Below are 46,883 nucleotides of genomic sequence, written 5' to 3'. Positions count from 1 at the left end.
TTCCTTAGGCTTTGCTACTTCTTGTACTTTCGCTTCTTCCTTAGGCTTTGCTACTTCTTGTACTTTCGCTTCTTCCTTAGGCTTTGCTACTTCTTGTACTTTCGCTTCTTCCTTAGGCTTTGCTACTTCTTGTACTTTCGCTTCTTCTTTTGCTTTTGCTATCTTTTGTGCTTTAACTTCATCCTTAGCTTTAACCGTTTTTTGTACTTTCGCTACTTGCTTCGTTTTCTCTTCAGCTTTTTTTTCAACTGGTGCTGTACTTGATAGGAAAGAAACATTTACATAAGCTGTTTTTCCTTTATACTCAAATTGTAACCAATCGTCTTTTACTTGATGCTTTGATTCAATTACATCATCTGTTTTTAGTCTGCCAAGTATTTCTGATTCTGTACTTGCATCCGAACGGACATTTAATAAATTCGCGGTTACATAATACACATCTTTTGTAAACTCCGCACTTACAAATACTTCTTTACCATTTAAATCAATTTTGGACCATCCTTCTTCCGTATGTATAACCTTTAACTTTTCTCCTTCTTTTACTTTTTTGACAACTTTTGATTCCATAGTCGGTTTTTCACGTACGTTGAGTACATCTGCTGTTACGATTGTTTCTGCAGTAGCAACTGTGGTAAATGTCCCCATCCCAAAAACTGTTGCTGTAGCTGCGCCAAGTATTTTTTTCATAGTAGCCTCCATTACGTTTTTTGACTTCCATTATATCAAATGCTTCCATAAAATCAGGTATTTTCACAGAATATCAAAACTTTTGTAACAGTATATTAATACTACTTAATATATCATTGTTAAAAACATCCTTTTTCTTCAAGAATATCAAATTTATACATTTACGTTCTATACATAAAAAATCACCTCATCAACTATAAAATGAGGTGAGCGAAAGGATATTTGTTTAAGAATTGCTACAGTTATCTTTCTTGATTATCATAATATGTTTTATCTGCATATTTTTTATCATTACCCTTTAAATAAGCTAAGATTATTTTTGGATTTTTAACTAAAGTCCAATCTCCATATGTATCAAATCTTCTGCACGAAGTTATCATTCCATTTTTTATTGTACCGAACTTCTTATTTTGTTGTTTTCCCCATTCTTTTAACCGTTTTGCAAAATCTGCATCTTCTGCCATAAGCATATTTTCATTAAATCCATTAATCGCCATAAAATCTTTTCTATAGCACCAAAAAATCCCGACAGATATAGCCCCATACTTAAAAAATAATGGAATTATAATTAACAACACGGAAACAAATATTCCTAAAGATATTCTTTCAAACTTACCAGTTACCCCACCGCCAATATATTTACCTGAAACTAAATATTTGTCTACATTAAACAAAAAAGACTCTGTCATTTCGGTATCAGCATCTATAGTAATAATTATTTCTCCAGTAGCTATCGCGGCTCCTGCATTTCGGATTTTCGATAAATTTTTATCGTCATTTTCTAATGTAATACAGTTATACTCCTTTGCTATTTCTTCTGTTTTATCCGTACAACGATTTAAAACCACTATGACTTCAGTTTGATCTTTATATGCTTCCGCTGCCTTTGAAATGGAATCTAAACATTTTCCAATGTACTTTTCTTCATTGTGCGCAGGAATTATAATTGAAAACTTTATATCTTTCTTTAAATCGTTTCCTAAAGAGTCATTCGTTTCTTTCATAACACACCCCTTTTTATAAAATAAATTCCCACTCTATAAAACATATATTAATATTTATGAGGCTGTATTATAAAAACTAAAAATATACTAATACTAGTTCGATTAAAGTCACCTAGAATTCTTCTATCAAAACAAAATGAAACAATAGTTTTTATGCTACATAGTTATCGCGATTCCTGCCAAAAACAAACTTACGATTGCTAAAAATTTTGTGCCGACTATAGCCCCTCTTAAATGAAACTTATAATCTTTGTATCCCTTCATTCCGTCTGTACTAGGAATAACAACAAATCTTGGGGTAATCCAGCAAAAGATTAGCCAATCCAATATAAACAAATCTACTACATTAAAAATCATTAAAATACCAAAAGTATGCACATAGGCATCAATATATAATAATTTTTCATGCTTATGTAGTATATATGTAGAAACGAAAGGAGTACCGAAAAGAATAGCATTATATACGACATTAAAGTAAATCGTTTGCTTTTTTTCATGGATCGATTTTGGAAAAACTACCTTTTGAATATCTTTTGGATATTCAGTTAACGAAAGACGAGGATTATAATATAAAGATCCCAAAATCATTACGGATAGTACAATAGACATAATGACACCAACATATATCATTTGCTCAAATGAACTCATACGCACCATTCACCCTTTTCTGTAATCGCTCCATCGTACACGTACTTAATTACTTATTGTATGTACAGCATCAATCAAAAATTAATAATTCAATTTATCAATGAATTTATAATTGAAATTAATGTGTCATTTATCTTTTCTGAAGAACAATTGAAAATTAGTTTGGAGAAATAGATTTTAATTTATATTTCCAACTCGTATCAAATAAAAAAGTAATGGCGCAAATTACCGAATGCGCTATTCCGTTAGATACAGCACAAAATGACCTTACAAGGCTGTTAAATCGCAATGAAAACCATTAATTATTCGGCTCTTATAAAGTATATGATTCTATTACAAATGAGTATATTGATCTTGGACATGTTACGCTAAACAAGGATAATGTTAAAAAGGCTGAAATTGGTTATATGATTTTGCCAAAGCACTGGGGAAAAAGATATGGTAGTAAGATTGCAAAGGAATTAATGAATATAGCGAAGCAGACAGATATAAACGTACTAAAAGCAATTATCGATCCAAACAATATCCCTTCTCGCATACTTTTAATAAACGTCGGTTTCACCACTGAAAAAGTTTGCAAGATTGATGAATTGCCTAGGGCGATTTTAAGTACATATATTTAACTACAAAAAAGAAATGCTACTTTTGAACTAAAAGTAGCATTTCTTTACATATTACGCCCTATTCAACCATCGAAAATATTACTTTCTCAAGATCTTTTTTAGAAAGCATACTACCATTTATATAGATTTGATATGCATTTTTCCCTTCTTTTGCAGGAACCACTATTTTCATAGCCCGTACATTCGATTCTTTATACTCACCGAATGTTACGTCATAGCCATTTAATTTATATTTTTTTATATCTCCAGTAAAATTATGTCCTCTTTTAGAGGGTTTATCAAATGGTCTATCAAGAAAGAAATCTTTATATTCTCCCTCAACAATTTCTAATTGATGGATTGTAAAACCTAATTCTACATCTGAAGTATGTGGCTCTTTTTTTACATTACGCTTTTCATATCTCATCGTAATCAACGGCATAGGCTTGTCTAATGTCGCTTCAGCTTTGACTTCTTCAAATACTAATTGATGTCCAACCGGAATATATGATGGATGCTTGATTGGAAAACCAGTTATTTTTTCAGCTTGTTCAAATGTATAGGTAAATTGTTGATCTATTCTTTCTTCATATGTATTTAATTGTTCCATTCCCTCTCTATCTCTCATTTCTTCATCAGCATTTAGGCGATTTGTAGCAGTATATTGTCTCTCACCATTCTCTACAACACTTACTTTCTTATAGAAATGGTATGTTTCCTGCAATAAAGCTACATACTTTTCAAAGTCCTCTTCTGTAAATATACTTTTAGCAATTTCTATACGTTCCATTACTGAATTATAACCATCTTCAGTCATTCCGATATCTTGTCTTGCTTTTTCTGGTGTCCCTACAATTTTATCCATTAATGTTGTACCTGCAAAAGTACCCGTCGGTATTAAAATAACCGCGGCTACAAAGCCAAATAATAACTTTTTCTTCATAGAAGTTTTCTCTTTCTTTTTCATCTTTTCGTATTTATAAAAAGAAGCTTGTACTTTATCTTCCAGATTAGGAGAAGGCTCTATATTCGCTGCCTTTCTTTTCAATTCATTCGTTACATATTTTTCAAAATCCATTTACTTCTCCCTCTCTTATGTTTGGCTTATGCTCCATTTCAGCCCTTAATCGTTTTAGCGCAGTATGTAATCGGGATTTCACTGTACCAATAGGGATTTGAAGAAGTACAGCAATTTCCTCCATACTATACTCATGGAAGTAACGCATAATTATTACTTCACGATGTTTATAAGATAATTTTTGTACAATCTCCACTAACTCATTATGCGTTTCCTTATGTAAAATATCTTCATGCATTACGTAAGAACGATCTTGTTCATACATTTTTTTCTTTTCAAAAATCCGAAACCTTCGCCACGATTTACGACGCCAATCCTGTACTTGCTTCACAACTAGTCCATGTAACCAAAAACGAAATGAACGATTCATATCATAGTTTGTTACGGACTTCCATATTTGTATGTACACTTCATTCACTATATCGTCTACATCTTCGTTTTGACTTCCTACTAAAAATACTACTGTTTTATAAATATCTTTACATGTGTACTCATAAATAACTTGAAAGGCTCCTTGATCCCCAGAATCCATTTTATACAGCCATTCTTTTAATTGTACTTCATCCAACATTACGTTCCCCTCTCATGATCTTTCACACTATATTCGCTCGTTTCTCACAAAAGGTTCATTTTACATGGAAATTTATTTATTACAATAAAAATATAAGGTATATTTTTAAGAAAAGGAGGATTTCAAGAATGAATAAAGAGGATAAAATTCACGCTGAAAAAGTGTTAAAAAATCTATTCATCGGATCACAAGTTGATGGATTACAATTTGGTATTTCTCCAGGCGCTATAAAGATTCATTTCACAAACTTTCACGACTCAGTTGATTATGACGGACAATTATATATCAATATCGAATCAAAATGGTGTTTATTTAATAAACCTCAAAAAAGATACCCATTAAATGAAGATGAATTTGAAGATTATTCTGAGGAAGAAGAATATGAAAGAATATTTAAGATAAGAAGACAAAAAGTTACCGATATACAACTCGGCTTAGAAAGCCCTCATTTAATTATTACATTAGATAGTGGACAAATTATTTTTGTAAATGGTTTTCATGATTATTATGAATGTCGGCAAGCTGGTGTCCTATGTGAGCAATGGCTTGTAGTCGCTGCACCTGGGAATGAAATCGCCACTTGGGCTCCCGATGAGTTTATCAATAAATAAACTTTTTCACGAAGAAGAACCGAAGATATTTTATGAAGTATGATACTAATTAACTACATAACCATTTCTATTACACTTAAACGAATAATCATTTTATTTAAATAGAAATACTTTATTAAATTTGAGAGGATGATTATGATGGCATGTGTCCATGATTTTGGAATAATTGACGATTTTGATTCTCAAAAAAGTTACAATGATTATACACCAGAGAAATATCATTGTATTTCTGTTAATGATGATATTATCAATAGTTTAAGTCAAAATTTATCAATTATGAAAACCTACTTTCATACAGTCAAAAATCAGGAATATGGTTTAGCATATTGGGGTATTACAATTATCCCTCCTGAATCATTAGCAATATTCTATGAAACAGTTACATCTTCAAAATTCTTCAAAAAATCTGATGAGCTGAATGAATTAGCTTCAAAAATTGTACAAGCTTCAGTAGAAAAGAAGTACATGATTCATTATGGGATTTGAATGTAATTCAAAAAATGCTTAGGATTTCTCCGAAGCATTTTTTGTATATGAATAATAAATTTATTCCTTAGCCATTTAGTCAATACTTAACCCTATTTCCTCATCTTTTAAATGTGAGAGTGTCGCTATTACTCTAAATAAGCGTCTCATTTCCAAGATTCCAACTAAACCATCTCCCATGCCCTTCTGTTTCCCCAACCGTTTCACGATATTCGTTTCCGTTAATATAATAATCAATATGAAGGTCCCGGTCCCACATGTTGTTATACAGGTGGAATACATCACGTTTTGCACCGATTTCTTGCACTTGTTTTTCCAACTTACGTTTTACTTGTTCAGGTATTTGATTTGCGACGTGTGTATGGAAAATACAGATTACAACATCTTCACTTAATTGTTCAATAATAGATGGTAATAGCTCTACACCGTCTCCTTCTATTAATTGGACAGATTCATTTTTTACTAAAGATGCTGCTTGGTCAAACATTTCAAGTCTATCTTTATGTTCTGGCCAAATGAGTGCACGTAGCCATAAATAATCTTCATCACTATGTAAATCATTTACATGCAAGTCTATTCCGATTCTTTCTACGACAGTTGGACTTTCTTTTAGAAAATGAGGTACATTTTCCCCTCTTATTTCAGAAGTTACATGTACATTTGAATTTATATTTCCGTATGTTTCATCCGTTCCGTACGAATAGCTATATTGGTCCCAGAACAGTTGTAATCCAGAACTTGTACCAATTTCAATTAATGCTAACGTTTTTTTCACTTTATTAAATATGTAACAGAAACCTGGATATAAGTATGCACATCGTCTTACTTCATTCGTTTGAACGAGTTTCGTTTGTAACAAAGTAATGATTTCCTCTCGGTACGTTTTACAGAAATCTTTAAAATGATCAAAAGCTTGATCTAAATCTGTATTAGCCTTTTCAACTAAGCTACTATAATACGTTTTTACATGATGTTCTTTGCCTGCTAGTAATAAATAATGTACGGCGCCTAATAATAAGTTCGGGACTGGTTGGCCTACTTGAGCGTAGGAAGATAGTGTAAGTACTTCCTCATCTTCAGCAATTTGTATTGATAAGTATTCATATAAGTCACTTGACCCTTTACATTCCTTTATTGAGAAATTTCGAAATAAGTTTGCGATTTTTTCTTGTTTATGCATTGATATCCCTCCTTTAATTTCACAGAATAATCATACTATTACAAGGAAGCAAATTCCATAAAAAGGTATCCTCCCTACCAAATTATTAATGCGTAAGCTTTTTCGGGATAATTTCAAACTGTGATTTTTTTCTATTCATGAACTGAAAAGTGCTTGTTAAATAAGAATTTTGGCAAATAAAACGTTAAATAGTTTAAAATTATCAGATAACACTAGATATTTTAGTCTATTAATTATTATAATAGAGTATGAGATGGTTATATAATTGAGACAAAAAAGGTATACACCTAGGTGGGGCCTAGGCGGTGTTTTCAATTTACGGCTTAGATATAGTGAACACCTACTCTTTTTTGCCAATATAGGGGATGGAGAGATTATCATGAGCAACATGCAGCAAAAAACAGACGTTATCTTAATTGGTGCAGGAATTATGAGTGCAACGTTAGGCTCATTACTAAAAGAATTAGCACCTGAATGGGAAATTAAAGTTTTTGAAAAACTCGCAAGTGCCGGGGAAGAAAGCTCTAACGAATGGAATAATGCAGGTACAGGGCATTCTGCGCTATGCGAACTGAACTATACTTCCGAAAAATCTGACGGATCTATAGATATTAGTAAGGCTGTAAAAGTGAATGAGCAATTCCAGCTTTCAAGACAATTTTGGGCATATCTTGTAAAAAGCAAATTAATTCGTAATCCACAAGATTTTATTATGCCTCTACCTCATATGAGTTTAGTACAAGGAGAAAAAAATGTTGAGTTTCTAAAAAACCGTTTTGAAGCGCTTTCAAAAAATCCACTGTTTCAAGGAATGGAATTTTCCAATGCTCCTGAAACATTAAAAAAATGGCTTCCACTCATTATGGAAGGTCGTACATCTAATGAGCCTATGGCTGCAACGAAAATTGATTCTGGAACAGATGTTAACTTCGGTGCATTAACACGTATGTTGTTTGATTACTTACAAACGAGAAATGTCGAGCTAAACTACAAACATAGTGTCGAAAATATTAAACGCACGAAGAATGGTTTGTGGGAAGTGAAAGTACACGATATGAATAGTGGTAAGATTGAGCATCATACTGCAAAATTCGTCTTTATCGGCGGCGGTGGCGGTAGTCTACCTCTACTTCAAAAGACTGGTATCCCTGAATCAAAACATATCGGTGGATTCCCTGTAAGTGGACTATTTATGGTATGTAAAAACCAAAAAGTTGTAGAGCAACATCATGCAAAAGTATACGGTAAAGCTAAAGTCGGCGCTCCGCCAATGTCTGTACCTCATCTTGATACAAGATATATAGACAATAAAAAAGCTTTACTATTTGGACCGTTCGCAGGATTCTCTCCTAAGTTCTTAAAAACTGGCTCAAACCTTGACTTAATTGGTTCTGTAAAACCGAATAACGTCTTAACAATGTTAGCTGCTGGTGTAAAAGAAATGGGATTAACAAAATACTTAATTCAACAAGTTATGTTATCACATGAAAAACGTATGGAAGAATTACGCGAATTCATTCCGAACGCAAAAAGTGAAGATTGGGATATTGTAGTTGCTGGGCAACGTGTACAAGTAATTAAAGATACTGATGCCGGTGGTAAAGGTACACTTCAATTCGGTACAGAAGTTGTAAGTGCAGCTGACGGTTCAATCGCTGCATTACTAGGTGCATCACCGGGGGCTTCTACTGCTGTTCACGTCATGCTTGAAGTATTAGAAAAATGTTTCCCAAGCCGTATGGTAGAATGGGACGGAAAAATAAAAGAAATGATCCCTTCTTACGGCATTTCACTAACTGAAAATCCAAGATTGTTCCAAGACCTTCACACTTCGACTGGTCGTACACTTGGATTAAATGAAAAAGAAACAGTTCATAACTAATGAAGAAATTAAAAAACGTCCGATATATTCGGACGTTTTTTCGTTACTAGAAATTATATTTATCAATATTCTCTTTCGTAAATACAACCCGCTCTGGCAATACGATAATTCCGTTTCCTTCTGCCTCATAATCATAACCTTGGATAGCGTTTGGCTCTACTTTCACTTTTCCAATTCCTTTTACTTCAAAGCTATCCGCTACTTTTAACTTCTTCCCTTTTACAACAATTTCATTTGCTACATACGTTGCAAGTGCACCTTGTTGTTTTACATCCCATAAACCAAATTGTTGTACTGTTCCTCGTTTTACGTAATCACGCATAACGTTTGGTGTGGAGAACCCAGTTACAACAACTTTTTTATCCATTTTTAAGTTTTCAGCTGCTTGTGCCATCGCTGGTAGTGCCGTTGCATCCGGGCAAATGACTGCATTAATATCTGGGTACGTTTTTAATATGTTCTCCCCTACTGATAAAGACTTTTGCGCATTATTTTCACCGTATTGCGTCGTTACAATTTCCCAGTTCGGATATTTCTTTTTAATAATTTCTTTCGCTTTCGTTACCCATTGGTTTTGATCCGTTACTGTTGGACTAGAATAAAAGAAGGCTACTTTTCCTTTATCTCCAATTTATTTGTTCTACTTGTTTTGTAGCATTGTATATTCCTTTTTTCATATCTAGAACACTTTTTTCCACTTATTATTAATCGTTTCAACTGGAATAAACAAAATATACGGCACATATGTTTAAGCAGTGGTCAATTGTTGAAAGGGATGAAGAGTATGACACAGCTGAACTTTGAAGAAAATTTATTAACTAAAGTAGCTTGGTACTATTATAAAGACCAATTAACACAACAGGAGATCGCTTCACTTCTTCACATTTCAAGAAATAAAGTTGTTCGGTTATTAGAGAAGGCGCGCAGTGAAGGTATCGTTACATTTCACGTAAAAGGGACTGGTTTACACTGTTTAAGTATTGAGCGTGACCTAATGAAAAAATTCCACTTAAAAGATGCTTTCATAATCCCTACTCCAATAGACAATTATCACACTTCTCTCGGAAAAGCTGCTGCACAGTATTTAGAAACGCAGCTCCAACAAGGCGATTTACTCGGCATTGGGTGGGGTGAAACGATTAGCAAAATGCTAGAGAGCATTCATTTTGAAACTTCTATAAATCTTTCAATTGTAACGCTAACAGGCGGAGTAAATCACTATCTCCCGAGAAAACAAAACTATTTACACTACATGCAAGGCGACCTTCACATTATCCCTACACCATTTCTAGCATCTACAACCGAAATGGCACAAAGTATTCTATCAGAACCAAGTGTAAAAGATATGCTTCATGTCGCTTCACTTGCTCATACAGCTGTTGTTGGTATTGGCGGGCTATCACAAGATGCAACTATTGTAAAAGAAGAAAAATTAACACTACGTGAGATGACGTATATTCGTAGTCAAAACGGTGCTGGCGATATTTTAGGGCAGTTTTACAATACGGATGGTCATTTATTAAAGCTCCCGCATCATAATCGACTAATTGGCACGCCGCTCTCGATTCTGCGCAAAATGAAGCATGTCGTTGGTGTTGCTGGAGGTACAGAAAAGATAGATGCAATTTATGGTGCCCTAAAAGGAAAATTCATTCATACATTAATTACCGATGAGGAAACGGCCCTCTCCTTATTACGAAAGGATGGTGATTGTTAATGTCTCATTTATTAGCTTTTGATGCTGGTACAGGAAGCATTCGAGCTGTTCTTTTTGATTTATTAGGTAATCAAATTGCGGTCAGTCAAAAAGAATGGGTTCATAACACGGATCCTCGTTACCCAGGTTCTATGAATTTTGATGTAATAGAAAACTGGAAGCTAGTACAACAATGCACGAAAGAAGTTTTACAAAGAAGTAATGTCTCACCCTCTTCTATTCAAGCAATTAGCGCTACTAGTATGCGAGAAGGTTTTGTTTTATATGATAAAAATGGGCAAGAAATTTGGGCATGTGCAAATGTTGATGGGCGCGCGTCTGCTGAAGTTAGTGAACTAAAAGAAATCAGGTCACATCTTGAAGAAGATTTATATACAACATCTGGTCAAACTTTTTCATTAGGTGCTTTACCCCGCCTACTTTGGATTAAAAAACATGAACCAGACGTCTATAGCAATATTCATTCTTTTACGATGTTAAACGATTGGATTTTATATAAATTAAGCGGCGTACTGCAAATCGACCCCTCAAACGGATGTACATCCGGTATTTTCGACTTACAAAATAGAGAATGGGATAATGATGTCGCTAAGGAGTGCGGTCTAACTTTGCCATTTTCACCAACAGTAAATGAAGCTGGTACAGTAATTGGTAGCGTTACAAAAGAGTGTGCGGCATTAACTGGATTACGTGAAGGAATTCCTGTCGTTGCCGGGGGCGGAGATGCACAAATGGCATCACTTGGAACAGGAGTAGTTAGACCTAATCAAACATTAATATGCGGCGGTAGTTTTTGGCAGCAAGAAGTGAATGTTACTGAGCCAATAACGGATCCACATGCTTCCATTAGAGTAAATTGTCACGTCGTACCTAACCTATGGCAATATGAAACGATTGCCTTTTTCCCAGGCCTCGTTATGCGCTGGTTTCGAGATGCTTTTTGCCATGAGGAAAAGAAACTTGCTGACAAACTTGGTGTAGATGCTTATGCATTATTAGAAGAACAAGCAAAAGACGTACCTGTCGGCTCACATGGCATTATCCCTACTTTTTCAAACGTTATGAACTACATTTCTTGGCGGCATGCCGCACCTTCTTTTTTAAATTTAAGCTTAGATGCTGACAAATGCGGAAAAAAAGAACTATTCCGTGCTATTGAAGAAAATGCGGCCCTTGTTACACTTGGCAACTTAAAATTAATAGAAAATCTCACAGGGACATTCCCTTCTGAAGTCATTTTTGCTGGCGGTGCCGCTAAAGGAAAACTATGGCCACAAATTCTATCAGACGTACTCGGTATCCCTGTAAAAGTACCAGTTGTGAAAGAAGCAGCGGCTTTAGGAACTGCGATTGCTGCTGGAGTTGGCGCTGGCATATATTCAACTATGGAAGAAACTGCCGAACAGTTTGTACAGTGGGAGCACACATTCGAACCAGTTACTGAAAATCATGAACTATATAAAGAATTCTATGAAACATGGAAAACTGTGTATGACAGTCAACTCTCTTTAGCTGATAAAGGGCTCACCTCACATATGTGGATTGCGCCTGGTGCACTGTAACAGATTACATAAAGGAGTGAAATATATGTTAAAAGCGAATGAAAATGATTTCTCCTATCGCTTCGGTAATAACGGGCCGAAATATTTAATACAAGGTCCGAATATTGATCTTGGCCTTGTTGTCATTCAGCCTGGACAGGAGTTTCAAAATCACTATCATACGACGTGTGAGGAAGTCTTTTATGCATTAGAAGGTGAAATTGATTTCTATGTGAATAACGAAAGAGTTCCAATTAAACAAGGCGATGTGTTGCAAGTTCGTCCTCATGAATCTCACTATCTTATTAACCATTCTGACAAACCTTTTAAAGCAGTTTTTATTAAGTCACCACATTTACCAAATAAAGATACGGTACAAACGGAAAATCCAACATTAACGAAGGAGTGATTTCAAATGACTTGGGGATTTAAAAATAGATTAAATACAATTTTACCTGATGGCAGAGCGGTTATGTTAGCGATAGATCACGGCTACTTTTTAGGGCCTATTCACGGGCTAGAACAACCACTTGAAACAGTTAAAAACTTACTTCCTTATACGGATTCCCTCTTTTTAACGCGCGGTGTACTTAGTTCCTGTATTCCTGAAAACTGCAGCACACCAATGGTTATGCGTGTATCAGGCGGAGCTACTGTCGTCGGTAAAGACTTAGCGAATGAAACAATTGTTACACCTGTAAAAGAAGCAGTAAAACAAAACGCAATTGGTGTCGGTGTTTCTGTTTTCGTCGGATCCGATTATGAAACACAAACAGTTTCAAATCTCGCAAATGTAGTTTCAGAAGCTCACGATTACGGTCTACCAGTACTCGGCATTACTGCTGTTGCGAAAGAGTTACAAAAACGTGAAGCCCGCTTTCTAGCACTCGCTTCCCGCGTATGCGTTGAAATGGGGGCTGACATTATTAAAACGTATTACTGCGAAGGATTCGAAAAAATTACAAGTACTTGCCCTGCCCCAGTTGTAATCGCTGGTGGACCAAAATTAGATTCAATTGAAGACGCATTAAACATTACGTACAATGCACTGCAAGAAGGCGCAATCGGCGTAGACATGGGCCGAAACATATGGCAATCTGAACATCCTGCTGCGATGATTCAAGCGATACATGGTATTGTGAAGAATAGATTGAATGTGAAAGAGGCTCTCCAATTATACGAAGATGTAAAAAATTAAAATAAACGACAGACTATTACTCTAAAATATAAACAAAATCAATATTTACTATAAGGAAAAGCCTCTATGTTAGATTACTAAGTAACCTAATATAGAGGCTTTCTTTTACATTTTTTTGTTCTGAATTTGATCAAATTTCTACAGATCGCGTACGTTCCAAACAATCTCACCGCGTTCCCCCCACGTACTGTGATGCCGCTTAAATCCTATCTTTTCTAATACCCGGAAAGACGCCGTATTCCAAGCGCCTACAGTAGACCAGAGTCTTTGGCGACCTGTAGCAATCGCAGCCTCAAGCACAGCTGATGCTGCCTCCGTCGCATAACCCTTGCGATGAGCACTTTGGAACAATTCGTATGCAATTTCCGGCTCTTCAAGCGTGGAACGACCGATGATTAAGCCACAGTATCCGATGAAATCCCCTTCTTCTCGCCTACGAATAGTAAGAAGAGAAATTCCATTTTCAGCTGCTTTCTTGCGCATCTTAATAAGATCGCTACGAACAGATTCAACGGTTGGCATGTCCACACCACGTTCACCAATTAATTTTCTCAGCCAAACTGCATCAGATTCCTCCCACATATTCAGATCGAGTCGTTCCGTTTTTAACTGGAACGCCATATCTTTAAATACAACTGTCATAGCGGTAACCTCCTATTTATATCACTGTACTACTTATAATAGTTTCGTACTTTACCATATGGGAACCCTGCTTGATTCATACATTATTATTATTTTATGCATAAGCAATTCCTCCGCTAAATAGACTTTGTTCTCAAACTTCATTTTAAGTCTATAACATTTGATTTATGAATGATTTTAGATTTACACTTAATATTTACATTTAAAAATGTATCGCCCTTTATTTTTTGTTAAAATAAAGAAAAGGAGGAATGATTATGCAACGAATGAGTTTTGAACGCCCTACTGATTATTACGATGAAAGATTATATTCTATTGATGAAAAAATTTGTGCCCTATTAAAAGAACGGAAAGAACTTTCAGGTGGTGATCCAGGTTTTCCACATGATGAAGCGATTTATAAATGGGCAAAGCAATACGGATTTTATCCAGACTATCTAAATTCACTATTCTCTTCCATGATGGACGAAGGTGAATTTAAACCTCGTGTCGAACCTACTACATTCAAAAAACATATACCTGTTTTTAAAACGTATGAACATAAAGGTATTATGTATACCGTAACTTTTATTCGGCAATATGCAAATGCTAGTGTAGTTTATTTATATAGCGATTGGGATTCCACTGATGAAGTTTTCAATGAAAATAAGCCTCATAGTTTCTTCCAATTATCAATAGATGATACATATGACTGCTGGCCAGAAGGTGGTGGCGGCACTGATGGACATTTTAGTCATCATTTCGTTATATCTCCTGCCCTTCCTGATAATTTGTCTGGAATAAGCTTACGATTTAAAGAACACGATATGCCGTTTAAGAAAGATCAAGCTGTGCTTGAATTTGAAATTCAATTGGATTAAAAAGAGCGTAATCTAGCTGGAATTCAGACTAGATTACGCTCTTTTAGTTGCTAGTTATGCAGTATATGAAATTTATATCTACGTTTTTTTGGATATATCGATTTACCAACAAAATTAGACACTATCATTTATGTAACACCCACTCCATTAACACGATTGCCGATTCAATACGTTCTTTCGTATCCCCTAAAAATAGTTTATGAAGTAATGCCTCCAACTGGATTGGTTTATTAGGCAACGCTTGAATATACCTTAAAACAGATCCCGCTGGCGGTGTAGGTTTGTTATTAATAGCCCATATCCCTTCTAACAATGTCCAAGTTGACGTATGAATGATGTACGAAGCCTTAAACTCATCATGTGCTTTCAAAGCAGACTGAATTTTAATGAGCGAACTATGCAACCAATGAGAAATACCTTTCACTTTGTCGCTAGAAACACGATAGTTTTCAAATTCATAGGTAGCTATTTCCTTTAACCTTTTCAATTCGCCGCTTTTATCAAATAAAATTTCCCCTTCTAAAAATGAGTATAGTTCCATCGGATTGTTTTGAAAGTTTACTAGTATTTGATTAACATCTGCATACTTATATTCAACTAAAGTTTCTTCTCTCATTTCAGAATGAAACTTCTTCTTTTGTCCCCCTTCTAAAAGAATATATAAGTCTAAATCCGAATCAGGATATGCATCACCCCTTGCGACAGATCCGATAAGCATACATCCAGTTACCTTATCTATTGATAAGATTTCAGCTACTATTGTTTGTACTAATTTTTTATGTTGTTCATGTTTAATAGATGTTTGTGCTTCTAACATTTGTAACCTCCAAACATATTATTATGAAGTTATTCGTTACCTATATATAGGTTACTTCTCTCATGCCTTTAATCTTCTACATACTTATTCAACAATTGTCAGTTCATATACAATTGCGTCTTTACTGCTTTTTGTTTTATCTTGAATCGTAACAATATCTCCAGCTTTTATTTTCGAAGCATTCATTACTTTTACCATCTCTGGTGGAACATATCCTCCATTGTTTTCTTTATTTAGCGGAAACCACTTCACTGATTTATTAGTTGCTTCTAAAATTTTATATTTAATTGTACCATCATACTTTATTTCACCAACAAGATCTTTTACTAATGTAGGTGTATATTTACCCTCTTCTTTTTCTAAAGAAATATGATCACCTATATCTGGGATACCGTTTCTTACAGGGGCCTCCCATTTTGTTGGATTTAAATCATTTAAACTTACCTTCACACTATCTTCTTTATTTGAGTTAGCATCTTTTAGAAATATGTCATTATTCTTCTTATCAATAATGATATACTCCTTCCGCTCTACTATTTTTGCACTACTTTCACGTTTTACTTCCTCATTGTTAGATACTTCTTCTTCCACTTTATTATTACTACATGCTGATAATAATGTCGTCGCTAAAGCTGCCATTAGTAACATTTTTTTCACTTCATTTACCTCCATTTATAACTAAACAATTAAATATATATTACATCCATATTTTACTATAAATCAAAAAAGAGGATATTTGTTTATTAATAAACAAATATCCTCTAACTTTACATATATATTACGACTGTTGATAAGCCGCTTTCGATGATTTTACATAATAAACTGCGTGATCAACGTTAATGATATGATCTGGTTTTGGTTTACCACGGCTCGCTCTATGTCCTGCTAAATGTTCTTCACTTGTTTCCCAGTTTTTCCATGCTTCTTCAGATTCCCAGCGAATCATCACGACAACTTCTTCGTCTCCGCGTCTTACTTTTTTCACAAGAACACTTAAATCGATGAAGCCTTCAAATTTTTCAATAATGCCTTCTCCAGTGAAACGTTCTACAACTATATTTGATGTACCTTCTTTTACTGTAAATGTTTTCGTTTCGATAAACATATAATCCCACTCCCTCTTTGTAATACGAATACTAGTATTCTTCTATTATAGTTGATTATGATAATTATTTTCAATTAAAAAGTTATAATTATTTGAATTATGCTGTTTTCTCTTTAACCGCTTCATCTAAAAATTTGAAATACGGAAGTAATATTCCTATTAAAGAAGTGGTACATATAATCGTACCGATAATAAAGTATAGTGCTCTTATTCCCCACATTTCACTTAGTATACCTCCTAGTAACACACCTAACGGCATAGAAGACCGTATGAAAAATAAACGCACTGAAAATACTTGTCCTATCATATGATTTGGTACTGTTTGTTGGCATATTGTCGTGTTATGAACATTGAAAAATGAAATACAAATGCCTGCAACAACTTCAATGAACACCGCAATTACTATACTATGATTGAATCCTAGAGAAATGTATGTAAGTCCTCCTATAAACAATCCACCAAGCATAAGTATACGCCGGCTTTTATATGTTACTTTTCCGACTAGTGTAGATCCAACTACATAGCCAAACGGGAAACCAGCCATAAAATAACCAAACTCCGCATATCCCGCTGACAGCTCATCTTTTATATAAGGAAGATTTGTAACCAACGTTATCCCAACCCCAAATTGCACGAAAGTAAGAAAAATACCGAGCCACACGATGACTGGTTTTGTGAAAAAATATGTAAAACCGTGAAGAAACTGTTCTAGCCACGTTTTCCGAATGGGTTGTGTTGTTCTCTTTTCTTTTATATTAAGTAATAACGCACCACTAACAAATAGACAAATGCATACGAAAGATAATGTAAGTTCTGTTCCAATCAAATGAATGACTACTCCCCCTAATACGGGTCCAAGAAACATCATCAGACGAGCCATTCCATCAATATACGCATTCGCGTCTTGAAGCTGTTCTTTACTTACCATACTCGGTGTAATCGCTTGACTTGCAGGTGTATACAGCGGCGTTATAAGTCCGATTATTATTTGTACGACATATACGTGCCAAACTTCTATATTACTAGTAAGTATCATGACTAACGGCAATAAGAAAACCGAAGCTCGCACCCATTGCGAATAAATCATAATCCACTTCCGGCTCCATTTATCAATAAATGGGCCACTTATTAGTTGTAGTATAAGAGATGGGATAAAGTATAATAACCACATACTACTTAAAGCAGTTTTTGATCCTGTTAATTCATAAACAAGAATCGAATTACATAACGTTCCGAAAGCCCCGCCCAACTCTGAAATCGCACTACCAATCCACATGAAAAAGAACGAACGATTTTTTAATACATTTTTCAATTTCATACACCAACTTTTCTTTTATATTCCTCCCTCTATGTACATTCTCGGTGTTAATTATCTATTCAAAAACATATCTAATTCTTTCGCTAGCGACTGTACTGCTTTCTTTCTCAATACATATTTCCCGTCATGTATATCAACTAACTTCGCTGCACGTAACAATTTCAAATGATGGTGTACTGTCGACTTACCGAGTTGCAGTCTCTCTGTAATTTCCTGCAATGTTCGTTCTTTTTCAAACAACATTTTTACAATGCGTAACCTTGCTTCATCCCCAAGCGCTTTATGCTTTTGAACTAAAAAATAATTCGGTTCATACAGATCTTCAGGATGAATACTTTCGTTTGCGACTGGATAATGAAATACTTTCGTATCTTCAATATCCGCCTCAATATTCCACGGCCTGTACGTCATTTGCGGGATAAGAAGTACGTTATGAACACTTGGTTCTGGCATATAGTTCACACCGCCAGTCGCCCACTCGACAAACTCTTCTGATTTCATCTTTTTATTCATTTCATTTTTCGCTTCATAATCTCGTTTTAATATAGATAGTATTTGCTCTTCCTCTTTCTGAATAACACTCTCATACCAACCTGTCATAACAGCGATTAAATGAGATTTCAGCACTTGTACATCAACTTCACATATAAAAGGAATATACGTAGAGAAAAACGGATGATCTTGTGTCAGTTCTTTTAGTTCATGTATTGCAGTTACGTCTCCACTTGCTGCTAAATGTCTTTGCCCTTCATACTCCTCACCTAAAAACGGTAAACATATATACTTCAAACCTACTTCTGAAAGCGAATCGATTTTAGCATGAAACTGTGATAAGTCCTGAAACTCTTCCTTATACAACAACTGAAGCAACGCTTTCCACGTATTATGTTCTTCTACACACTGTAAGTGCTCTCTCATTTCTTCTGTTAATGATTCCTTCATTTCTTCCCATTCACTTTGAGACTTTTCAAGAGTATCAATTAACCTTTTATGAGTAATTGCTGCAATGCCAAGTGCACATTCGAAAAGTATCGAATATTTCACTTGAACGTTATAAGTTTCCCTCTTTCTACTCGTTATGTGATAAACCTCCATTTATATCCCCTCCTTGTTTGCTATATATTAAATTCTATTTTTATCGAATTTTACCTTCTATATTTTTAGAATTAACAAAATTTTAGTCGAAACACATTCATTCTAAATTAAGAAGAATAGGAGCTTTTTTATATACAAATAATAAGCCTCAAGGAGTTGTTGATATGCATTTTATATTAAATATGTTAGGAATTTTCGTTGTCATATTAATCGTTTTCCTATGTTCGCCTAATAAAAAACAAATAAAATGGAGACCAATCGTTATTCTAATCATATTGGAGCTCTTTATTACATGGTTTATGTTAGGTACGAAGCTCGGCAGTATTATCATTAATAAAATTGCATCATTTTTCAGTTGGCTACTAGCATGCGCGAATGAAGGTATTCGGTTTGCCTTTCCTTCCGCTATGGAAAATCAAACCGTTGATTTCTTCTTTAGCGCATTACTTCCTATCATTTTCGTTATCACGTTCTTTGATATTCTTTCTTACTTTGGAATCTTAACTTGGATTATTGATAAAGTAGGTGCAGTTATTTCAAAGATTTCTCGTTTACCAAAATTAGAAAGCTTCTTTTCGATTCAAATGATGTTTTTAGGAAACACTGAAGCACTTGCGGTTGTTCGTGATCAATTATCTGTTTTAAAAGAAAATCGTTTATTAACTTTTGGAATTATGAGTATGAGTAGCGTTAGCGGATCCATTCTTGGCGCTTATTTATCGATGGTTCCAGCTACATATATTTTCAGCGCAATCCCTTTAAACTGTATTAACGCATTAATTTTAGCCAATGTCTTAAACCCTGTTGAAGTCCCGAAAGAAGAAGATGTTGTTTATTCTCCTTCAAAACATGAAAAAAAGGATTTCTTTTCTACTATTTCAAACAGTATGTTAGTCGGTATGAATATGGTTATCGTTATTTTAGCTATGGTAATTGGTTATGTAGCATTAACTGCATGTTTAAACGGGATTTTAAGCTTTTTCGTAACAGGTTTAACAATCGAAAAAATCTTCTCCATTATCTTTAGTCCCTTTGCTTTTTTACTTGGTTTATCGGGCAGTGATGCTATGTATGTAGCTGAATTAATGGGGATCAAAATAACGACGAATGAATTTGTTGCTATGATGGATTTAAAATCGAACTTAAAGTCGTTACAACCACATACAATTGCGGTTGCAACAACATTTCTAGCCTCTTTTGCTAACTTTAGTACAGTAGGTATGATTTATGGAACTTACAATTCATTATTTGGTGGAGAAAAATCAGCCATAATCGGTAAAAATGTTTGGAAACTCCTTGTGAGCGGAATGGCTGTTTCCTTATTAAGCGCTATGCTTGTTGGGCTATTTGTATGGTAAATACTCTTTAAAATAAAAGACACTCAAACGAATTGAGTGTCTTTTATTATTATTTTCGAATCTGTCCATTCCCACGAATCACATATTTTGTAGAAGTTAATGCAGGAAGCCCCATTGGTCCCCTTACATGTAGCTTTTGTGTACTGATGCCAATTTCTGCTCCGAATCCGAATTCAGATCCATCAGTAAAACGAGTTGATGCATTATGATACAGTGCAGCAGCATCTACAGATATGAAAAATTTGCTGACGTTTTCCTCGTCCTCTGTAATAATCGCTTCAGAATGCATAGATCCATACGTATTTATGTGATGAATCCCTTCTTCTATAGAAGAAACTACTTTCACTGCTAGCGTGAGTGATAAAAATTCTGTTTCCCAGTCTTCTTCTGAAGCAAGTACAATTGAAGAATCAAGTTCCAGTACTTTCTGATCACCACGTAACTCCACGCCTTTTTCCTTCAAAGACGAAAACAACTCGCTACCATATTTCTGCGCCCACTTCTCATGAAGTACAATCGTTTCAATTGCATTACATACAGATGGACGCTGCGTTTTTGCATTTATAATAATATCAATTGCCATTTGCGTATTCGCTGTTTCATCAATGAAAATATGACAATTTCCCGCACCTGTTTCAAGTACTGGAACAGACGCTTCTCGCACTACAGTATCAATTAATTGTTTGCCACCTCTTGGAATAAGAACGTCTAGGTAATCATTCATTGTAAACAACTGCTTTGCACTATCCCGTGTTGTGTCTTCTATAAGCTGTACACTTTCTTCTGGCAAACTTGTTTCTTTAAGTGCTCGGTGAATAACGGCAACGATGGCTTTGTTAGAATGAATAGCAGAAGAACTACCACGTAATATAACTGCATTTCCTGTTTTCAAACAAATTGTGGCAGCATCTACTGTTACATTTGGCCTTGCCTCATAAATCATCCCAACTACACCAAGTGGTACACGCATTTCCTGAATAGATAGTCCATTTGGTCGTTCCCATTCACTTACACATTCTCCAACAGGATCACTTAATTCGATTAATTGCTTAATCCCCTCTGTCATATCAACAATACGCTGTTCATTCAGCATAAGACGATCAAGGAGTGAATCAGAAAATCCTTTCGCCTTACCTTCTTCGATATCACGTTTGTTTTCCGCTAAAATATAAGCTGTTTCTACAATTAACTGCTCCGCAATAGCAACAAGTGCTTCGTTTTTTTGACTTGTAGATTTAAGCACAAGTTCTCTAGCAATTTCTTTCGCCTTTTTCCCCTTTGCCAACACTTCATTCATTTTTATTTCCTCCTTTTTAACATCACTATTCTTAAAGTGAAACCCAATAATCTCTATGAATGACTTCATAATTATGCCTTTCGCCTATTGCTTGAATATGTTGGCTTTGCATACCTTTTATTTCTCTTAATTCCTCTGCGCTATATGTGCATTGTCCTTTTCCAATTACGCGTCCTTGCTTTGTCATTACTTCTACGACATCGCCAACTTTGAAAAATCCTGAAACATTTGTAACGCCAGCAGGAAGAAGACTCTTACCATGCTGAATGATAGCTGTAGCTGCTCCGGCGTCTATTTCAATTTGTCCACTAACAAGTGAATGCAAGGCAATCCATTGCTTGTTCATCTTTATTTCTTTTTGAGGAGCATTTCCCACATATGTTCCATCACCTTTGCCCTTCAAAACATCTACAAATTTCTCTTGTCCACGTCCTGTTCCGATAAATACACTCACGCCAAGAGAAAGTGCTGTCTTCGCAGCATCAATTTTTGATTTCATACCGCCAGTCCCAAGTTTGGACCCAGCATCTCCTGCAAGAGAAGCAATTTCTTCTGTAACTTCAGGAAGAAAATAATACTTTTTCGCATCCGCATTTTTCTGAGGGTTTTTGTCATATAGACCGTTCACATCCGTAAAAATCATAAGCATATCCGCCGAAACAAGCCCGCTTACTAAAGCTGACAGCATATCATTGTCACCGAACGTTAGCTCCTCTAAAGAGATAGAATCATTTTCATTAATGATTGGTAGAGCAGAACGGTTTAGTAACTCTCCTAAAGTAGCGTAGGCGTTATTATATTGTTCTTTTCTAGAAAAATCACTTCTAGTCAGCAATAATTGCGCAGTAACGATACCATACTTACGGAATTCCTCCGTGTACGCCTGCATTAACAAACTTTGTCCGACAGCCGCAGCAGCCTGTTTTCCTTTAATTGTCACAGGCCTGCTAGGATACCCTAGAGCAGAAAAACCTGCAGCGACGGCCCCAGATGTAATTAACAAAACTTCATGCCCTTCCTCTTTCAATCGAGCCAATGCGGCAACGTGATCTGAAAGTTGTTCTTTAGAAATGCCTCCGTGACTATCTGCTAGAGAGCTGCTCCCAATCTTTACAACAATTCGGTGTTTTTTCACTTTTGTATCCCCCAAGTCTAAAATCAAAGTTTTTTATAAATTACACTTTTATTCATTCGGCTTACAGCGCCTTCTATTCTTATCAGTGCTGCACCTAGCCTATTAAAGAGCAAAATAAAAATGACCGCTTCGCCCTTAATAAAATAAAAAGGACGAAACGGTCATTGTTCCGCGGTACCACCTTAATTGATATACATAGATATCCACTTGGCGCCTATAACGCAGGCGAACGCCTAAACTTTCATTTAAGACTCAGGGATAGGTTCGATATATTCTATACGAGGAATCTTTCAGCCGGTGAATTCCACTCTCTTTCGCAAGAAGACATATGTACTATTTCCCTTCAACGATTTTCAGTTTAATTTTTTATATTATGCGATATAGTTCCATTTGGTGTCAAGAGGTATTTTTAAAAATAAATAGAGCGGCAAGTTACTTGTATGAGAATATTTCCCTAATGAATGAAAATACAAATCGATATAAATTCAACTCATATTCATCAACATAAAACCTTAAATTAAAGTGTATATATTTACATAATGTCGAATATAATTGATTTTTAACTTTTGGTGTTGCAAAAAGGAATATATTCTCTTAGAATGTTTCTTTATATTGCATGTTGATGTTATTGTTATTTTAAGATAACAATTTCGAAATGATATAATTTACTATAAAAGGAGCAAGATTGAGTAATTATGGACAAACAAATTGGATTCATCGGATGCGGAAATATGGGAATGGCTATCATTGGCGGGATGCTAAACAAAAAGGTAGTGTCTGCAAATCATGTTATTTGTTCGGATTTAAACACTACAAATTTAAAACATGCTAACGAAAAATATGGGCTAACTACAACTATTGACAACAATGAAGTAGCTAAAAATGCTGATATTTTAATTTTATCAATTAAACCAGACTTATACCCATCAGTAATTAACGAAATAAAAGAAGTGATCAAAAACGATGTTATCGTCGTTACGATTGCTGCTGGAAAAAGCATTAAAAGTACTGAAGAGGTCTTTGATAAGAAATTAAAAGTTGTACGAGTAATGCCTAATACCCCTGCTCTCGTTGGAGAAGGAATGTCTGCGTTATGCCCAAATGAAATGGTGACAGAACAAGATTTAGAAGATGTGCTAAACATTTTCAATAGCTTTGGTCAAACAGAGATTGTAAGTGAAAAATTAATGGATGTTGTTACATCAGTAAGTGGTTCTTCACCAGCATACGTATATATGATTATAGAAGCGATGGCAGACGCCGCTGTACTTGATGGTATGCCACGCAATCAAGCATATAAATTCGCTGCTCAAGCTGTGTTAGGCTCTGCCAAAATGGTACTGGAAACAGGAATACATCCAGGTGCATTGAAAGATATGGTTTGTTCTCCTGGTGGAACAACGATAGAAGCTGTAGCAACATTAGAGGAAAAAGGCTTACGAACTGCAATTATTTCCGCTATGCAGCGTTGTACGCAAAAGTCTATTGAACTATCTGGTCAAACTAAAAAGTAAAACTATAAAAGAGATCACGTTAGCTATGAATTTAATTAGAAAATGGTGGATTACATACTCGCTCGCTTTCACTAAATGATAAACGGACAAACTCATATATACTTGAGTTTGTCCGTTCTTTTGGTTATATTGAGATAATTTTATTTTTATCTTCTTTTGAGATTTTTGTTTTATCCCTTCCTTATCACCTACTATGATTGTGGAATTTTATTAGAAACTAATAATTTTTCAATGCATTTCGGCAACATATCTAATAGTGTTTCAAATGCGTAATTTACATCTAAACGTTCTGTCCATTGATGTGCATCTTTTCCTACCGGCCCCATATTTAATACTGGAACGTCAAACTCTTCTAATTCCTGAAGCGGAATCGAATAACCTTTATCCCATAATGGCATATTGTCTACAAGTGAACTCATTGAATCTAGTGGGTTTTGTAAGCCCACATAACTCAAATCTGAAATTCCTCCAAAATAGTTTTGGTTTTCAAATGTAATGTTATGATTGAAGTGTGCATACTTTTCCATTTCTGCAACTACTTCTTTAATTAACGGATTGTTGCGTGAACTTACAGCTGGATAATATGGTGGAGCAAAGAAAAGTACAATCATCGGCGCCTTTTCTTTACATAAGATGGCTAATTTATCAACTAAATCAATCGTTACCGCACGATCATCCTTATCTTCTCTATTTTTTATTATACTAGATTGAATATCATCTATTTTCTCTTGCCCATGTTGTTCAATTGCATAAGCAATAAGCTCTTCATACGTTAATACATTTACTTTCATATTAGGCGGTATAAACGGATTATATTTAGAAAAACGATATGCTTGCTTCTCATATGATTCTTCTATTTTCTCTGCTACTTTCGTTACTTTTTGACGTAACAATGAAACGACATCTGTCATTGATTTTTCTAGTAAAAACAAATTAAATAATGTAACGGCACGATGCGGAATTTGGACAGAATAATCCTCCTTTAAGTCCCTTTGAAGTAAGTTAGTTGGCGGAGGGCTCGCTTCTCCTTCTACAATATCACAAAGGTCTGTATTCAACTCTAATTCTGCTGTTATTAATGAAGCCATATAACTCCCATTTAAGCCCGCAAAAGGTTCACCTACATGTGTTTCTTTACCATAGCAAAGAAATCCAGGTAACACTTTACCAATAGAACCAGTGTAAATATACTTATTTTGGTCACCAGGGTGCCTCGAAAACATAGGTTCTGAATTTAGGACTGTTTTATAATTTAAATCGTGTTCTTTTGCTAACTCTAGTAATCTTGGAACAGCAGCCCTCATCCCTACAGAGTTTACTTCTTCATCTGGAACAGCTAATAAAAGTACATTTCCATCAAATCTTCCTTCACAGGCTTGCTCAATCATTGCCATTTGTAACGTGAGGCCGCATTTCATGTCCATTGTTCCTCTACCAAATAGCCAATTTCCCTCTTCTATATCTTCACGTACTTGATCTGGTAGTTCATCTTTATGTGAATAAAACATAGACGTTAACTTTTTAGGATTGAATGCTTCTTCTTTCCACACTCCGTAATCTTGTACATCTACAACATCAAAGTGACTAACTAGAATTACGGTGTTTTTTGTACTATCACTTTTCTTTACGAGAGCTGTGACAAAATATCGTCCATCCCCCGTCGGATTTTTTTGTAAATGATGCGGGTTTTCTTTGAAGTACTGTAAATCTGATAATTGTTCCACAACAAAGTCTGGCAATATCACTTCAGCTTCTGTACCTGTAATACTAGGAATTTCAACAAGACTGCTTAATAATTGAATTAATTGCTCTTTTGATTGCCACTTTGACATATAAATCCCCCTATTTTTCCGCATTATGAAAATCAATTCCAATATATGAATAAAAAATGACGACAGCTATCAAAATTATAGTTCTGATGTACTGCCGATTTTTATTGATATTTCATGAGCAGCTTGTTTTACCTTACTAATAAGAAAAGATAGTCGATCATCATTTATACGATGACTAATTAACCCAACACTTAATGCTCCTACTACTTTATGATTAAATCCGATAATAGGTGCAGCTACTGAAGCTGTCCCTTCTGTTTTTTCACCATAACTTACCGCATATCCTTCATTTCTTATTTGCTTTATTTGCTCTAAAAGAATGCGCTTTTGTTCTGGTAAAGAAGAAAGTAAATGTTCTACAATATGTTCCATTTCACTTGTTTTCATATTGGCAAGCATTGTTTTATTTGCAGCACCAATTGAAAGTGGAATCTGTTCACCTAGATTATCAATAACTCGAATTTTTAAAGGACTATCTATTCTTTCAATGATAATAGAATGTGTTCCATTTGGAATGTTCAAATAAACACTTTCTTCTACTTCAGAAGCTAACCGCTTCATCACTTCTCTTGCAACTGATCTGTAGTCTACTTTCTCCAATTGACGTAATCCTATTTCCATCCACATTGGCCCAATTTTGTACTGTTTCGTTTCTGAAATTTGCGTAACTAACCCATGCTCGATTAGAGAATTAAGTAATCTATGTACTGTACTAACTGGGAGATGTGTTCTGTCCGCAATATCAGAAATAGCCCAATACTCTTTTTCATTAGTAGAATTTAATAACTTTATAATACTTATCGCTCGATCAATGGACTGCACCATAATAACTCACCTCAGCTTGACTTGTAATATGCTAGTACGCTCAATTACCTATCAATTTAACAAAAATTCAAAATGAAATCAATCCATTTATTCAATTTTCTAAAAATAAAATAACCACGGACAATAATTTGAAAACGCAATCAAAAAAATATTGACTTTTCTTTTTAATTATCTGAAAATTATAACAAGATTTCACATCACGGAATACATTCCACAATACGGAAAAACATCGAACTTCATTCTATCAACTACGAAAGTGAGGAAAACAATGACGCAAGTAAGTAATACAAACAATGAATTAAAACGAACGATGAAAAGTAGACACTTATTCATGATTGCACTCGGTGGTGTGATTGGAACGGGGTTATTTAACGGATCTGGTTTTATTATAAGTCAAGCTGGACCTGGTGGATCCGTACTTGCCTTTATGGCTGGTGGATTATTAATGTATTTCGTTATGCTTTGTCTTGGTGAACTTGCTGTAGCCATGCCTGTTTCAGGTTCGTTCCAGGAATATGCCACTAAGTTCATCAATCCCGCAACTGGTTTTACAATTGGATGGTTGTATTGGTTAAGCTGGGCGAATACGACCGGTCTTGAATTTACAACGGCTGGCATTACAATGCAGCGCTGGTTTCCTGATATTCCTGTCTGGGTTTGGTGTTTAATATTTGGCATTACAATCTTCACTATTAACGCATTATCTGCTCGTAGTTATGCAGAAACAGAATTTTGGTTTTCAAGTATAAAAGTATCTGCCATTATAGCTTTTATTATCCTTGGCGGCGCCGCTATGTTCGGTTTTATTGATTTAAAAGGCGACGAACCAGCCCCTTTATTATCAAATTTCGTAAATCATGGCGGTTTATTCCCAAATGGACTTGCAGCTATCCTATTAACAATGGTTACAGTCAATTATTCCTTCCAAGGTACAGAACTTGTCGGAATCGCAGCAGGTGAAAGTGAAGATCCAGCAAAAACTTTACCTCGTTCTATTAGAAATATTATATGGCGCACGATGTTTTTCTTCGTCTTAGCAATCTTTGTTCTAGTCGCTTTAATTCCTTGGGAAGAAGCAGGATTAACAAAGAGCCCATTCGTTGCTGTTTTTGATAATATCGGGATTCCCTATGCAGCTGATATTATGAACTTTGTTATTCTTACAGCTGTTCTTTCTGTCGCAAACTCTGGACTGTACGCCGCAACTCGCATGCTTTGGTCATTATCAAAAAATGAAATGGCTCCTGCCTTTTTAAAGAAATTATCTTCACGAGGAATACCTTTAAACGCTTTAATTTTGACAATTTCTATTTCTGCTTTTTCTCTTTTAACAAGCGTCGTAGCTGCTGAAACAGTTTACTTATGGTTAATTTCCATTTCTGGCGTCATTACAATCATTGTTTGGATGTCAATTTGTGTCTCTCAATTCTTTTTCCGTAAACATTATTTAGCCGAAGGTGGAAAATTACAAGACTTAAAATTCAAAACTCCACTTTATCCACTTGTACCTATTCTTGGTTTTGGATTGTATGGCATTATATTAATCAGTCTTATCTTTATCCCTGAACAACGACTTGGAATCTATTGCACTGTACCATTTATCATCTTTTGCTACACCTACTATCACTTTAAAGTTAAGAAAAGAATTGCTACTAACACTCAAAGTGAAACTAAAATTAGCGAGACTATGTAATACTATACTTATATATAAAAGACCGCACATAGCTTTCACTTTATGTGCGGTCTTTTATCCTTTTCACTTTTTCTTTGATTTCAAGTTATGCGAAGAATGATGTTTGTATCATTTCAACAGTCAATGCTACTAGCAATTTTGATTTCTTACTATTTATAAGTTAATGATTTTCCTTACTATTACTGCTTTGATATATTGAATATATAATACTTAAAAATTTAAAATAGACAGGAGTTATGTACGATGATAAAAGGTTTTGGGGGAATATTTTGGAGAACTAAAAATATTGACGTTCTAAAAAAATGGTACAGCGAAGTGTTGAAAATTGAAATAGACAATTGGAATGGGACTGTGATTAAACCACAATTAGGAAATGAAACTATTTTTTCTTTCTTTACCGAAGATGATAATTATTTTCCAACAGAACAGCAAGTGATGTTAAATTTTCAAGTACATAATATGAATGAGACTATTCAGCATCTTGAACTTATTGGCGTACCGCTTGAAAAGAAAGAAGAAATTAGTGAATTCGGGAAGTTCATTTGGATTAAAGATCCTGAAGGTCGCCTAATTGAGCTTTGGGAAAAATAGACGGTTATAATCATTTGCTATTAAGCTAGTGATTGCTTTCGTTTCACAAAATAAAAAAGTCGATTTCTTAACTCCACAGGAAATCGACTTTTTTTCGTATCCCATCGCCATAAAATGAAACTACTTCCTTTGATTAGATTATTTGCGAACATAAGATGCGAAAAATAGTTTTTTCTAGCTGCTTATTTAACTCTTTTAATTCGCTTTAAAATTATATAATGGCTTTATAATGTGCTTTATATCTATTGTTTCTTTCGTATTTTCGATAATTTCATTCATTGGCTTGTAGACCATTGGTGCCTCATCAATTGTACTTTCTACTACCGATGTTGTCCACACCTCTGTCATCGTATTTTGAAATTCCTCTAGACTCAATGATTCTTTAGCCTTCTTACGACTCATGATACGTCCTGCCCCATGCGGACCAGAAAAGTTCCAGTCTGGATTGCCTTTACCAAATGCAATAATTGAACCATCTCTCATGTTAATTGGAATAATGACTCGTTCATCTTTCTGAGCTGAAATAGCACCTTTTCGTAGAATCATATTTTCCATGTCAATATAGTTATGTATTGTAGTAAATTGATCCGTAATTCTCCAGTCCATTTTCGTAACAATTTCATCAATCATTGCTTTACGATTTAACGCAGCATACTTTTGGGCAATATTCATGTCATTCATATAATCTTTGAATCCTTGCCCTTCTAAATAAGCTAGTTCTTTACGAATCTTAGGCTTCTGAATTCCACGTAAAGTTTCTTGTATTTCTTTTGCTCTCCCCTCTTCAGTTAATCTCTTAATAATCTCGTTTTTCATTGATGTAACATCAATGAGTTGTTCATATGCGACGTTTTGGTAATACTCTGCTATTTGTTTACCTAAATTACGAGAACCACTATGAATGACAATATATACATTCCCTTTATCATCTTCATTTAATTCAATGAAATGATTTCCACCTCCAAGAGTACCTATACTTTTTTGAGCCCGTTGTAATGTAAATGGAGCTCTCACACCATCAAAATCATTCATTTTTGAGAATCGATGTTCTTTATCTCGTATACGAAAACCACTTGGAACGAATTTACGTATTGTTTCGTCTAAGCAATCGAAATTAATTTCTTCTTTTTTCTTATCAATTACAACAACTTCCATCCCACACCCAATATCTACCCCTACAAGATTAGGAACAATTTTATCTTGTATTGTCATTGTTGTCCCAATCGTACAACCTGCTCCCGCGTGTGTATCTGGCATAATACGAATTTGACTATCCTTTACGAATTCTTGATTACAAAGATCAAGAATCTGTCCAGTCGCAGTCTCATCAACGTTATTCGTAAATACTTTCGCTTCATTGTGTTTTCCTTGTAATTTCAACATCTTTCATTTCCCCTTCCTTTTGAAAGAATTATTTTATTACGTTGGTTTTGTTCTTATAATTACTATCATCTACCTTCTGCTTTCCATTATATATGTATGATATCCTTCACAATAATAAAAAATTATGATGATTTATCTTGTTTACATAATATAATTACCATATCCTTAAATTTATACCTACACATCGTCCTCGATATCAGTTATATATAACAAAAACTCCCCTTACATCAAAATTGATTAAGGGGAGTTTTATATACGATAAAATTATAGTTCAGATTTCACTCGAACAGAAACATTGTTTTTAATTATTTTTTTGAACTCTTTAAAACTAACAAAATTGTTACTTTTCTCATCCCAAAGACGGAAGCGGAGTGATCGTAAGCTTGTAGCAAGAGTAATCGTTGGTACATTTTTTAACGGAAGCGTATTATTGTGTGCCTCTTCTAGTTTATAGTTAGGTACTCTTGGACTTAAATGGTGAACATGATGGAATCCAATATTACCAGTTAGAAATTGCAAGATTTTTGGAAGTTTATAAAATGAACTTCCTTCCACTGCCGCTTTCACATATTCCCATTCTTTATCTTCTTCAAAATAAGAATCCTCGAATGTGTGCTGTACGTAAAACAGCCAAATTCCTACTGAACCTGCTATTAAGAATATCGTACCATGTACTAACAGAAACGATTGCCACCCAATTGCCCAGCAAAGTATAGCTACTACAGCAACGATTATTATATTCGTCAAATAAGTATTCATACGTTCTTTCTGTCTAGCTCCTTTTCGGTTAAATCTATTTTTAAGCAAGAAAACATAAATCGGGCCTAATCCAAACATAACGAATGGATTACGATATAAACGATATGCTAAACGAAGTCTAAATGGCGCAGCAACATATTCATCCACTGTAAGCGTCCAAATATCTCCTGTACCTCGCTTATCCAAATTACCACTTGTAGCGTGATGAATAGCATGCTCATGTCCCCATTGATCAAATGGGAATAACGTTAACACACCCATACATGTCCCTACTATTCTATTGGCAGGTCGACTTTTAAAGAATGAATAATGGGTACAATCATGAAAAATTATGAAAATTCGCGTCATAAAACCAGCAGCTAACAGAGATGGAACTAATGCTAACAGATAAGAAACAGACAAACTTTTATAAGCAAGGTACCACAAAATAATAAATGGCACGACTGTGTTAATAAGTTGCCACACACTTTTTTTAATCGTTGATTTTTCATATGGAGCAACTTGTTTTTTTAAATTTTTAGTATTTTCTAATGTCATTGTTCTAATTCCCTTCCTTTTTGTTGCTAATTCACATTATAGCATACTATTAGTATCAGGTGTTAAAAGTAGATGTAATAAATATTATATATTATAAAAATCTCTTTTTTCTTACTCATTACTTACAAATTACTTACGGCCAAAAAGGCTTCTATAATTGGACTGATGGATCATTTCATTTATAATAAAGACATCTATTTTTTCCAATAAATATATAAAAAAGCAAAGAACTTTTTCACAAGAAGAAAAGAGCTGCCGCAAGTCAGGTTTCACCGACTTATGACAGCTCCTCTTCATTTTATTTTAGCGATGGATCCAAACTGCACCTGCAGATTTGTCTTCCGCTTGACCTACTACTTCAAACTTCAATCCAAGTTTCGGCAACTTACGTCCGGCATCTGGAATAACACTGTTGATGTATTGCTTAGAATCATCAAATTTCGCAACGCCTGGCAATCCTTTATAATCAAAGATACCGCGGGTTGGCGAGTTTACTTTCCATGCTGGCGTTTGATCAAATGAGAATGCCGCATCGGCAATTTGATAACGCGTACTGCTCTTCACAGTTGGTTGTCCATTTAATGTTCCTACGATTGCCTCTGGATGAGAATCTACTACCCCAAGGAATCCTTCGCCTGGATGAACGCCTACCCAGTTATCTGTAAAGCTTTGATCCGCATACCATACAACCATTCCTGTATTAAATACTGGACCACGTGCATGTTGTAGCGCCGTGTCAGACCCAGCGTAATTTCGCCACTCGATATAGTAGTTATGTTTTTTCTGTTCAAATCCGTTAGACACAGTAAATCCTTTTAGTGTCATTGCTGACTGGCCTTCTGCATCATCAGAGAAAACAACTTTTCCATCTACAGTTAATGCTGCATTGTCTAACGCAAATCCTTTATATGCTACTGCAATATCTGTTACATACTCAAATTGTAATTTTACTTTCTTTCCTTTGAATTGGCTTAAATCATATGATTTATCAACCCACTTACCATCCGTTGTATCTATTCCGGCTTTTACATCTTTTTCGCCCATTCTATCAATTCGCGTCTTCGTTCCATCTTCTGCAACCGCATTTACGTCAAGGAAATCATACTTCGCTTCCAGTTCATAAAATGCCTTATAATCAAACTTAGCATCCGTTGCAGTCGTTAAGTCAAATACTGGTGTCTCAAGTGTTGTATGAATGTCATTTCCTTTTGTGCTGTAATAAAATTTCTTACCAAATGCTGATTCGATATTTTTTATATCTTTGTCTGGCAAGTTAACACGAACGATTCCTGGTCGTTTTGATTTTGTAACACTTTGATCTAAATATGTTGCAGTACCAATTCCCGTACGAAGTTTATCATAATCTACCTCGACGATATTCGCCCAGTTCCCCTTCATATTCTTTTGGAAAAACTCTTTATTTTGCGGTGAGAAACTTGTTGGCTCTGTTCCTGCAATTTTTCCAGCCCAGCTACCACCACTCATAAGAGACCATGATTCAACTGGTTCGCCTTGTCCTGAGTACTTTGTATCATATTCATCTGGTAAGCCTAAATCATGACCGTACTCATGTGCAAACACACCAACTGCTCCGTCTTCAGGCTCAATTGTATAATCATATGCAGCCATCTTTCCGCCCCAGTTTGATACAGTAGATTTTGTACCATCAATCGCATATGGCTTCGATCCTAGTTTTGAACGATGTGACCAAATCGCATCATCTTTCAATTTACCGCCGCCAGCTTCTTGACCCACGCCAGCATGTACAACCATTAAGTGGTCAATAATTCCATCTGGCTCGTTTTTATTTCCATCACCATCTTGATCGTATTGATCAAATTGGTCATAGTCTGCTAAATTGATACCTTTTGCTACCGCTGCTTTTAATGCTTCTTTCACAAAATCACGTGGGCCTAAAGGACCTTTATTATCATGACCAGTTCCCGCATCCGCACCATAATCTGAAGCTTTTCCTGGAACAGTAAGCCATTCGGTTACAGTGCCATCAACTGTGTAGCTTCCGCCAGATTGCTCTTCATAATATTGTTTAAAAGTGTTAATCTTCGATCCATCAAATAACGTAAATTGCTCATCACCAAATAACATTTTTTGATAATGTTCACGATTAAAGTCCTTAGAATACATGTAACCCGGCTCTTGATCAATATTATTATGCTTAAAATCGCTAAATTCTACGAGTAAAACAAGTACTTTATCTTTTCGGACAGCTCCATTGTACTCAGCTTGCTTCGCTGGTGTAGTAGGTACTTTTCCATTTAATTTTCTAGAATTCAACCCTGTATCTTGTCCAGCAACTAGTCCTACTTCAGGCTGCTGCGCCTGTTCATTTTCCTTCATTTTTGTATCTTTTACTTTTTTCATAAAATCAGAAGCTTCTTGCGTAAGACTATCGCCTGTCAAGATTTCTTTCCCAGGGTTTTCCCCTTTCTTTTTCTCAACATATTTTTCGACAGCCTTTGATGTCTCAGCTTGTGATGCAGATTGATCAATTACTCCCCGTTGTTTCAGCGCTTCTGCCAAACGCTCATCTGGTATTAAATGCTCATCTATTGGTAGAGATGGTGGCGTATCAGCATACGCTGCATGACTTCCAAAAGCAAACGTACTACTTAGCACTGCCGCTGTTGCTAATACTGATAAAGGTTTTAGCTTCTTATTCTTTTTCAATGTATTTCCTCCCCGATTGTTGAGAATCATCGTTTTTTATCGATAACAACATATTATTCGTTATAATGTGAATATTCAATATTTTATCAACGTACAATTGTTGAGAAATATTTTTATATAGGGTGAAAATATAAAATAAGAATACGCCTACTATTGCGAAATCCCCATTCAAAATAACTTATAAAACTTACAGAAAGTTTTTTGTAGAAACTACAATACTCTATACTCTTTTTCGAGTGAAATCTCATTTACACAAAAAATGTCAATTCCTAAGTACTAGCTAAGGAATTGACATTTTTTAACGAGAATGTTTTATGAATAAATGGATTGCTTCTTCTGGTACATAGAACTTACCATTGCTTTCTACAACTATGCTACCTAATTCATAATCTTTATTCTTAATACGAATTATATTTTTATTTACAAATAATTGAGCTTTTACATTATTACGTTTTACTATGAGCAACGGGTTTGCTGCATCAGTTTTGTCTATTATTACAGTTGCACCATTTTGTTTAAAGGCTGAATCACTCTCTACAAATAATTTATTTGTTACTTCTGCTAAGTTAAAGCCCATTGCTTTCGCCATCGTTTTCGCAATATCTGTGTTTTGAATCAAACCGTATGGCTTTTTAGGACCGTAAGAATATAAAAACACATCCTCACCTGTATGGCCACCTGTTGTAAAGCCTATGTTCGCACGATTGGCCAATAATGTAGTAAATATCGGACCTACATCCGATTTCTTTTTTGCTGCTTTTACTCTTTCTTTTTCATCATAAGTTAAATTTTCCAACCCGTATAATTTAGCTACATCTTCTACATTTGATAAATCAGATTTGAGTTTATTTGTAGTCCCTTCAAGTGTCATTTTCGCTTTTTTCAATGGATCAATGTATGTAGAGACCGGTGTAGTATTATATCCTTTTGTCGTATTCATATTCCCGATAGAAATACCGCTATTACCATGGTCAGTTAAAGCGATGAGCAGTGTATTGCCATCATTTTTTGCCAATTGCAACGCTTTTGCTACCGCTTCATCAAATGCCAATACATCGCTAATCATCCCAATTAGATCATTCACATGAGCTGCCCAGTCGGGCTTACTTCCTTCCACAAATAAAAAGAATCCATCTTTATCTTTTGATAACGTTTGAATTGCTTTTTCCGTCATTTGAGAAAGTGTTGGTTGCTCCGGATTTGTTGCTTCACGATCCATATCAAATGCTAAAGCATTATGTGAAAAAGAGCCCCAAATCTTCTTAGATTTAGAGTTCAATAATGCATTTTTCGTTTCAACAAAGTCGTATCCTTTGTCTTGAATCACCTTTACTAAATCTTCACCATCTTTTCTTTTTATAGGTAGGAGTGCCGCTTTTCCTCCGCCTAATACGACATCTATATTTTGATGCACTTGTTGCTCCGCAATTACGTCAAAACGTTTGCGGTTTACATGGTGAGCAGAGAATCCGGCCGGAGTAGCATGCTGAATTTCAGCTGTAGCAACAATTCCAGTTGCGCGACCAGTACGTTTGGCACCTTCTAAAACATTGGCAACTGGCCGTAACTTGTCCTCTTCTTTTATTGATTTTAAGCCAGGTGAACTTACAATTGAAGGTAATACACCTACATATCCTGAATTCGATTTATTCCCCGTCGCTAAAGCTGTAGCTGCTGGGGCTGAGTCTGTTATAGCTGATTCCGCCGAATATGTACGAACTCCTCCTGTTACCATTTCATCTAACGCCAGTGGTTTCCCTTTATACAAGCGAGCTAATGTTGTTGCAGAAGAACTCGTTCCGTCCATAACCATAATGATTACATTTTTCGGTTGCCGTTCTACTTTTTTCACTTTCGCTTCCACCGAATAATAATTCATCATGCTTTCCGTACATAACATACTTAGTGTGATTGTTCCTACTAATAGTAACTTCTTCATCAGTAAACTCAAATTCGACATTGTTGTTCCTCCGTATGTTTTACATTCATTTATATATGTTTTATTAGTCCCCAATTTTCATGAAGCTAACAATCATTACTTTCCCTTTCTATTATTAGTAAAACAACGGACATTACATATCATACCTTTTTATAAAAACGTCTTATCATTCTCTTCCCTAAATTTTATTTCTCAATAAAAATCCGATTAGAATAAATAATAATTTATTGTTAAACGATAAATTTCATGTTAAATTAAAAAGATAATTTAAAAATGAGGTGCTTTATATGAAACAAGGATCAACACTCTTTTTAAAGACAGCTATTATCCTTATCGGGATTCCTGTTTTTGCTTTGTGTATATTTTTAATTCCTAATATCGGGAATTATGCAGCAGAATTGTATCCGGATATTGCATATATAAAATATCTTATTTTAATCAATCTATATGCAACGGTTATACCTTTTTATTTTGCTCTATATCAAGCCTTTAAACTTGTAAGCTACATTGACAAGGGTAACGCTTTCTCGAAATTATCTGTTAGAGCTTTAAAAAAGATAAAACAATGTGCTGTTACAATTAGTGTATTATATGTATTAGGTATGCCACTCTTCTATCTTGTAGCAGAGAGAGATGATGCACCAGGTATTATTATAATTGGCATGATCCTTATCTTTGCTTCAATGGTTATCGCAGTCTTTGCTGCCGTTCTCCAAAGACTTTTAAAAGATGCGATAGATATAAAATCAGAAAATGATTTAACGGTCTGAGGTGAATAACATGGCAATAATAATTAATATTGATGTAATGTTAGCGAAAAGAAAAATGAGTGTAACTGAACTTTCCGAGAAGGTTGGTATTACAATGGCTAACCTTTCTATATTAAAAAATGGAAAAGCAAAAGCAATTAGAATTACAACTTTGGATGCTATTTGTAAAGCGTTAGAATGCCAACCAGGGGATATTTTAGAATATCAACCAGAAGAAAGCGAATAAAAAGAGTCCTTCTCGTATGAAGGACTCTTTTTTTCGCTATTATGGTGCAAAACTAACTCGACCAGTCAAAACTAAAATAATCGCAATAATCCAAAATATAAAGAATGATAAGGACAGTATTAATGAAAGAATAGCAATTCCCTTCTTCTCGTTTTTTTTCGTCATCGTAATGACAGAAAGTATGATACCTGCAACTGTGAGGGCGACTGTAATATAATCTCCCACTATATTACCTGCATTGGCTATCCTTGTCGGTGTTATAAAAACGAACAGAAAACATAAAACGCCGATGAGTAAAGATATGTAGCTTATTATACTGTATTTCTTTTTAGGAACTATTTCAGTTTTCATACTAACCCACCCCTTCTCTATAGCTATGTGTTCATATTAGCACGAATAACCATAATATGGTTATAATAAAAAAGCAGATAAAATGGACACAACCATCTTATCTGCCATTACATTTCTACCTAATTACTAAGCCAGCTATTTCTTCTTTATCGTTATAAGTTACGATAAAGGTACGTTGTTCCTTACTATATTTCGCTACAAGTATAACAGTATATAAACCATCTTTTTCTTCAATCGATTGTTTTTCAATTTTTTCGAACGTACCAGCTTTCTCAATTACAGGTGTAAGATCTTTCATCTTTTCTTCTGGCAACGCAGCTTTCATTTTACTATCAAATTTTTCATGTACTTCTTTATACTTTGCTTCATTTAATAGTGATACAATTTCTTCGGACTTCGGAATAAACTTTTTTGATGTACTTTCATCTACTTTATTACCGGTACATGCTGCAAGCGCGAACGCCGCGATAGCACTTATTATAATTAGTAACATTCTTCTCATTTTCATACACCCTTTCTTTTCAAAATGACACTATAACTAAAAACGAGTACAGCACAAATTGCTATTGAAACTTCTGACAAAATAATCCCGCTTTTCCCTGGTACATATAGCGATATAATGCTAGCTATTGCATTTGCAGTCCCATGGATGAGAATTGCATATACAACATAACGAAATTTCTTTTGGACGACAGCTTGCAATACAATGAAAGAAAGCCCAATATGCAATACCATCGCGAAGATACGCTCAATACCGGCGAAATAGTAACTGTCACCATTTTGAATGACTGTTTGTGACATTAATAGAGATATTACTGGAATTCCAATTATCAACACTGCCTCAATACCACCATGCCCTGCTCCAAATAAAAAACCAGACTGCCAATCTCGTTGCTTCATAAAATAACGCATTGCGATAAAACGGGCTATCTCTTCAAAAATTCCAGCTGATAAGCTAAGTAAAAGTACAAATAACACAGGCTGCATAATAGAAAACATTTGAAATTCTATGCTATTTCCATTTACATAATTCAGTATTGGTATGCGGATCAATATTTGTGATACAACAAAAGCCAATACACCTAATATATATGGAATATAGCGTTTCTTCCAAAAAGCATAGAAAAGTGCTATAAGCGGTAAACCAAAGCTAATCATCGTTGTAAAAATAAGACCATTCATCTCGCTTCACCTCTTACTTGAAGTGTATAAAAACAAGTGAAGGAAGTATGTAGTTATTTCCTATTCGGTTTCATTTTCATCATAGATGGTCATTTCATCTCTTTTAATATGAATGTTTGCGTGAAATAAGGACTTACATAAGTTGTTTCTAACGTCGCATTATTTGTTTTATTCATAATCCGTTTTAATGAGAATAGCCCGTATCCTCGAGCTCCTTCTTTACTTGAATGGTTTTTCTCATAAATTTTTTGCAAATCAATCGCTTCACTCTTTGAACTATTACGGACGATAAAATATTGTCGTGAATCCATTTCAAAGAATGCGATTTGCAATATCTTTTCCTCACTATGTACGGCTTCTTCAATTGCATTGTCTACTAAAACTGAAATGATGCGAATAAATGAAATGATCGTCATTGAAACACCTTCAATTTTCTCCGGTATATCGAGCATTACTTTTATTTGTTGCTGCTGGGCAGTGCCAACTTTCGCCCTTAATACACTTCTCACTTCAGGAATATGTACACGAGATAATTTCGCAATATCAAGTTCATGATCATTTATTGTTTTTAACGTAGGAGCGATAACGTCATAATACACTTGCTCAATTTCTTTCACATTTTTTGTACGTATGCCCTCTTCTAACGAGAGTAATACATTCATATAATCATGACGGAAACTAGCAAGCTCATCGTGCATATCCTCTAATTTCACTACATAATCTAATAACTCTTTATCTAAACGTTTTTCGTGCTCTTCTCGTAACTTTTCTTTCGATAAGTGTGAGCTTATTAGCACAATGATTAGTAATAATAAAAATACAATAATCGCTGAAATATAACTTACTTCACTGTATTGTTGATTTAATTGTGCTAATAATGCAGAAGATGGCTGAGTTAAGATTAGTTCAATAATAAATCCGGCAATTAATAATAGATAAGTTACATAGTATAGCGGACTACCTACTATATATTGAGCAATTTTTTGGATTCTTTTGCGAGCTAATAGAATACCGATAAAAGTAAGTGTCGATACGGTAAGATGAATCATGCTACCTGTCCATAAATATAAATTGAATGGCGTTAACATAAAGATTTTCATTCCTAAATCGAAAAGCAACATTTTCACTAATGTTATTATGACCATACTCACTAGTGCAAAATATACATTATGCTTAAATTTCAATTCATTTTGCATTAATCCTAAACTTATTAAAAATAACACAATCGTACTATTCAACTCTGGGTATCTCGTTACTGTTACGACAATCGCAAGTAAAATAATGAATACTGCACTTAAAGCTATTAACATTCTATATGACAATCTAGTGTACCGGATTAATTGAATGTATAAAAACGTATGGCTCATACTAGTAAGCAGTATTGCAAACAAATCATAAATATACATTACATCTCACCCTTTAACATGTTACGTATTTTACTCACTAAACGCCGTGATACTGGAATGTGTTTCCCGCTTTTTAAAACTATCATTTTCTGCTTCGCATCGTAAGAAGACAGTTGCTTCTTATTCACGATATATGATTGATGACAACGAAATAAACGTTCATCTATTAATTCAATTTCTTTTAAAGTCCCGTAAAAATAAACGATTCTATCTAACGTCACTAATGCTAAACGGTGTGGTTCATCGGTCATAACGTATTCAACTTCATGAAACGGAACCCGCACAGTCGCATTACTATTTTCAACGATAAAGTCATCGGACGGAATAATATGCTTATTACGCGCTTCATATTGAAGTAAACATTGTTCAAAAACGTTACGCCTCTCCTCGTGTGGCAACCCTTTATCAATAAAAGTTAAAGCTGATACCATGTATTGATATGAAATAGGTGCAAATTCAGAATGCGTCGTTACAAACACAATAATCCCTTGCGTATCATACTTCCTTATTTCTTGCGCCACTTGTAAACCTTTCCGTTCTTCTCTTTTAATCTCTATATCTAAAAAGTAGATTGGGACATAAGTTGCCTTAGGAATATTAGTAATGATGTTTTCGCTTTTACTAGTTACCTCAATAAAATCAAAAGGCAACATATATTTCTCGCAAATCTCTTCAACTAACCGCTTCATTTGCTGTGCTTGTATGACGTCATCTTCTAAAATGAAAATACTCATGTAATCACTCGCTTTATAGAAATCTTTTTATTTATAGATTTATCTATAAATATATAATTCAAATCGTTATACCAATCCCCTTCTAAATTCTTGAAAGTATTAATTTTCTATCGTTTTTATAAAGCATAGAAAACAACCTCTACTTTTTGCTTGAAAGTAGAGGTTTTATTTAATTTTTTATAAAATAACCTCTCTATCAATCACTACCTTAAAAAATTCCGAGTAATGCGATAAAGAATAATCCGCTACATCACAATTCCCTTGAAACATACATGTTGAAATACCTAATTCCTTTGCAGGTAGTAAATCTAATTCTCTATCACCAATAGCTAAATCAATATTGTGCTTTTTATGCAAATAATCATAAGATAGAGCGTTCGGTTTTCGAGGGAAACCATCATCAATTGTAACCATGTCTACGAAGTATTTGTCCCAGCCGTAATGATTTAATATTGATAATACTCCGGCTCTATCTTTGTGAGTCATAATTACATTTTTATCGGCAAACTTTAAAACCTCTTCCACCTTTTCAAATGGTTTTATATCTTCTATCATAATACGACTCTCTAATACATCAATTTCACTTAATTGTTTTTTAGATATTTCATAATAATCAATTGCGTGTGAAAATGAAACCTTTAACTTTGTATAGATTTCTTCTTCACTTATTTCCTTCCCTAAAACTTGAGAAAGAATCTTTGTATAAACTGGATACGTATCAAATAACGTCCCATCAAAATCCCATAAAATATTCATTCTGCTCACCTTCTATTTTCCAATCATTGTATGACTAAATCCGCCCGGTCCTTCGGCAATTCCTTTTCTAAATAATAATCCTCTGCTTTCCAATACCTATTTTGAAACTTCGAAAGTTTCTTCTGGGTCTCTCTTGGACAATCCAAATACACCATATAATGAAAGAAATCTCTCCATTCTTTTCGCTGTAGAAAAACACCTTCAATTACAATTACACCTACTATGGGAATCTGTACTTTTTTCATTTCGCATGAGTCTGCCACATCATTATAGAACGGTAATTTCAGTTTTGTTTCATTTTGTAACTTTTGAAAAAAATTCTTCTGCAAGTATGCAATATCCCATTGTAAATAATAATACTCATACCATTCTTCATATCCAGTATGATATCGTTTATTGCGCTCTACTATGTGATCATCAATATGAAAAATATGAAACGGAATACTTTCTTGTTTCATATTTTCCTTTAAGTTTGTTACAAATGTTGTTTTTCCTGATCGACTTAAGCCATCTATACCTAAAATGAACCTATTTTGTTTATGTTTCTTCATTATATTTATAAGCTCATTTGTACTCATTGTTTCTTCCACTCTTCTTTTAATAACGAGTATAAAATCGTATCATGAGCAAATCCATTTTGAATCATATGTTTTCGAAGTAATCCCTCTTCTTGAAATCCTGCTTTACTTAATAATTTTTGAGAAGCTTTATTCTCTACGTATACAACAGCAGCAATTCTTATCAGTTGCAATGTTTCAAATCCGTAAGTTAAAATCGCCTGTAACGCTTCCGTTGCATATCCTTGTCCCCAATATGTATCGTCTAATTCATAACCAATTTCAGCTCGCTTATGATGATTGTTTATGAAATGAAAACCACACGTTCCGATTAGTTGACCCGCCCCTTTTTTCTCAATTCCCCAGCGAAATACACTGCCCTCTTCATAACGATTTTTAAACGTTTGAATCGTCGTTTTCGCTTGCTCAATATTTTCGAAAGAATCCATTCCGAAATAACGTATAACAGATTCTTTTGAAAAATAACGGAACATCGTTTCTACATCTAACAGTGTTAGTTCTCTTAATTGTAAACGTTCTGTTTCTAGTTTCGGAAACCCCATATCTTTTTCCCCTTCTATTATAATGAACTGCAAATTTCAATATAATTCCCATCTGGATCGGCAATGTATGCAATTGTTTGTCCCCACGGTTTCACAATTGGTTCAACTAAAATCTTAATTCCTTGCTCTCTAAATTGCTCAATTGTTTCTTGTACATGATCAACAACGAACCCTAATTCGAAATGAGAAGATTGTAACTCGCCCTCTGTAAGTGGTAGTCCTGTTAATTCTTTTACATCTTGCCTCGTGTTCATCGCTAAAATTGTAGAACCAGTATTAAACTCAATATATGTACCATGCTCTGCTTTTATAGGTAACTGTAAAATATCTTTATAAAACCTTAAACATTCTTCAAACTTTTCTACATATAAAATAATGTACTTCATTTTTAAATTCATTTTACATCCCCCTTTGTATCCATCCCTAAAATTTCGACAAAAGTCTCATAAAAACCTTGTTTCCTATAGTAATGAGCACAAAAAAATGAGGCCGATTTCTCGGCCCCCAGCTTATTGGCATAAAACAGGAGATTTGGTTTGGACATAACCAGTTCGTACTTTTATTATATTTTATTTTTTCTGAATTTTAAATACTTTAAACACCCATTTTATATTGAGAAAGTTTTTTCCGTTGCATAAAATTAAAGAATTTAAGAAATGCTACAAATGGAGGTGTATACATATGGAACCAATGCTATGTCCAAGTTGTAAAACGAACCGTACTCGCTTTAATATTCTTGAACAACAAGTAAAACCAGTCAAGTTACATCCACAAACTGGTCAAGTAGAAGAAGAATACACAAATGAAAATATGAATGCTTTTCATATGGCCTATCAAGGACCAACTTACCGCGTTCAATGCGCTGTATGTGGACTTGTTGAAAACCCGGAACAATTTATTAAACCTGCGCAAAATCAGTCTTTTTCTTAAATATTTTAATTACCCCCTACCGATTTTTTGTAGGGGTTTTTTCCGTTTTACATAAGCAAGATAATCAATTAATGTTTACTTCAAGGTACGAAAAATTGGATGAAACATTAACTGATAGCAAATCTCTTGCTGTAGCTTTTCCCCTTTTGGATAGGTTTTCTATTTATAACTCTGTCGAGAATTCGTACTTCTCTTACTGTTTTACACCTCAAATTTAGAGTTCTTATTATATAAAAAAGAGCGAACAAAATGAAAGAATATAAAAATTAAAGTAGTTGATTCCCATACCACCAACTACTTTAATAATCCTACTTTTTGTTACAATATCTCCTTTTTCAACTTATTAATTTTCCAATATAAATTAATGAGTATATACAAATATAAGCACCCAAAAAACCCTACCATACCTTTATATAATCCAGATTCTGATATCCCAAGAAAACATAAGTAAAGTGCTGGCATTAACGTTACAAACATAAAAGCAAACAACTGTAACAACTCAGTGAGTTTTTGTATCCTCGTTTCCTTATCTGAATATATATCAGGTAACTCATTTTCCTCTTCTACTTCTTTACAAAAATAATTCCATTTCGCAAAACTCGTTACATGTTTCCAATCACAAATTTCATATATCTCAATATATTCTTTTTGTTTTTCTTTTGAATCTTTATAATCTAATCTAAAATCTGCCTTATAAATTACATCTTTCGGCTCCGTTTTCTTAAACGTATACATTATATTATACTTTTGTAGTGCCCAGCCTTGTTGATGCATCTTTCTTAAAAAAGCTTCCTCTTTTTCTAAACTCCATCCCGCAAAAAATTTAAATACCCTTTTTGTCTCCATCTTCCATTCACTCCCCTAATATACTATTTCCATTCCTTACCGATCTCTGTAACCTGTTATACTCTAGCTCTAGTACTTCTCTACCAAGTGGCGTTAACTCATAGCACTTCTTTCTATCTGTAGAGGCAACTTCAACTATTAACTTTTCTTTTAGTAACTTCGTCGTATTCCCGTATAAAGTTCCAGGACCGAGCTTTACTTCTCCATTTGTCATCTCTTCTACCATTTGCATAATTCCATATCCGTGCATTGGCTTCACTAGTGACAACAATATGTAATATGTCGCTTCAGTTAATGGAATATATTTTTGCACTTTCGCATTCATTATAACTACCCCCGATACATCGTTATCTGATATATCGACTAACGATACATCGTATATTGATATTATATAATCACATTCCAAAATATGCAAGTATACTTTAATAATTGAATATTTATTTCTTTGAATTGAAAAACCATATCAATTTTCTGAATAATTTGTTAAAATATAGAAATATCCGTTTATATTTTTGAAAGGAATGATACATATGATAAATAAATTGAAAGAAAACATAGGATCAGTTTTTGTCGGTAAAGAAAATGTTATAGATTTATTACTCGTTTCATTGCTTGCTGATGGACATGTATTACTCGAAGATGTGCCTGGTACTGGGAAAACGTTGCTAGCGAAAACACTTTCTAAAAGTATTGGTGGTAATTTTTCTCGCGTCCAATTTACACCGGATGTACTTCCGAGTGATATAACAGGTATTGAATATTTTAATCCGAAAACGAGTGAATTCGAGTTAAGACTTGGACCAGTTATGACTAATATTTTGCTTGCGGATGAAATTAACCGCGCTATGCCTAGAACGCAGTCTAGTTTATTAGAATCGATGGAAGAACGACAAGTAACGCTTGAAAAGCAATCTACTCCTCTTCCGAAACCGTTCTTTGTTATTGCGACGCAAAATCCAATTGAATCACAAGGAACATTTCCTCTTCCAGATGCACAACTTGATCGTTTTTTAATGACAATTTCAATTGGTTATCCTGATTCCAAAGATGAACTACAAATGATGCGTCGTTTCCGTAACGATACACCGTTAGAAAGCGTCAAATCTGTTATTTCTTTAGAAGACATTTTAGAAGCACAGAAACGAGTAAAAGAAATTTTCGTATCAGAACCGTTAGAACATTACATTATTAAACTTGCTCATGCTACAAGAAATCATGATTACATCGCTAACGGTGTAAGTCCACGTGCCACACTTGCTTTAGTGCGCGCAGTTCAAGCGTTAGCCTTTTTACGCGGGAGAGAATATTGTACGCCTGAAGATATACAATTTTTAGTTCCTTCTGTTTGGAATCATCGTATCGTCTTATCGATGGAAGGCGCATTACGTACGACAAAAAATGAAATTATGCAAAGAATTTTAAATGAAGTTGACGTACCAGTGGAGATTGAGCAAGCATGAATGGACAGCGCGTTGTAACTGTACCTTTATTTTTCCAACTGCATATTATTCAATTAAGTGTGCCAGGCGCTATACTATTTACATTTTTTATGCCACAACGAATCATTATGTTTTTCTTTTTCTTCTACTATTTATTTGCAATTTTCATTTATAAATATGTCGCATACATAGAGAAAAGGTTTCAAGTGATTAACGAGAAACAAACGACTCGGCTTTTCCCTGATGAATCTGGACAGTTTTTCATTCATTTAAAAAATGGAGCAAATATTCCACTCGTTAACGGTGTTTGTTATTTTCATTTAAATCCGTCCCTTCTCCCACAAAAAGATCAAGGGATTGAACAAATATCCAAAACGCTATTTTCTTTTCCGTTTTCACAACCTGGACATTCGGCGCAAAAATGGGATTTAACATTAACTGCAACGAAGCGTGGTGTATTTCAAATTGAACAGTTCGAATGTGTATTAAAGGATCCTTTTCATCTTTTAACTGTACATTTGCCCATTTTT

At 34.6% G+C, this 46,883-nt stretch carries 48 protein-coding genes, 2 pseudogenes and 1 other annotated feature (1 of these 51 only partly in view); of the genes and pseudogenes, 18 read left to right on the top strand and 32 right to left on the bottom strand.

The genetic code is table 11. The features are described 5' to 3' along the window. From ACTFOB_RS18415 to ACTFOB_RS18405, 3 genes are all read right to left on the bottom strand, one after another. Positions 1-687 (bottom strand): SH3 domain-containing protein (locus tag ACTFOB_RS18415; RefSeq protein WP_440027840.1); only part of this gene is annotated, 687 nt, incomplete at its 3' end. A gap of 242 nt (positions 688-929) precedes the next feature. Further along, positions 930-1,691 (bottom strand): glycosyltransferase, encoded by a 762-nt coding sequence (locus ACTFOB_RS18410; RefSeq protein ID WP_440027844.1) that lies wholly within the window; start codon positions 1,689-1,691, stop codon positions 930-932. A gap of 156 nt (positions 1,692-1,847) precedes the next feature. Beyond that, on the bottom strand, positions 1,848-2,339 hold the full coding sequence (locus ACTFOB_RS18405) for a nitroreductase (RefSeq protein WP_440027847.1): 492 nt from the start codon (positions 2,337-2,339) through the stop codon (positions 1,848-1,850). Between the two features lie 170 nt (positions 2,340-2,509). Here ACTFOB_RS18405 and ACTFOB_RS18400 point away from each other — a divergent pair. Continuing rightward, a pseudogene (locus ACTFOB_RS18400) lies at positions 2,510-2,962 on the top strand (GNAT family N-acetyltransferase). A gap of 58 nt (positions 2,963-3,020) precedes the next feature. Here the strand turns inward: ACTFOB_RS18400 and ACTFOB_RS18395 are convergent. Next, the gene (locus ACTFOB_RS18395; protein ID WP_440027850.1) at positions 3,021-4,019 is read right to left on the bottom strand and encodes a hypothetical protein; all 999 of its coding nucleotides are present in this window, start codon (positions 4,017-4,019) and stop codon (positions 3,021-3,023) included. Then, entirely contained in the window at positions 4,009-4,587 is a 579-nt protein-coding gene (locus ACTFOB_RS18390) for a sigma-70 family RNA polymerase sigma factor (RefSeq protein ID WP_440027852.1), read from the bottom strand. Before ACTFOB_RS18390 ends, ACTFOB_RS18395 begins: the two co-directional genes overlap by 11 nt. A gap of 131 nt (positions 4,588-4,718) precedes the next feature. Here ACTFOB_RS18390 and ACTFOB_RS18385 point away from each other — a divergent pair, with 131 nt between their 5' ends. Then, the gene (locus tag ACTFOB_RS18385) at positions 4,719-5,201 is read left to right on the top strand and encodes a hypothetical protein (RefSeq protein WP_440027855.1); all 483 of its coding nucleotides are present in this window, start codon (positions 4,719-4,721) and stop codon (positions 5,199-5,201) included. 138 nt (positions 5,202-5,339) lie between these two features. Next, positions 5,340-5,687, top strand: a complete 348-nt coding sequence (locus ACTFOB_RS18380; RefSeq protein WP_440028246.1) for a short-chain dehydrogenase — start codon at positions 5,340-5,342, stop codon at positions 5,685-5,687. A 133-nt stretch (positions 5,688-5,820) separates the two neighbouring features. Here ACTFOB_RS18380 and ACTFOB_RS18375 read toward each other — a convergent pair whose 3' ends face one another. Continuing rightward, entirely contained in the window at positions 5,821-6,867 is a 1,047-nt protein-coding gene (locus tag ACTFOB_RS18375) for a DUF2332 domain-containing protein (protein WP_440027858.1), read from the bottom strand. A 379-nt stretch (positions 6,868-7,246) separates the two neighbouring features. On the opposite strand from ACTFOB_RS18375, the gene ACTFOB_RS18370 reads away from it, so the two are divergent. Beyond that, positions 7,247-8,749 carry a malate:quinone oxidoreductase gene (locus ACTFOB_RS18370; protein WP_440027861.1) on the top strand — a complete coding sequence of 501 codons (1,503 nt, stop codon included), beginning with the start codon at positions 7,247-7,249 and terminating at the stop codon, positions 8,747-8,749. A gap of 46 nt (positions 8,750-8,795) precedes the next feature. Here ACTFOB_RS18370 and ACTFOB_RS18365 read toward each other — a convergent pair. Beyond that, positions 8,796-9,380, bottom strand: a pseudogene (locus ACTFOB_RS18365) (substrate-binding domain-containing protein); the annotation flags it as partial. Between the two features lie 153 nt (positions 9,381-9,533). On the opposite strand from ACTFOB_RS18365, the gene ACTFOB_RS18360 reads away from it, so the two are divergent. Genes ACTFOB_RS18360 through lsrF form a run of 4 tightly spaced genes read left to right on the top strand, consistent with a single transcriptional unit; the run spans position 9,534 to position 13,205 of the window. Then, on the top strand, positions 9,534-10,466 hold the full coding sequence (locus ACTFOB_RS18360) for a sugar-binding transcriptional regulator (protein WP_440027864.1): 933 nt from the start codon (positions 9,534-9,536) through the stop codon (positions 10,464-10,466). Next, positions 10,466-12,028: an autoinducer-2 kinase gene (gene lsrK / locus ACTFOB_RS18355; RefSeq protein ID WP_440027868.1), complete on the top strand. Its 1,563-nt coding sequence runs from the start codon at positions 10,466-10,468 to the stop codon at positions 12,026-12,028. The genes ACTFOB_RS18360 and lsrK overlap by 1 nt, the downstream gene beginning before the upstream one ends. Before the next feature lie 25 nt (positions 12,029-12,053). Next, positions 12,054-12,416 carry a cupin domain-containing protein gene (locus ACTFOB_RS18350; RefSeq protein WP_440027871.1) on the top strand — a complete coding sequence of 121 codons (363 nt, stop codon included), beginning with the start codon at positions 12,054-12,056 and terminating at the stop codon, positions 12,414-12,416. A 6-nt stretch (positions 12,417-12,422) separates the two neighbouring features. Continuing rightward, positions 12,423-13,205, top strand: coding sequence for a 3-hydroxy-5-phosphonooxypentane-2,4-dione thiolase (gene lsrF, locus ACTFOB_RS18345; protein ID WP_000219781.1), 783 nt, complete (start codon positions 12,423-12,425; stop codon positions 13,203-13,205). A gap of 138 nt (positions 13,206-13,343) precedes the next feature. Here lsrF and ACTFOB_RS18340 read toward each other — a convergent pair whose 3' ends face one another. Continuing rightward, on the bottom strand, positions 13,344-13,847 hold the full coding sequence (locus ACTFOB_RS18340; protein ID WP_440027874.1) for a GNAT family N-acetyltransferase: 504 nt from the start codon (positions 13,845-13,847) through the stop codon (positions 13,344-13,346). A gap of 257 nt (positions 13,848-14,104) precedes the next feature. Between ACTFOB_RS18340 and ACTFOB_RS18335 the strand changes: the two genes are divergently transcribed. Then, positions 14,105-14,707, top strand: a complete 603-nt coding sequence (locus tag ACTFOB_RS18335) for a hypothetical protein (RefSeq protein ID WP_440027877.1) — start codon at positions 14,105-14,107, stop codon at positions 14,705-14,707. Positions 14,708-14,831: 124 nt separating this feature from the next. Here ACTFOB_RS18335 and ACTFOB_RS18330 read toward each other — a convergent pair whose 3' ends face one another. The 5 genes from ACTFOB_RS18330 to ACTFOB_RS18310 form a co-directional block, all read right to left on the bottom strand. Further along, positions 14,832-15,524 (bottom strand): nucleotidyltransferase family protein, encoded by a 693-nt coding sequence (locus ACTFOB_RS18330; RefSeq protein WP_440027880.1) that lies wholly within the window; start codon positions 15,522-15,524, stop codon positions 14,832-14,834. An 84-nt stretch (positions 15,525-15,608) separates the two neighbouring features. Next, entirely contained in the window at positions 15,609-16,196 is a 588-nt protein-coding gene (locus ACTFOB_RS18325) for a hypothetical protein (RefSeq protein WP_440027882.1), read from the bottom strand. A gap of 106 nt (positions 16,197-16,302) precedes the next feature. Beyond that, a complete protein-coding gene (gene hmoA / locus ACTFOB_RS18320; RefSeq protein WP_000469503.1) occupies positions 16,303-16,629 on the bottom strand; it encodes a heme-degrading monooxygenase HmoA in 327 nt (108 codons plus the stop codon). 97 nt (positions 16,630-16,726) lie between these two features. Continuing rightward, positions 16,727-17,947: an MFS transporter gene (locus ACTFOB_RS18315; RefSeq protein WP_440027885.1), complete on the bottom strand. Its 1,221-nt coding sequence runs from the start codon at positions 17,945-17,947 to the stop codon at positions 16,727-16,729. A 51-nt stretch (positions 17,948-17,998) separates the two neighbouring features. After that, positions 17,999-19,042 carry an ArsR/SmtB family transcription factor gene (locus ACTFOB_RS18310; protein ID WP_440027889.1) on the bottom strand — a complete coding sequence of 348 codons (1,044 nt, stop codon included), beginning with the start codon at positions 19,040-19,042 and terminating at the stop codon, positions 17,999-18,001. A 164-nt stretch (positions 19,043-19,206) separates the two neighbouring features. Between ACTFOB_RS18310 and ACTFOB_RS18305 the strand changes: the two genes are divergently transcribed. Then, the gene (locus tag ACTFOB_RS18305) at positions 19,207-20,400 is read left to right on the top strand and encodes a NupC/NupG family nucleoside CNT transporter (protein ID WP_151635074.1); all 1,194 of its coding nucleotides are present in this window, start codon (positions 19,207-19,209) and stop codon (positions 20,398-20,400) included. A 49-nt stretch (positions 20,401-20,449) separates the two neighbouring features. On the opposite strand, the gene ACTFOB_RS18300 is transcribed toward ACTFOB_RS18305, so the two are convergent. After that, positions 20,450-21,697, bottom strand: coding sequence for a glutamate-5-semialdehyde dehydrogenase (locus ACTFOB_RS18300; RefSeq protein ID WP_440027893.1), 1,248 nt, complete (start codon positions 21,695-21,697; stop codon positions 20,450-20,452). A gap of 31 nt (positions 21,698-21,728) precedes the next feature. Beyond that, the gene (gene proB, locus ACTFOB_RS18295; RefSeq protein WP_440027895.1) at positions 21,729-22,832 is read right to left on the bottom strand and encodes a glutamate 5-kinase; all 1,104 of its coding nucleotides are present in this window, start codon (positions 22,830-22,832) and stop codon (positions 21,729-21,731) included. A gap of 145 nt (positions 22,833-22,977) precedes the next feature. Next, positions 22,978-23,188: a binding site (T-box leader), on the bottom strand. A 339-nt stretch (positions 23,189-23,527) separates the two neighbouring features. Between proB and proC the strand changes: the two genes are divergently transcribed. Continuing rightward, positions 23,528-24,346: a pyrroline-5-carboxylate reductase gene (proC, locus tag ACTFOB_RS18290; RefSeq protein WP_440027897.1), complete on the top strand. Its 819-nt coding sequence runs from the start codon at positions 23,528-23,530 to the stop codon at positions 24,344-24,346. Between the two features lie 191 nt (positions 24,347-24,537). Here proC and ACTFOB_RS18285 read toward each other — a convergent pair whose 3' ends face one another. Both ACTFOB_RS18285 and ACTFOB_RS18280 read right to left on the bottom strand, forming a co-directional pair. Continuing rightward, entirely contained in the window at positions 24,538-26,178 is a 1,641-nt protein-coding gene (locus ACTFOB_RS18285; RefSeq protein ID WP_440027900.1) for a M20/M25/M40 family metallo-hydrolase, read from the bottom strand. A 75-nt stretch (positions 26,179-26,253) separates the two neighbouring features. Further along, positions 26,254-27,003, bottom strand: coding sequence for an IclR family transcriptional regulator (locus tag ACTFOB_RS18280; protein WP_440027903.1), 750 nt, complete (start codon positions 27,001-27,003; stop codon positions 26,254-26,256). A gap of 268 nt (positions 27,004-27,271) precedes the next feature. On the opposite strand from ACTFOB_RS18280, the gene ACTFOB_RS18275 reads away from it, so the two are divergent. After that, on the top strand, positions 27,272-28,696 hold the full coding sequence (locus tag ACTFOB_RS18275) for an amino acid permease (RefSeq protein WP_440027906.1): 1,425 nt from the start codon (positions 27,272-27,274) through the stop codon (positions 28,694-28,696). 243 nt (positions 28,697-28,939) lie between these two features. Continuing rightward, positions 28,940-29,287 carry a VOC family protein gene (locus ACTFOB_RS18270; RefSeq protein WP_440027909.1) on the top strand — a complete coding sequence of 116 codons (348 nt, stop codon included), beginning with the start codon at positions 28,940-28,942 and terminating at the stop codon, positions 29,285-29,287. Between the two features lie 195 nt (positions 29,288-29,482). Here the strand turns inward: ACTFOB_RS18270 and ACTFOB_RS18265 are convergent, their stop codons facing one another. The 4 genes from ACTFOB_RS18265 to ACTFOB_RS18250 all read right to left on the bottom strand — a co-directional run bounded on the left by ACTFOB_RS18265 (position 29,483) and on the right by ACTFOB_RS18250 (position 36,614). Beyond that, complete coding sequence (locus ACTFOB_RS18265) at positions 29,483-30,670, bottom strand: RtcB family protein (protein WP_440027912.1); 1,188 nt, start codon at positions 30,668-30,670, stop codon at positions 29,483-29,485. Between the two features lie 264 nt (positions 30,671-30,934). Further along, positions 30,935-31,966 carry a fatty acid desaturase gene (locus tag ACTFOB_RS18260; protein WP_440027915.1) on the bottom strand — a complete coding sequence of 344 codons (1,032 nt, stop codon included), beginning with the start codon at positions 31,964-31,966 and terminating at the stop codon, positions 30,935-30,937. Between the two features lie 303 nt (positions 31,967-32,269). Next, complete coding sequence (locus ACTFOB_RS18255) at positions 32,270-34,654, bottom strand: immune inhibitor A domain-containing protein (protein ID WP_440027918.1); 2,385 nt, start codon at positions 34,652-34,654, stop codon at positions 32,270-32,272. A gap of 298 nt (positions 34,655-34,952) precedes the next feature. Beyond that, entirely contained in the window at positions 34,953-36,614 is a 1,662-nt protein-coding gene (locus tag ACTFOB_RS18250; RefSeq protein WP_440027922.1) for an alkaline phosphatase, read from the bottom strand. 266 nt (positions 36,615-36,880) lie between these two features. Here ACTFOB_RS18250 and ACTFOB_RS18245 point away from each other — a divergent pair, with 266 nt between their 5' ends. Then, positions 36,881-37,363 carry a DUF2975 domain-containing protein gene (locus ACTFOB_RS18245; RefSeq protein WP_440027925.1) on the top strand — a complete coding sequence of 161 codons (483 nt, stop codon included), beginning with the start codon at positions 36,881-36,883 and terminating at the stop codon, positions 37,361-37,363. A 10-nt stretch (positions 37,364-37,373) separates the two neighbouring features. Then, positions 37,374-37,589, top strand: a complete 216-nt coding sequence (locus tag ACTFOB_RS18240; RefSeq protein WP_087981020.1) for a helix-turn-helix domain-containing protein — start codon at positions 37,374-37,376, stop codon at positions 37,587-37,589. A 39-nt stretch (positions 37,590-37,628) separates the two neighbouring features. Here the strand turns inward: ACTFOB_RS18240 and ACTFOB_RS18235 are convergent, their stop codons facing one another. From ACTFOB_RS18235 to ACTFOB_RS18195, 9 genes are all read right to left on the bottom strand, one after another. Next, positions 37,629-37,940, bottom strand: coding sequence for a hypothetical protein (locus ACTFOB_RS18235; RefSeq protein ID WP_440027928.1), 312 nt, complete (start codon positions 37,938-37,940; stop codon positions 37,629-37,631). A 115-nt stretch (positions 37,941-38,055) separates the two neighbouring features. Continuing rightward, positions 38,056-38,442, bottom strand: a complete 387-nt coding sequence (locus ACTFOB_RS18230) for a DUF3887 domain-containing protein (protein WP_440027931.1) — start codon at positions 38,440-38,442, stop codon at positions 38,056-38,058. A 2-nt stretch (positions 38,443-38,444) separates the two neighbouring features. Beyond that, on the bottom strand, positions 38,445-39,122 hold the full coding sequence (locus tag ACTFOB_RS18225; RefSeq protein ID WP_440027933.1) for a YhfC family glutamic-type intramembrane protease: 678 nt from the start codon (positions 39,120-39,122) through the stop codon (positions 38,445-38,447). An 89-nt stretch (positions 39,123-39,211) separates the two neighbouring features. Then, the gene (locus ACTFOB_RS18220; RefSeq protein ID WP_440027936.1) at positions 39,212-40,528 is read right to left on the bottom strand and encodes a GHKL domain-containing protein; all 1,317 of its coding nucleotides are present in this window, start codon (positions 40,526-40,528) and stop codon (positions 39,212-39,214) included. Beyond that, positions 40,528-41,262 carry a LytR/AlgR family response regulator transcription factor gene (locus ACTFOB_RS18215; RefSeq protein WP_440027938.1) on the bottom strand — a complete coding sequence of 245 codons (735 nt, stop codon included), beginning with the start codon at positions 41,260-41,262 and terminating at the stop codon, positions 40,528-40,530. Before ACTFOB_RS18215 ends, ACTFOB_RS18220 begins: the two co-directional genes overlap by 1 nt. A 177-nt stretch (positions 41,263-41,439) precedes the next feature. Beyond that, positions 41,440-42,018 (bottom strand): HAD-IA family hydrolase, encoded by a 579-nt coding sequence (locus ACTFOB_RS18210; protein ID WP_440027939.1) that lies wholly within the window; start codon positions 42,016-42,018, stop codon positions 41,440-41,442. A gap of 23 nt (positions 42,019-42,041) precedes the next feature. Further along, on the bottom strand, positions 42,042-42,596 hold the full coding sequence (locus tag ACTFOB_RS18205) for a kinase (protein ID WP_440027941.1): 555 nt from the start codon (positions 42,594-42,596) through the stop codon (positions 42,042-42,044). Further along, the gene (locus ACTFOB_RS18200) at positions 42,593-43,138 is read right to left on the bottom strand and encodes a GNAT family N-acetyltransferase (protein ID WP_440027944.1); all 546 of its coding nucleotides are present in this window, start codon (positions 43,136-43,138) and stop codon (positions 42,593-42,595) included. Before ACTFOB_RS18200 ends, ACTFOB_RS18205 begins: the two co-directional genes overlap by 4 nt. A 17-nt stretch (positions 43,139-43,155) precedes the next feature. Beyond that, a complete protein-coding gene (locus tag ACTFOB_RS18195) occupies positions 43,156-43,536 on the bottom strand; it encodes a VOC family protein (RefSeq protein WP_440027947.1) in 381 nt (126 codons plus the stop codon). A gap of 283 nt (positions 43,537-43,819) precedes the next feature. Between ACTFOB_RS18195 and ACTFOB_RS18190 the strand changes: the two genes are divergently transcribed. Further along, the gene (locus ACTFOB_RS18190) at positions 43,820-44,068 is read left to right on the top strand and encodes a DNA alkylation repair protein (protein WP_440027949.1); all 249 of its coding nucleotides are present in this window, start codon (positions 43,820-43,822) and stop codon (positions 44,066-44,068) included. 318 nt (positions 44,069-44,386) lie between these two features. Here ACTFOB_RS18190 and ACTFOB_RS18185 read toward each other — a convergent pair whose 3' ends face one another. Beyond that, on the bottom strand, positions 44,387-44,914 hold the full coding sequence (locus tag ACTFOB_RS18185; protein ID WP_440027951.1) for a DUF2812 domain-containing protein: 528 nt from the start codon (positions 44,912-44,914) through the stop codon (positions 44,387-44,389). A gap of 7 nt (positions 44,915-44,921) precedes the next feature. Continuing rightward, entirely contained in the window at positions 44,922-45,239 is a 318-nt protein-coding gene (locus ACTFOB_RS18180; RefSeq protein ID WP_000992319.1) for a PadR family transcriptional regulator, read from the bottom strand. Between the two features lie 205 nt (positions 45,240-45,444). On the opposite strand from ACTFOB_RS18180, the gene ACTFOB_RS18175 reads away from it, so the two are divergent. Then, positions 45,445-46,374 (top strand): AAA family ATPase, encoded by a 930-nt coding sequence (locus ACTFOB_RS18175; RefSeq protein WP_440027954.1) that lies wholly within the window; start codon positions 45,445-45,447, stop codon positions 46,372-46,374. Continuing rightward, positions 46,371-46,883 carry the 5' portion of a DUF58 domain-containing protein gene (locus ACTFOB_RS18170; protein ID WP_440027957.1) on the top strand. It continues 651 nt past the right edge of the window, so 513 of the gene's 1,164 nt are visible here — the first part of the coding sequence; it begins with the start codon at positions 46,371-46,373; the stop codon falls past the right edge of the window. The genes ACTFOB_RS18175 and ACTFOB_RS18170 overlap by 4 nt, the downstream gene beginning before the upstream one ends.

It is taken from the genome of Bacillus cereus group sp. MYBK79-1 (assembly GCF_051915365.1).
Classification (GTDB): Bacteria; Bacillota; Bacilli; order Bacillales; family Bacillaceae_G; genus Bacillus_A.
This window is presented reverse-complemented; position numbering and strand designations above follow the sequence as displayed.

What these genes read in the sequence shown, in the direction of transcription:
- ACTFOB_RS18410 (WP_440027844.1), bottom strand. Translation starts at nt 1,691, where the DNA reads ATGAAAGAAACGAATGACTCTTTAGGAAACGATTTAAAGAAAGATATA.
- ACTFOB_RS18405 (WP_440027847.1), bottom strand. Translation starts at nt 2,339, where the DNA reads ATGAGTTCATTTGAGCAAATGATATATGTTGGTGTCATTATGTCTATT.
- ACTFOB_RS18395 (WP_440027850.1), bottom strand. Translation starts at nt 4,019, where the DNA reads ATGGATTTTGAAAAATATGTAACGAATGAATTGAAAAGAAAGGCAGCG.
- ACTFOB_RS18385 (WP_440027855.1), top strand. Translation starts at nt 4,719, where the DNA reads ATGAATAAAGAGGATAAAATTCACGCTGAAAAAGTGTTAAAAAATCTA.
- ACTFOB_RS18380 (WP_440028246.1), top strand. Translation starts at nt 5,340, where the DNA reads ATGGCATGTGTCCATGATTTTGGAATAATTGACGATTTTGATTCTCAA.
- ACTFOB_RS18375 (WP_440027858.1), bottom strand. Translation starts at nt 6,867, where the DNA reads ATGCATAAACAAGAAAAAATCGCAAACTTATTTCGAAATTTCTCAATA.
- ACTFOB_RS18370 (WP_440027861.1), top strand. Translation starts at nt 7,247, where the DNA reads ATGAGCAACATGCAGCAAAAAACAGACGTTATCTTAATTGGTGCAGGA.
- ACTFOB_RS18360 (WP_440027864.1), top strand. Translation starts at nt 9,534, where the DNA reads ATGACACAGCTGAACTTTGAAGAAAATTTATTAACTAAAGTAGCTTGG.
- lsrK (WP_440027868.1), top strand. Translation starts at nt 10,466, where the DNA reads ATGTCTCATTTATTAGCTTTTGATGCTGGTACAGGAAGCATTCGAGCT.
- ACTFOB_RS18350 (WP_440027871.1), top strand. Translation starts at nt 12,054, where the DNA reads ATGTTAAAAGCGAATGAAAATGATTTCTCCTATCGCTTCGGTAATAAC.
- lsrF (WP_000219781.1), top strand. Translation starts at nt 12,423, where the DNA reads ATGACTTGGGGATTTAAAAATAGATTAAATACAATTTTACCTGATGGC.
- ACTFOB_RS18340 (WP_440027874.1), bottom strand. Translation starts at nt 13,847, where the DNA reads ATGACAGTTGTATTTAAAGATATGGCGTTCCAGTTAAAAACGGAACGA.
- ACTFOB_RS18335 (WP_440027877.1), top strand. Translation starts at nt 14,105, where the DNA reads ATGCAACGAATGAGTTTTGAACGCCCTACTGATTATTACGATGAAAGA.
- ACTFOB_RS18330 (WP_440027880.1), bottom strand. Translation starts at nt 15,524, where the DNA reads ATGTTAGAAGCACAAACATCTATTAAACATGAACAACATAAAAAATTA.
- ACTFOB_RS18325 (WP_440027882.1), bottom strand. Translation starts at nt 16,196, where the DNA reads ATGGAGGTAAATGAAGTGAAAAAAATGTTACTAATGGCAGCTTTAGCG.
- hmoA (WP_000469503.1), bottom strand. Translation starts at nt 16,629, where the DNA reads ATGTTTATCGAAACGAAAACATTTACAGTAAAAGAAGGTACATCAAAT.
- ACTFOB_RS18315 (WP_440027885.1), bottom strand. Translation starts at nt 17,947, where the DNA reads ATGAAATTGAAAAATGTATTAAAAAATCGTTCGTTCTTTTTCATGTGG.
- ACTFOB_RS18310 (WP_440027889.1), bottom strand. Translation starts at nt 19,042, where the DNA reads ATGGAGGTTTATCACATAACGAGTAGAAAGAGGGAAACTTATAACGTT.
- ACTFOB_RS18305 (WP_151635074.1), top strand. Translation starts at nt 19,207, where the DNA reads ATGCATTTTATATTAAATATGTTAGGAATTTTCGTTGTCATATTAATC.
- ACTFOB_RS18300 (WP_440027893.1), bottom strand. Translation starts at nt 21,697, where the DNA reads ATGAATGAAGTGTTGGCAAAGGGGAAAAAGGCGAAAGAAATTGCTAGA.
- proC (WP_440027897.1), top strand. Translation starts at nt 23,528, where the DNA reads ATGGACAAACAAATTGGATTCATCGGATGCGGAAATATGGGAATGGCT.
- ACTFOB_RS18285 (WP_440027900.1), bottom strand. Translation starts at nt 26,178, where the DNA reads ATGTCAAAGTGGCAATCAAAAGAGCAATTAATTCAATTATTAAGCAGT.
- ACTFOB_RS18280 (WP_440027903.1), bottom strand. Translation starts at nt 27,003, where the DNA reads ATGGTGCAGTCCATTGATCGAGCGATAAGTATTATAAAGTTATTAAAT.
- ACTFOB_RS18275 (WP_440027906.1), top strand. Translation starts at nt 27,272, where the DNA reads ATGACGCAAGTAAGTAATACAAACAATGAATTAAAACGAACGATGAAA.
- ACTFOB_RS18270 (WP_440027909.1), top strand. Translation starts at nt 28,940, where the DNA reads ATGATAAAAGGTTTTGGGGGAATATTTTGGAGAACTAAAAATATTGAC.
- ACTFOB_RS18265 (WP_440027912.1), bottom strand. Translation starts at nt 30,670, where the DNA reads ATGTTGAAATTACAAGGAAAACACAATGAAGCGAAAGTATTTACGAAT.
- ACTFOB_RS18260 (WP_440027915.1), bottom strand. Translation starts at nt 31,966, where the DNA reads ATGACATTAGAAAATACTAAAAATTTAAAAAAACAAGTTGCTCCATAT.
- ACTFOB_RS18250 (WP_440027922.1), bottom strand. Translation starts at nt 36,614, where the DNA reads ATGTCGAATTTGAGTTTACTGATGAAGAAGTTACTATTAGTAGGAACA.
- ACTFOB_RS18245 (WP_440027925.1), top strand. Translation starts at nt 36,881, where the DNA reads ATGAAACAAGGATCAACACTCTTTTTAAAGACAGCTATTATCCTTATC.
- ACTFOB_RS18240 (WP_087981020.1), top strand. Translation starts at nt 37,374, where the DNA reads ATGGCAATAATAATTAATATTGATGTAATGTTAGCGAAAAGAAAAATG.
- ACTFOB_RS18235 (WP_440027928.1), bottom strand. Translation starts at nt 37,940, where the DNA reads ATGAAAACTGAAATAGTTCCTAAAAAGAAATACAGTATAATAAGCTAC.
- ACTFOB_RS18230 (WP_440027931.1), bottom strand. Translation starts at nt 38,442, where the DNA reads ATGAGAAGAATGTTACTAATTATAATAAGTGCTATCGCGGCGTTCGCG.
- ACTFOB_RS18225 (WP_440027933.1), bottom strand. Translation starts at nt 39,122, where the DNA reads ATGAATGGTCTTATTTTTACAACGATGATTAGCTTTGGTTTACCGCTT.
- ACTFOB_RS18220 (WP_440027936.1), bottom strand. Translation starts at nt 40,528, where the DNA reads ATGTATATTTATGATTTGTTTGCAATACTGCTTACTAGTATGAGCCAT.
- ACTFOB_RS18215 (WP_440027938.1), bottom strand. Translation starts at nt 41,262, where the DNA reads ATGAGTATTTTCATTTTAGAAGATGACGTCATACAAGCACAGCAAATG.
- ACTFOB_RS18210 (WP_440027939.1), bottom strand. Translation starts at nt 42,018, where the DNA reads ATGAATATTTTATGGGATTTTGATGGGACGTTATTTGATACGTATCCA.
- ACTFOB_RS18205 (WP_440027941.1), bottom strand. Translation starts at nt 42,596, where the DNA reads ATGAGTACAAATGAGCTTATAAATATAATGAAGAAACATAAACAAAAT.
- ACTFOB_RS18200 (WP_440027944.1), bottom strand. Translation starts at nt 43,138, where the DNA reads ATGGGGTTTCCGAAACTAGAAACAGAACGTTTACAATTAAGAGAACTA.
- ACTFOB_RS18195 (WP_440027947.1), bottom strand. Translation starts at nt 43,536, where the DNA reads ATGAATTTAAAAATGAAGTACATTATTTTATATGTAGAAAAGTTTGAA.
- ACTFOB_RS18190 (WP_440027949.1), top strand. Translation starts at nt 43,820, where the DNA reads ATGGAACCAATGCTATGTCCAAGTTGTAAAACGAACCGTACTCGCTTT.
- ACTFOB_RS18185 (WP_440027951.1), bottom strand. Translation starts at nt 44,914, where the DNA reads ATGGAGACAAAAAGGGTATTTAAATTTTTTGCGGGATGGAGTTTAGAA.
- ACTFOB_RS18180 (WP_000992319.1), bottom strand. Translation starts at nt 45,239, where the DNA reads ATGAATGCGAAAGTGCAAAAATATATTCCATTAACTGAAGCGACATAT.
- ACTFOB_RS18175 (WP_440027954.1), top strand. Translation starts at nt 45,445, where the DNA reads ATGATAAATAAATTGAAAGAAAACATAGGATCAGTTTTTGTCGGTAAA.